This is a genomic window from Jiangella anatolica (assembly GCF_003236295.1).
Classification (GTDB): Bacteria; Actinomycetota; Actinomycetes; order Jiangellales; family Jiangellaceae; genus Jiangella; species Jiangella anatolica.
Genome location: NZ_POTW01000003.1, coordinates 1 through 57,264, shown reverse-complemented (window position 1 = coordinate 57,264; position 57,264 = coordinate 1). Strand labels below are relative to the sequence as shown.

Here is a 57,264-nt window from a genome sequence, read left to right as displayed (position 1 = left end):
CAGGGGTTCCTTGTGATCAAGAACCTCCCGCTGGCACTCGGCGCGGGGGCACGCCTGGGCGAGGCCGCCCTCACAGGCGCCGACGCCGTCGTCGGGCTGGTCGTCTTCGCGGTGGTGTCGACGGCCGGCGTCCTGGTCCCGCTTGCGGTCGCCCTCGTCGGCGGACCACGACTCGACCCGTCCTTGGCGAGGGCCCGCGACTGGCTCGAAGCCAACATGTCGCCGATCACCATCTGCGTCCTGGGCATCCTCGGCGGCTACTTCCTCGGCCAAGGGCTGGGCATCCTCGACTGACGAACGGCCGGCGCGCCCGGCGTCTGACGCCTTGATCTGATCGGCGGCCGTGGGCTAGGTACGGACTGGCCGGTGCTGTTCGATCAACCGCAGCGACAACTGTTGAGCGCGGCGGGCCGCGGCGACGTCACCTTCGGCCGCTGAGATGATCGATCCCACCATCAGGATGTGCCAGGAGCGGGCGAAGCTCTCCACCTCCGCGAGACCGGCCTCGGTGGCCCACCGGCGCACGATGTCGCGGACCTCGTCCAGGTGGCCGATGCTGGCCTGACCCAGCGGATGATCCGCGCCCATCTCCAGCAGGAGGTTGATGAACGCACAACCTTCGAAGTCGTCGCGGGCGAACCACTCGTCGAACACGTCGAAGATCGCGAGCAGCCGCTCGGCCGGGGTGTCTCCGCGCCGCCGCGCACCGGCCTCGACCAGATCGCGGGTCCACAGTTGCTCGCTTCGGGCCAGGTAGGCCAGCACGAGGGCGTCCTTGGACGGGAAGTGCCGGTAGAACGTCGCCTTGGCCACCGCAGACGAAGCGATCAACTCGTTCACGCCGACCCTGCGGATACCGCGCCGGGAGAACAACGCGTGTGCGGTCGCCAGGATCCGTTCACGGGCGCCCACCCCACCAACCACGACTGTCGCGGACTCCTCGCCAGATGTGATCGCGGGCTTCGTCGGCAGGACAGCGGTGTGCAGCCCGCACACCTGGGCGAACGCGTCGAGGTCCGCACCGGCGACCGATGTCGTCGGGTAGGCGCAGAACAAGGCGAACGGAAGCTGACGGCCCAGCTCGTTCCAGAGCGACTCGAGCTCCAGCGCCGCGTTGACGTGCCCCGCGTCCCAGAGCAGCGCCACCATCTCACCGAAGACCCGAACCGACCGGCCGCTCCCGAGAGCCCGCCGGATCAGCCCTCCGATCACCGACGCGAAACCGCCTGGATCCGGCCAGTCGTCGACCAGGAACCGGCGCATCGTCTGCTCCGCGTCCAGGAACCGGAACGTGCCGCCCCGCAGCGCCGCCGCCACGTCGACCCCGGTGTCGGCGAGCCGCGCCTGCATGGCGCGCCGGTGTGCCGGTGTCGCCACGACGATGGCCACGTCGCCCGCTTCGACCGCCCCGAGGAGATACCCCACAACTCGCTCGACCAGCTCGCTGTCGTGACCGTAGAACTGAACGACGTGGCCAGTCGTCGGCAAGCCTCGATCGGCTGCACTGCTCGTGGCCATCGTGGTGTCCACCATACGAGCCGCTCGGCGCGGTGTACAGATCTGTCTGTCTTGTGCCAGCTCCGGTAGCGTTTCGTGCCAGTAGAAGCCGTCCCGGGAGCCCGCTTGAACGCCACGCCGTCGCCGAACCTGGTCGGTCGGCAACGCGAGTGCGCGGAGCTGGACGACCTGCTCTCCAGGCTGCGTTCAGGCGGCTCGGTCGTCTGCGCCATTCGAGGCGAGGCGGGCATAGGAAAGTCGGTGCTGCTGGACTACCTCGCGGAGCGCGCATCAGGGACGACCATCTCGCGGGTGCAGGGCATAGAAGCCGACATGGAACTGGCGTGGGCGAGCCTGCATCAGCTGTGCGGCCCCTTCCTCGGAGAGATCGACCGTCTGCCCGGCCCACAGCTCGACGCCTTGCGTGTGGCGTTCGGGATGGCCTCCGGTGACCCGCCCGGACGTTTCCTCGTGGGGCTGGCGGTGCTCACGCTGCTCACTCGCGCCTCGGAGACCCGTCCGGTTCTGGTGCTGATCGACGATGCTCAGTGGCTCGACCGGGTCTCGCTGCAGACCCTGGAATTCGTGGCCCGCCGGCTGCTGGCCGAGTCGGTCGCATTCGTGTTCGCGGTCCGCGACCCCGAAGGCGCGGCCCTACTCGGCGGCCTGCCGGCCCTGCGACTCGAGGGACTGGACCGAAGGCCGGCGGGGGCGCTGCTCGAGTCCGTCGTCGAGGGTCGTCTGGAACCCCGGGTCCGGGACAGGCTCGTGGCCGAGACCCGGGGGAACCCGCTGGCGCTCCTGGAACTCACACGGGGCCGCAGAGCCGTCGAGTTGGCCTACGGTCCTGACGCGTCCGGCTCGGGCTCGGTGTCGAGCCGGGTCGAGGACGACTTCGCGCGCCGGCTCCGGTCCCTGCCGGAGCACACGCGTACGCTGCTGCTCATCGCGGCCGCGGAGCCGGCGGGTGACGCACAGCTGCTGGTCCGCGCTGCGGAGAGACTCGGTGTGACACCCGACCCGGTCCCCGCGGCGGCCGCCGGACTCATCCAGCTCGCGGAGCCGTTCCAGTTCCGCCACCCCCTCGCACGGTCCGCGGTCTACCGCGAGGCCGGCCTCGCGCAGCGTCGCGCCGTGCACCGAGCGCTGGCGGAGGCCACAGACCCTGACCATGAGCCGGACCGCCGGGCTTGGCACGCCGCCCACGCGGCCAGTGCCCCTGACGAGGAGGTCGCTGCCGCGCTGGAGGCGGCGGCCGGCCGGGCTCGGCAGCGCGGCGGTGTGGTCGCCGAGGGCACTCTGCTGCAGCGAGCCGCCGAGCTCACGCCCGACCAGGCCGACCGCGGCCGCCGGGCACTGGCGGCTGCCGAGGCCTACTACTCCGCAGCCGTGCCCGAGCGTGCCACCGAGCTCGCCACGATCGCCGACCTGTGTCCTCTGAGCCCACTCGACCAGGCCCGCCTCGACCGCCTGCGAGCCCAGATCCTGTTCGCCCTGAGCCGCAGCGACGAGGCCGCCCCGCTCCTGCTGGACGCTGCCGGCCAGTTCGAAGCGCAGGGCTCGCCACTCGCACGCGAGACCTATCTCGAGGCGATCAGCGCCACGGTCTTCGCCGGCCGTGTCCAAGGTCCGTACGGCGCCCTCGCCGCGGCGACCGCGGCCCTGGCCGCCACCGCTCCACCGTCCACGTCCGCCGCTTCGGACCTCCTGCTCGACGGCGTGGCAACGCTTCTGACCGGCGACCGCGCGCGGGGCGTCCCCATGCTGCGTGAGGCCCTGACCGCGCTGGTCGACGAGGAACTCGTCAGTCGCGACGCGATCATGCGATGGTTGTTCCAGGCGTCCATTGCGCAGGAGACGTTCGCTCACCAGCTCTGGGACTTTCATGCCTGGGAGGTGGTGTCGGCGCGAGCCGTGCGGTTGTCGCGCGAGATCGGGGCCTTGAGCACGCTCCCGCTCGCCCTGATGTTCGCCGCTGGTGTCGACTTCCACCGCGGTGACGTCGCCAAGGCCGTGGGACGGGTCGAGGAGGGGTTCGCGATCAGCGCGGCGACGGGGCACGCCCCCCTCACCTATGCCTCGCTGGTCGTGACCGCCTGGCAGGGGGACGAGGCAGCGACGCTCGCGGTCCTCGAGCAGGCGCGGCGAAGCGCCACCGAGCATGGCGAGGTCTCGCTCCTCGGCGTCAGCGGCTACGTCAAGGGAGTGCTCTACAACGGGCTCGGCCGCTTCGATCTCGCACTTGCCGGAGCGCGTGAAGGCGTCGACCACGACGGCTTCAACTTCACCGGGTGGTCGTTGACGGAGCACGTCGAGGCCGCGGTCCGATGTGGCGAAACCCGGCAGGCGGCGGAGTCGCTGCGCCGGCTGACCGAGCGGACCGACGACACCGGCACCGCCTGGGCCCGCGGGATCCAGGCACGCTGCGAGGCGCTCCTGGCCGACGGCGCGGCCGCGGACGCCCTCTATCGGCGAGCGCTCGCACTCCTCGACAGCGAGGGCATCGCCGTGCAAGTAGCTCGTACGCATCTGCTCTACGGCGAGTGGCTACGACGGACCGATCAGCTGGCGGCGGCACGTGACCAGCTCCGGACTGCGCATCGGATGTTCGAGGAGATGCACCTGGCGGCGTTCGGGGAGCGCGCCCGACGAGAGCTGGCGGCGACCGGCGAGCGCGCGCGCAGCCGCCGCCCGGCGGCAACGGCGCGCCTGACCACTCAGGAGGCCCAGATCGCCGCCCTCGCCGCAAGCGGCTTGACGAACCCTCAGATCGGCGCCGAACTGTTCCTCAGCCCGCACACCGTCGAATGGCACCTGCGCAAGGTCTACGCGAAGCTCGGCATCAGCTCGCGCCGCACACTCCCCGATGCGCTGGCGGCTGCCGAGGCGACGTAGCCGGCCGTTCGACCGGCCGCGGGTGGAGCGGATCGCGTGTCGCGCTGCCACCCGCGGCTCGGAAGGGGTCAGGCGGCGTCGGCGCTCGCGCAGGCGGCGTGCGCCTCGAGGATGATCTCGGCGACCTCCTCGGGATGAGACACACTGACGGCGTGCGAGGCGCCGGCGATCTCGCGCACGCCGCGCGCTCCTGCCCGGCCGGCCTCCTCGCGCAGCTCCGCGGCGGGGATGTTGCGGTCGTCCTGCGCGATCACGAACCAGCTGGGCAGGGTCTTCCACCCGGGCAGGTCGGTCGGCAGACCTTCGGTGAGCGCCTGCTCGGTGACCGGGCGCTGGGTCTGCGCCATCAGCCTGGCAACCGACTCCGGGACATCGGCGCAGAACTGCCCATGGAAGAGCTCGGGACGGATGGTGAACTCGTTGCCGCCGGTGGTGATCGGATAGGCGACGAGGGCGTCGCCCAACGTGCTGCCGGGGTGTCGCGACGACAGCTCGAAGGCGCTTTCCCCCTCGTCGGGAGCGAACGCCGAGACGTAGACGAGCCCGACGACGGCAGGGTTCCTCGCGCCGGCCGCACCGGTGATGACGATGCCGCCGTACGAGTGCCCGACCAACAGGACGGGCCGGCCCAGCCCGGCGATCACGTCACGCAGGTAGGTGGCGTCGTGGCGCACACCCCGAAGCGGGTTGGCGACGGCGACAGCGTCGACGCCGTTGGCGTCCAGCTGCTCGATCACGCCGTACCAGCTCGAGGACTCGGCGAAGGCGCCGTGCACGAGGACGACGAGTGGGGACTGCTCAGACATGATTTCTCCTGATTCGCTGTAGCGGCGGGGTCAGGCCGCGAAGGCCTTGCGGAGGACGTGGACCGCCTGCTCGACGGCACCCGTACTGGCGGCGGACGAACGGAGCGGGTTGAGCATCATGAAGTCGTGGATCGTCGCGTTGTAGCGGACCGTCGTGGTGCGCACGCCGGCCTCGATGAGCCGGCGGGCGTACGCCTCGCCCTCGTCGCGGAGTACGTCGTTCTCATCGACGACCACGAACGCCTCGGGCAGGCCTGCGAGGTCCTCGAGGGTGGCTCGCAGCGGCGAGGCGGTGATCTCGCTGCGCCGGGACTCCTCGGGCAGGTACGCGTCCCAGAACCAGGCCATCGACTTGGCGAGCAGGAACGGGCCGTCGGCGAACTCGGTGTAGCTGTCGGTGTCCTGCGCGGCGTCCGTGACCGGGTAGTAGAGCGACTGGTGGCAGAACGTCGCGTCGCCGCGTTGCTTGGCCATGATCGCCACTGCCGCCGCCATGTTGCCGCCGACCGAGTCACCGGCGACGGCGATCCGGGAGGCGTCGATGCCCTCTCCGGCGCCGTGCGCAGTGATCCACTGCGCGGTGGCATAGGCCTGCTCGATCGCGACCGGGTACCGCGCCTCTGGGGAGCGGTCGTACTCGACGAACACGACCGCGGCGTCCACGCCGGTGGCCAGGTCCCGGACCAGCCGGTCGTGGGTGTGTGCGTTGCCCAGCACCCAGCCGCCGCCGTGGACGTAGAGGATCGCGGGCAGCGGTCCTGTGCTCCCGACCGGCTTGACGATGCGGACCCGGACGTCGCCGACTTCGGCGGGAACGACGATCCACTTCTCGTCGATGTCGGCCATGTCGACCGGTTGGGACTGCACGTCGTCGAGCACCTTGCGGGCCTGCTCCGGCGTCATCTCATAGAAGTACGGCGGGTTGGCGGTCGCCTCGGTGATCTGCTGGGCCTCAGGCTCCAGGTAGTGCCTGTTCATGAGATCTCCTTCCGATGGTGGACGGGTCGCCGTCAGCAGATCTGTCAGACGGCGGCGGGCGTGATGTGCGGACGAGGAGTTCGACCGGGCCACCGGCCCCGGTGTGACAAGCCGCCTGCGACGCCTGAGGCCGGGCGCGCGTACCGATCTGTGGCAGGACCGATATACCTTTGTCGGGGAGCGCAGCCGCACCGGCGTGTCCAGCACCTGTCAGGAGCACGATGAGCGCGACCCCGCTGCCGAACCTGTTCGGCCGGCACCACGAGCGCGCGGTGCTGGACGAGGTTCTCGCCGGCCTGCGTAGGGGCGAGTCCGCGGTGCGTGTCATCCGGGGCGAGGCGGGCATCGGAAAGTCCGCACTGCTCGACTACGTCGCGGCACGGGCGTCCGGCGTCACCGTCACCCGGGCGCAGGGCATCGAGGCCGACATGGAGCTCGCCTGGGCGAGCCTGCACCAGCTCTGTGCTCCTTTCCTGGGCGCGATCGAGGCTCTGCCCGAACCGCAACGCGACGCCCTTCAGGTCGCGTTCGGCATGGCGGCGGGTGACCCGCCTGACCGTTTCCTGGTCGGGCTGGCGGTTCTCACTCTGCTCACTCGCGCTTCGGAGACCCGGCCGGTCCTGGCCGTCGTCGACGACGCCCACTGGCTCGACCGGGTCTCGCTGCAGACCTTGGAGTTCGTGGCCCGACGGCTGCTGGCCGAGGCCGTCGCCCTGGTGTTCACCGTCCGCGACCATGAGGGCGAGGGAGTACTCGTCGGGCTGCCCGAGCTGCGGATCGGCGGTCTGGACAAACCAGCGGCCGGCGAACTGCTCGAGGCCTCGGTCGAGGGCCGCATGGAACCACGTGTCCGAGACCGCCTGGTCGCCGAGACCCGCGGCAACCCGCTCGCGCTGGTCGAGCTCTCGCGTGGCCGAACCGCCGCGGAGCTGGCCTATGGTCTCGACGCCGCGGACCCGGAGTCGGTGTCGACCCGCGTGGAGGAGGACTATGCGCGACGTCTGACGTCATTGCCGGAGCACACGCGGACGCTGTTGCTCGTCGCCGCCGCGGAACCGGTGGGCGATGCGCGGTTGCTGCTGCGGGCCGCCGACCTGCTCGGCATCACGGCGGATGCCGCTCCGGCGAAGGCCGCTGGTCTCATCGAGTTCGGGGAGTCGGTCCGGTTCCGCCACCCGCTGGCGCGCTCGGCGGTCTACCGCGAGGCCGACGCCGAGCAGCGCCGCAGAGTGCATCGGGCCCTGGCCGAGGCCACCGACCCCCTGGTGGAACCGGACCGCCGGGCGTGGCACGCCGCTCAGGCATCGGACGGCCCGGACGAGGTCGTCGCCGCGGCGCTCGAGGAGGCTGCGGACCGGGCCCGTCAGCGCGGCGGCATGTCCGCCGAGGCCGTACTGCTCGAACGCGCCGCAGCGCTCACCCCGGATCCCTGGCAACGCGGTCGGCGTGCCCTCGCCGCCGCTGAGGCGCACCTCTCGGCCGCCGCGCCGGAGCACGCCACCGAACTGGCCGCGCTCGCCGACCTGTGCCCACTCTCGCCGCTGGACCGGGCCCGCCTCGCGCGGCTGCGGGGGCGCATGCTCTTCAGCCGCAGCCGGGGCGACGATGCGGCGCCGCTGCTGCTCGATGCCGCGGCCCGGTTCGCCGCGGAGGGCTCGTCCCTGGCGCGCGAGACCTACCTCGAGGCGATCAGCGCCACCGTCTTCGCCGGCCGCGTGCACGGTCCACACGGTGCGCGGGCGGTGGCGATCGCGGCCCGTACGTCCGGCTCGCCGCCGTCGGGCTCCCAGGCTTCGGACCTGCTCCTCGACGGGGTCTCCACGCTGCTCGCCGAGGGCCACCACCTCGGGGTCCCGGCGCTGGTCCGTGCGTTCGAGCCCTTCGCCCACGAGGCGCTCGAGAGCCGAGACGCGTCGATGCGCTGGCTGCTGTCCGTGCCAGTGGCGCTGGAGTCCTTCATCCACCACCGCTGGGACCTCCCGGCCTGGGACGCGCTGTCCTCTCGCGCTGTGCGGCTCGCCCGTGACATCGGTGCGCTCAGCGTGCTGCCGTCGGCCCTGATCTACCACGGCGGCGTGCAGATCCACTACGGCGACTTCGCTGCCGCTACCCGAATGATCGAAGAGGCCGACGCGATCGCCCTGGCCACCGGCCAAGCTCCACACCGCTATGCCACGCTGGTCCTCGCGGCCTGGCGGGGCGACGAGGAGGCCGCTGACCGTGCGTTCGAGGAGGCCCGGATCAGGGCCGCTGAGCACGGTGAGGTCTCGCTGCTCGGCGTCAAGGGGTATGTGCAGGGCGTCCTCTACAACGGCCTGGCCCGATACGAGGAAGCGCTCGCCGCAGCACGAACCGGTATCGAGCACGACGGGTACAACTTCACGGGCCTGTCGCTCGTCGAGCACGTCGAGGCGGCTTTTCACTGCGGCGAGCTCGCACAGGCGCGGGAGTCGCTCGACCGGCTCATCGAGCTGACCCGGGCCGCGGACACCGGCTGGGCCCGCGGCATCAGGGCTCGTAGCCAGGCTCTGCTCACCGACGACATCGACGAGGCCGACCGCCTCTATCGGGCCGCGATCGACGAGCTCAGCCTCGACCGTGTCACCGTCGAGGTCGCTCGCACGCATCTCATCTACGGCGAGTGGCTCCGTCGCATCCGACGTCGGGCAGACGCCCGTCATCAGCTGCGTGTCGCCCACCGGATGTTCGACTCGATGCGCTCGATCGCCTTCACCGAGCGCGCCAGGCGCGAGCTGCTCGCGACCGGTGAGCGCGTGTCCACGCGCGATGCCGAACCTGTCGCCAGGCTCACGCCGCAGGAGGCGCAGATCGCCACGCTTGCCGCCGGCGGGATGACCAACCCCAGGATCGGCGCCGAACTCTTCCTGAGTCCGCACACCGTGGAATGGCACCTGCGCAAGGTCTACACGAAGCTGGACATCACCTCGCGCCGCGACCTGCCCGCCGCGCTCGCGACTTCGGGCGTCGGCACCGGTACGACGACCTCTGCCTGAGGTCCGTGGTCGTTCCCACGGACACCCCACGCACCGACCACGCGCGCCTCGTGGTCCGCCCGGACGCCACGCGGGCAGAGGGTTGGTCTCGTCGCAGCCGAGGGATGCCGTTGCCGAAGAGGAGACCACTGATGACCGCGCCAGGACTGGAGACCGCCACACCAGCCGACCCACCGGTCCGGTCGGGGACCGGCCAGGCGAACGAGACCGCCGGCGCAGGGCTCGACACCGCGCTCGAGGTCTTCCTCGCGGAGCGCACCCAGCTCTTCCGGATCGCCCATCGCGTCACCGGCGACGTCGCGAGCGCCGAGGACGTGGTTCAGGAGGCGTGGCTCCGCTGGCAGCGCACCGACCGCGGCCTCATCAAGAACCCTGCGGCATTCCTGACCACGACCACGACCCATCTCGCGATCAATGTCATCCAGTCGGCTCGCCACCGGCACGAGGCCCCCACCGAGTCACCCCTCGCCAGGCTGGCGGACCCCTCCAACGACCCGGCGCTCGAAGCCGAGCGGAAGGCCGTCCTCGAGAAGATACTCGAGCTCCTGATGGCGCGGCTGAGCTCCGGGAAGCTCGCCGCGTACGTGCTGCGCAGAGGTTTCGACTATCCGTACGGTGAGATCGCACGCCTGCTGCGCACCAGCAGCGCCAACGCGCGACAGCTGGTACGAAGGGCCCAGCAGCGCATCGAAGGTGACCACGAGCGGCCGGTCGACGCCACCGACCACCGTCGCCTCGTGACGGCTTTCGAGGCGGCAACTCGCACCGGAGACCTCGCATCACTCGAGGCGCTGCTCATGCGCGCCGCGCAGCCGTCGACGCGGACACACGATCGGGCACCCATGCGACTCACCCACCGCCCCGCGCCAGGGGTCCCGTGACTACGACGCGTCCAGCACCTGGTCACGACCGGTCGCCAGCCGGGTCACGTCGAGGACCGCTTGGACGAACGCATCCGGCGCCTCCTGCGGCAGGTTGTGCCCCGCCTCCGGAACCCGCCGGTGCAGGCGAGGACCCGTGAACCGGCCGACGTCGGGAAGGCCTTCGGCCGCCGGGAAGTTGCCGTCGGCCAGTCCGGCCAGGGTCACGCTCGGTACTGAGATCGTCGGCATCCGCGCGAGTTCACGTTCGAGCGCCTCGTACTCCGGCGCCCCGGGAGCCTGCCCGAGTCGGTGCCGGTAGGAGTGCAGGACGACGTCGACGTAGTCGTCGTTGTCGAACGCGGCCGCCACCCGGTCGAGCGTCGCCTGGTCGAAGTCCCATGCCGGCGAGTTGCGGCGCCAGATCACCTCGGCGATCTCGCGTCGGTTGGCCGTCAGACCGGCCCGTCCGCGCTCGGTGAGAAAGTAGTAGAAGTACCAGAAGCCGGCCTCGAGCTCGGGACTGATGGGTCGCGCCGAGGCGGTCACGTCCTGGATCAGGTAGCCGTTCACGCTCACCAGCCCGGTGACGCGCTCCGGCCGCAGTGCCGCGACCACACAGGCGGCACGGCCGCCCCAGTCATACCCGGCGAGCACGGCCTCGGGGAGCTCCAGCGCGTCGATCAGGCCGAGGACGTCCGCGCCCAGCGCCGCTTGCTGCCCGGAGCGCGGCGTCGAGTCCTCCAGGAAACGCGTCGGACCGTGGCCGCGGAGGTAGGGCACCACGACCCGGTAGCCCAGCGCCGCCAGCCGTGGCGCGACGTCGACGTAGCTGTGGATGTCGTAGGGGTAGCCGTGCAACAGCACGACGGCCGGGCCGGTGGCCGGGCCGGCCTCGACATATGCGATGTCGAGGACATCGGTGCGGACGTGCAGGATCGGGGTCATCGCGGTTCCTCTCGTATCACGTGCTAGGACGCAGTCGGTCGTAGGACCGACCCGATCGACGCCCGACTCGTGACGAACGGGCGTTCCCGAGGGGGCCGACCGAGCGCGATCCAACCGCCTGGCTGGAAGCCGCGAGCAAGGAGGCGCGGACCGCTCAGCGCCAGACGCCGGCGATGCCATCGTTGGTCCCCGCGCCACCCGCGCCGTTCGCCGACGTCCCGGGCGGCCTGGTCCCCGACCCGACCAGTTCCGGCCTCATCACCCGCCAGCTCCTGCACCTGAGGGCTGGCGTCCCTACGACGGCGGCGGCAGGCACGACCCCAACTCCCCCACCGGCGACCACCTGCACGTCAGTGTGTCGGGAGGGCGGCGTCCGCATCGTCGAGTTCCTCCGGGTTGGGCAAACGGGACAGGAAGCGGAACGACGCCAGCGTGACCAGCGTCGCCGCGCCCCCGGCGATCAGGAACGGGGCACGCAGGTCGATCCGGCCCAGCAGTCCGCCCAGCAACGCGCCGAGCGGCATGGTGCCCCACAGCAGCGTGCGCCAGGTGCCGTGGACCCGGCCCAGCAGTCGGCCCGGGATCGCGGCCTGGCGCAGCGACATGACCAGGATGTTCCACACCGTCGTGCCGCCGGCGGAGACCAGATAGCCGACCGCCACCACGCCGAGCACCGGAACCGCGCCCATCAGCACCAGCGCCGCCAGCGCCACGGTCTGCGCCACGGCCATCACCGGCCCGGCCCGGTACCGCTCCTTGAGCCGGTCGGCGATCGTGGCGGCGCCGAGTGAACCGATCGCGCCGGCCAGGATGAACCCGCCGTACCACGCCTCCGGCAGCCCGAGCCGGTTCAGCACGTAGAGCACCATCGTGGCCGTGGCGGCCGAGAACAGCAGGCCGATCACCACGCTGATCATCCACAGGTTCCGCAGCATCGGATCACCCATGAGGTAGCGGAACCCATCGCTGAACTGCCGGTACCAAGCCACGTGCGGTTCGCCGGTCGGGTTCGTGCGGTGGCTGCCCGCGGCCGCGACCGGGAGGAACACCGCCAGGACGCCGGCGATCGCGTACGTCAGGGCGTTGATCCCGAGCGGCACCACCACCGAGACCGCGAACAGCGCCGAGGTCAGCGGCCCGGACAGGAACTGCTGGACGACGATCTCCCCGGCCTCGACCCGCGAGTTCGCTCGAGGGAGGTCCGGCCTGGCGACGATCGAGGGCAGGACCGCCCGCAGCGCGCCGTCGTAGACCGTCTCGAACGCCCCGTAGACGAACACGACCAGGTAGAGCCACCAGATCGTCAGCGCGTCCGTCGCGAACAGCACCAGCAGGAGGACCGCCACAAGCGACCGCACCCCGTTCGCGAACGTCATGGCGCGTCGCCGGTCGATGCGATCCAGCAAGATGCCCGCCGGGATGGCGAAGATCAGCCACGGCAACAGCGCCACCGCCGCGATACCCGACACCAGCAGCGGATCATCGGTCAGCCGCACCGCCAGCAACGGGGCCGCGACCCTCGCGATGCCATCGCCCAAGCTCGAACTGGCATTCGCCGCCACGACGTTCCTCAATGCCCGCCCAAGCGGCTGCCGCGTTCGCACCACGCGAGCCTACGGGTGGACTGCGCCCGCCGGCGGCAGCGTTCTGCCGCCAGCAGATCCCAGGATCACCTCGCATCCGGCCCAGCCTCGCCAGCCTGCGCCTTGCGCCGTCGAATTCGTATGCCGCGCGGCCGCGAAACTTCGACACGTATTCGACAAGAACAGCCGTTGAGGGCCGCCCATAGCCGTCGACGGCCGGACGAACGAAAACAGCCCCTCACCTACGTTCTCGCAGGTGAGGGGCCGACATGGTAGCCCCGACGGGATTCGAACCCGCGCTACCGCCTTGGGAGAGCGGCGTGGCGGCCCCATGGTGGACCGCCCCTGACCTGCGAGAACACACAATCTGCGAAGGCGGCTTCGCGAACTTGGACACGTATTGGCCACGTGCCGACCGTGGACCGCCGGAAGCCACCGTCACGGTCGCTCGGCGACCGCCGCGACCTCACCACCGCGCAGACCAACCGGCTCCGGGCGCTGCTACTCGCCGGCGACGACCGTGATCGGCACGCCGCGCGCGCCTCGCTCACCGACACCACCTTGACCACGCTCGCGCGCAGACGCAGTCCAGTCCAGCCCAGTCGTGAGCACACGAGCCGCCAAGGCGAGATCCGGCGCCTGGCCCTGGTCCCGCGCGCCTCGTCGCTCGGAACTGGCTGCTGCCATGTCGGCAGCGTCACGGCGCGAGGGCGCCGACAGCGGTTGGGGTGACCGGTTCCGATCGCTTGTCTCCCGCCGGCACTCCGCCCGGTCCTAGTGTCGGCCCGATATCACGAGCGACACGTGGCAATCGGAGGACCCGACAAGGGAGTCAGGCCATGAGCGGATCGAACGGAATCAGCCGGCGGAACGTCCTGATCGGTGGTTTGGGGGCCACCGCCGCGGCGCTCGGCATCGACCTCGTACGCGGCCCGGCAGGCAGTGCCTGGGCCGCCCCGGCGATCACCGCGGACCCTGCCGCTTTCGCCGCGGCCCGAGAGCGGTGGCGGCGCTTCTACATTCCCGCGGACCTGGACGTGGACGATCCGTTGGTGGCGGCGCCCGCACAGCAGCTCGCGACGACTGCGCGCACCCATCTCGCCGGCATCGACCGCGCCGAACCGCGACTCGGCGTCTTCACCGACGCTCCATTCACCAGCCGTGCGACGTACCAGGACTCGCAACGGGTCTCCTACAGCACCAGGCGGCTGCGCGAGATGGCGCTGGCCTGGGCGGCCGGTGTGCTCGGCGCCGACGCGGACGCTGTGCTCGCCGCGATCCAGGAGGCACTGGACTTCCTCACGTCCGATGTCTGGTCCACCAGCGGCGTACGCTTCGGCGACTGGTACGACTGGGACATCGCCATCCCGCGGACCATCCACGACACGGTCGTGCTCACCTACGACGCCTTGACGCCGGGGACGGCCGCCGCCGTCGTCGCCGGGAGCAAGCACTTCACCCCGGCGATCCCGACCTCGGGCACGTTCGCCGCCGCCGGCAACCGGGTCTGGTTCTGCGACTGCTTCGTCGGGCGCGGCCTGCTCGGGGAGGACGAGGACGACGTCGTCGCCGGCCGGGACGGTCTGCTGCCGGTGCTCGCGTGGGCGGACCCCGACCCGCGGCCGCCCGGCCTGATCGACCCCCAGACGGAGAACGCCGCCTTCTTCAGCCACGACGGGTTCTACCCGGACGGCTCGTTCGTCCAGCACGGGCAGTTCCCGTACATCGGCCTCTACGGCACCTCCTACCTGGGCTCGATCCCCGCCATCACCGCGCGCACGGCGGGCACCGAGTGGCAGCCCGACACCGGCATCCTGTGGGAGTGGGTCTGGTCCGCGTACGAGCCGTGGCTGTTCCGCAGCCGGGTCCCGGACACCGTGCGGGGCCGCCAGGTGGACCGGCCGCTCGGTGGCCGGGAGACCGGCACCTCGTTCCTCGCCGGCTTCATCGACCTGCTGGCCAGTGCCGACGCCACGAACCGCGCCCGGCTGGCATCGCTGATCAAGGCGGAGCTGCCGTACCGTGGTCAGCCGGCGACCGCCGGGCTGACGCTGGCGCAGGCCTCGATCGCCTCGGCCATCCTCGCCGACCCGGGCATCGCGCCGCGTCCGCCGCTGACCGGCACCTGGGTGTACGGCGTGATGGACCGGGTGCTGCATCGGCGGGCGGACTGGATCGCGGTGCTGGCGATGCACTCCTGGCGGATGGCGAACGCGGAGAAGGGACTGGTCGAGAACAAGCGCGGGTGGTATCAGTCCGATGCCGCGGTCATGCTGTACACGTCGGACATCGTGCAGTACGACGACGCTTACTGGGCGACGATCGACTCCTACCGCATCCCCGGCGTCACGATCGACACGGTGGCCCGCGACCCCTACCCGGGTGGATGGGCGAACGAGTACCACAATCCCAGCTATTGGGCCGGCGGCGTCACCGCCGGGGATTGGGGCGCGGCGGCGATCGACCTCGCCGGCGAGCCGCCGTCCACGATGCACGGCCGCTTCTCCCGGTTCTTCTTCGAGCACGGCTATGTGCTGCTGGGCGCCGGCATCACCGTCGGCGCCGGACGAACCGCTGAGACGACTGTCGAGAACCGGCGGGTCACACAGGTGAGCAGCGGCACGCTGACCGTCGACGGCTCGGCGGCGGGCGCATCGGGCCACTTCGCAGCGGCGCGGTGGGCACACCTGGCGGGCACGGCGGGGTATCTCCTGCTCGAGCCGCACGATCTGACCGTCGTCAAGGAACAGCGGCGCGGGCGCCCCGTCGACATCAACACGGGCGCGACCTACGCCGGCGCCACGACCGAACGCCTGCACGACTACGTCACGCTGGTGCTGCCGCACGGCACGGCCTCGCCGCCCGCCGGCTATGCCTACGCCGTCCTACCCGGCGTCTCCGCCAGCGCTACCGCCGCGGCGTCCGCGGCGCCGCCTTACCACGTCGTCGTCCGGACGCCTGACATGCAGGCCGTGCGTGACGAGCCGAGCGGACGCACCGGCTTCGTGTTCTTCACACCCGGGTCGGCATCGCTGGTGTCGACGGACACCGGCGCCGCGGTCGCCGTCGAGGAAGGCGACGACGAGCTGACCGTCCACGTGAGCGACCCCACCCAGGAGTCGACGACCATCGTCATCCAGCTCGCGGCGGACGTCTCCGGCGCGATCGAACTCGACGACGGAGTGGAGCTCGACCTCACGGCCGACGGCGCCACGCTCACCGTGGACGTGGCCGGGTTGCCAGGCTCGACGAAAGCCGCTCGGCTGGCATGGACCCCTCCCACCCTGACCGACCTGGCAGGTGCCGTCGTCCGGGCGGCACGGGCCGGCGTCGCCTCACCGGATCAGGAACGCGAAGTCGTCAACTCGGTGGTGCGGGCCCGCCGTGGCGGCGGAGGCGCCGCCGCGCTGAGCGCCGTACGGGCTGTCCTGGACACCTGGGCCGAGCAGCGCCCGTCGGCCGAGGTCGATGCGGCGATCGATCTGGCGTCACGGCTCGTGGCGCGGATGGGATGAGCGGAAGCGATCGATTTGGATCGTTTGGTTCCGAATCGGTCGCCAGTCGGCCATACTCTGCGGCGTGATCAAGCCACAGCGCGAGGACGCCCTGCTCAAGGAGCTCCAGCTGCGCGGGTCGCTCGTCGTCACCGACCTCGCCGAGCGTCTCGGGGTGTCGGTCGTGACCCTGCGACGCGACCTCGCGGGGCTGGAGCGCCGCGGGCTGGTGCGCCGCGTGCACGGCGGCGCGACCGCCGTCGTGCGCCGCCCGGAACCGGGCGCCCGCAGGGTAGCTCGTCCAGGCGAGGTCCCCACCATCGGCATGGTGGCGCCCACGACCGGAAACTACTACGCCACGATCATCCGGTCGGCGAAGCGAGCGGCACAGGCGAACGGCGTGCGGCTGGTGCTCGGCGTCACGAACTACATCGCGCCCGACGAGCGACGCTTCGTGGCCGGCATGATCGCGGCCGGCGCCGACGGCCTGCTGGTCACGCCGTCGCGGGTCGACTTCTCCGGACCCACCCTGGATCTGCTGCTGGAGTCGCCGGTGCCGATCGTGCTGGTCGAGCGCTCGCTCGACCAGTACGTCGGTCCGGCCCGGCTGGAATCGGTGCGGTCCGACCACGAGTTCGGGGCGGAGTTGTGCGTGCACCATCTCGCCGACCAGGGCTACGACCGCATCGCCCTGCTCACCGCCGGAAACCCGACCTCGCCGCGGCTGGTCGCGGGGTACCGCAAGGCCGTCGCCGAGCTGGGGCTGGGCGACCACACGCCGCGCCGGGACCTGCCTGAGGAGGCGTGGGTGGCCGAGGAGCGCCGTGGCGAGATCCGCGCGCTGCTCGAGGAACTCGTCGCCGACGGCATCACCGCGGTCGTCGTGCAGCCCGACGCCCACGCGATGGCCCTGGTACAGGAGGCCAAGGAACTCGGCATCCGCATACCGGACGACCTGGCCATCGTCGCCTACGACGACCAGTTCTCCGAACTGTCCGAGATCCCTCTCACGGCGGTCTCGCCGCCGGCCGAGGCCCTCGGCCGCACCGCGATCGAGCTGTGCCTGGACCGGATGCGCCGGCCGGTAGGCGACGCGCCGGACGCCATGCAGCAGGTGCGGATCATGCCGACCCTGAACGTGCGGGCCTCTTCGGTGCGCCGATCGGCCGGATGACCGTTTCGGATCGGTTCCGTTGACGGGACCGTCGCCGCGATCGAAGGCTGTCCCGCGTGACTGTGCTTCGTGTCGCCCTCGTCGGCGTCGGCGGGATCGCCCGCATCGCTCATCTGCCCACGCTCGCCGAGCGGCGGGACGTCGAGGTGGTCGCCGTCGCTGACCCGTCGGAAGCGGCACGTGCCAGGCACTCGGCCATCCCGGGCTTCGCCGACGTCCACGAGTTGCTCGCCGGGACCGAGGTGGACGCAGCCCTCGTCCTCGCGCCCGAGCAGCACCACGTGGAGCTGGTGACGGCGCTGGTGGAGCGGCGGGTGCCGGTGCTCTGCGAGAAGCCGCTGGCGCCGAGCCTGCGCGAGGCCCGCTTGCTCCGGGACCTCGCCGCCGAGCGCGGGACACCGCTCATGGTCGGCTTCAACCGGCGGTTCGCCCCCGTCTATGTGCGGGCCAAGGCGGCGCTCGTGGATCATCCGGCGTCCGTGGGGGTCTTCGAGAAGACGCGCCCCGAGCGCGGCTACCGGGGATCGGCCGAGAACCTCGTCCACATGGTCGACCTGGCGCGGTTCTTCTTCGGCGAGTGCGTCGGGGTCTCCGCTCGTGCCGTCTTCGACGACCCCTACTGGGAGGACTCGCTCACCGCGCTGCTCGAGTTCGAGGGTGGTCAGCTGGTGACGGTCATCGGCAACCGCAGCACGGGGGTGTGGACCGAGCGAGTCTCCCTGCACGGCGGCGGGCAGTCCGTCACGGTGCAGGCGCCGGACGAGGTGAGCGTGGCGACAGGCGGTGAGGAGCGGGTGCATCGCCAGACCCGGGCCACGTCGGGCTTCGCCGCGCCGATCCACACCCTCGGCTTCGCCGCCCAGGCCGACCACTTCTTCGCAGCCGTGCGGTCCGGCGTGGAGATCACCCAGAACGACGCGTCCAGCGCCGTGCGCACCCAGGAGCTGATGGACCGCATCCTCAGCTGCGCCGGCCTGCCGACCGCTGATGGACGCGCTTCAACGACGGCCGGCGACGAGCCGGTCGCCACTCCCATCATCACCTGAGGAGTTTGTCCGATGACGCACTTCGCTCCCTTCGCCCGCCGCACCGCTCTGGCCGCCGCGGTATCCCTGCTGGTCGTCGCCTGCTCCGGCGGCGGCGACGACGACGCGGGCGACACCACGGACGGACCGGTGACGATCACGTTCATGTCGTGGCTGCGCAACTCCGAAGCGGTCGTCGACGCCTTCAACAGCTCGCAGGACGACATCATCGTCGAGTTCCAGACCACCCCCTCGGCGTCGGACAACTACACGACGCTGGCCAACTCGTCGCGGGCCGGCACCGCTCCCGACGTCGCCACCGTGGAGTACCCGTTCCTGCCCGACGTCCTCGCTCAGGGGCTGCTCCGGCCGCTCAGCGAGGACGCGGCGGCCCAGGTGGCGGAGGAGTTCCCTGATGCTGCCCGCAACCTCGTCGAGCTGGGCGGGGAAACCTGGTCCTACCCACTGGACCTCGCGGCATGGGTGCTCTACTACCGCGCCGACCTGTTCGATGCGCACGGGATCGAGGTGCCCACCACCTGGGCTGAGTACGAGGAGGTCGCCCGCCAGATCAAGGACATCGATCCGGCAGCCCGGATCGGCGCCACGACCAGCCACGACCCCGGCGCCATCGCCAGCCTCAACTGGCAGGCCGGCGCCCGCTGGTTCACCGCTGAGGACGACGCCTGGACCGTCGACATCGACAACGACGTCACCCGGGAGGTCGCCGAGATGCAGGAGCGGCTCGTCGCCGAGGATCTCGTCTGGGCCGACGAGGACGAGCTGCTGGGCCAGAAGCAGGCTGCGGGCCAGACCTGGACGCAACTCGCCGGGTCCTGGAACGGCGGCTACCTGCCGATCAACTACGAGGACCAGGCCGGGCTGTGGCGGGTGGCACTGCCGCCGTCGTTCACCGGCGAACCGGCGTCGGCGGGAAACGGCGGCGCGACCTTCGCCGTGACGGCCGATTCCGAGCACCAGCAGGCCGCCGAGGCCTTCATCGCCTGGATGACCACCACGGAGGAGGGGATCGCCGCGCGGGTCGAGGGCGGCGCGTCCAGCGTGCTGCCCGCGAACCCCGACCTCGTTCCCGTGGCCAAGGACGTCTTCGACACGTCGTTCTTCGGCGGCCAGGACATCTACGCCGTCGCCGAGCAGGCCGCGGCCGCCATCCCGGCCGAGTGGACCTGGGGACCGGCCCAGAGCACGATGGACACCGCGTTCCGCGACGCCATCGCGCAGGTCAAGGCCGGCAGTATCCCGCTCCGCGACATCTTCGCCTCGGTGCAGGAGTCGGTGATCGGCAATCTCACCGACCGCGGGATCGCGGTCGACTGACGTGGCTACCCTCGTGCGTGCGGTCCCGGCCGGCTCCCAGCCGGCCGGGACGCGGCCGGGGCCGCGCCGGCGAGGCCCCTCTCCGGTGCCGTTCCTCGCGCCGTTCTTCCTCGTCTTCGGCGTTTTCACGATCCTGCCGCTCGGATACGCCGCGTACCTGAGCCTGTTCTCGGAGCAGTCGTCGGGCTTGGGCTTCGGCGGCGCGCGCACGGTCTTCGTGGGACTGGGCAACTTCACCTCGGTGCTCAGCGACGCCGACTTCCTGGGCAGCTTCGGGATCATCGGGATCTACTGCCTGTTCTACATCCCGCTGATGATCGGGGCCGCACTCGTCATCACCCTGCTGCTGGACAGCGGGCTGGCGGTCGGCGGGCGCTTCCTCCAGCTCGTGTACTACCTGCCGAACGTCGTGCCGGGGCTGATCGCGGCGATCATCTGGCTCTATCTCTACACGCCGGGCATCTCGCCTCTCGTCGACGTGGTCGAAGGACTCAGCGGCGCCGGGTGGTCGCTCGCCTCGCTGCCGGCGTCCATCGTCGCCGTCGCCAACGTGACGATCTGGCTGCACGTCGGCTACAACGTCGTCATCTTCTTCGCCGCCCTTCAGGCGATACCGCGCGAGACCCTGGAGGCCGCGCGGGTCGACGGCGCCGGTCAGGTGCGAGTCGCGCTGTCGGTCAAGCTGCCGATGATCCGCGGGGCGATCGGCATCGCCGTCCTCATGACCATCGTCGGCGCCATGCAACTGTTCGCCGAACCGATGCTGCTGTCATCTCGGGCGCCCGGGATCGACTCGACGTGGACGCCGAACATGTACGTCTACCAGAAGGCGTTCACCGATCACGACTTCGGTGTCGCCGCCGCGGCGGCGCTGGTGTTCGCCGTGGTCATCGGGGCCGCCTCGTGGGGTGCGACGCGCGCGAGGCGATGGTGAGCGCCGCGGGCGGCCGGGACGCCGCGCGAGCACCGTCGCGGCTGCTGAGCCGTGGTGCGGTCACGGTGGCGCTGCTCGTCGTCATGGCCTACTGCCTGTTCCCCTTGCTCTGGCTGGTGATCGCGGCGACGAAGGACGCGGCGGACCTGACCGGCACGTACGGGTTCGCCTTCGCCGACGTCAACTTCGCCGACAATGTCTCGACCCTGCTGGAACGCGACGGCGGCATCTATCCGCGCTGGTTCGTGAACTCCCTGGTCTACGCCGGGGTCGGCGCCGCCGCGTCCACGCTGATCTGCTTCCTGGCCGGCCATGCCTTCGACAAGTTCGACTTCCGCGGCAAGGAGAAGGTGTTCGGTTTCGTGCTCATCGGCGTGCTGGTACCGGGTGCAGCAACGGCGCTGCCGCTGTACCTGCTCGCCTCGAACCTCGGGCTGGTGAACACGTTCTGGGCCGTGCTGCTGCCCGGGTTGGTCAACCCGTTCGGGGTCTACCTCGCCCGCGTGTTCGCCCACTCCTACACTCCGTACGAGCTGGTCGAGGCGGGCCGGCTGGACGGTGCGCGCGAGTTCGGGATCTTCTTCCGCATCGCGGTGCCGTCGATGTGGCCCGGGGTCGTGACCCTGTTCCTGTTCAGCTTCAACGGGATCTGGAACAACTTCTTCCTGCCGCTGCTCATGCTGACCGACCGCGATCTCTTCCCGGTCGCGCTCGGCCTGTACTACTGGAACTCCCAGTCGCTCACCGAGGCCGACTACTACCCCAGTGTGATCACCGGGTCGTTGTTCGCGGTGGTCCCCGTCATCCTGCTCTTCCTCTTCCTGCAACGTTACTGGCGCGCCGGACTCGGATCGGGAGCCTTGAAATGACCGACCCGCACTACGTGGACGATCCCTCGCCCGGCAGCGGTGCCCGCACGCCCGCCCGGGCCTGGCTGCCGACCGACGCACCCTCCTCGGACCTGAGCGGGGAGTGGCTGTTCCGCTGGCATCCGTCGCTCTCCAAGGCCCCGGACCACGAGGAGTGGCCCGACGACGAGGGCGAGTGGGACCGGCTCCCGGTGCCCTCGCACTGGGTGCTCGCCGGCGGCGGGCGGTATGGCCGGCCGATCTACACCACCAGGCGGTTCCCCATCCCGGTCACCGGCCGGGTGCCGCGCGACGACAACCCCACTGGCGACCACCGCCGCTTCGTCGACCTCGACGAGTCCTGGGCGGCGCACGAGCGGGTCCTGCTGCGCTTCGACGGCGTCGAGTCCCGCTATCGGGTGTGGCTCAACGGAGCGGAGATCGGGATCGGCGCGGGCAGTCGCCTGGTCCAGGAGTTCGATGTGACGTCGGCCGTCCGCCCCGGCCGCAACGTGCTCGACGTCCGGGTGCACCAATGGTCGTCCTCCACGTGGGTCGAGGCCCAGGACCAGTGGTGGCTGCCGGGCATCTTCCGTGAGGTGACCCTGCTCGCCCGGCCGGCCGGTGCGCTGGACGACGTCTGGCTCGACGCCGGCTTCGACCACCAGGCCGGCGCGGGGACGATCACGCCCTGGCTGACGGCCCCGGCGGCGGCCTACCCGGTCAGGCTGCGGGTCGAGGCGCTGGGCCTGGACGTGTGCTGGGAGCAGCCGGAGGACGTCGCGCCGATCGCCGCCGGCCAGGTGAAGCCGTGGACCGCCGAGACACCCGTGCTGTACGAGGCGACCGTCGCCTCCGCGGGCGAGACGGTGCGGGTGCGGCTGGGTTTTCGCACCGTGCGCATCCGCGGCGACCGGTTCGAGGTCAACGGCCGGCCGATCGCCTTCCGCGGCGTGAACCGGCACGAGATCCATCGCGACCGCGGCCGGGTGTTCGACGTCGAGGACGCCCGGCGCGACCTCGTCCGGATGAAGCGGCACAACATCAACGCCATCCGGACCAGCCACTACCCGCCACATCCACGGCTCCTGGACCTGGCCGACGAGCTCGGCTTCTGGGTCATCGACGAGTGCGATCTGGAGAGTCAGGGCTTCGAGGACGTCGGCTGGGCAGACAACCCGAGCGATGACCCGGCCTGGAGCGCGGCCTACCTCGACCGCATCCGGCGCACGGTGGAGCGGGACAAGAACCACCCCAGCGTCGTCATGTGGTCGCTGGGCAACGAGTCCTACACAGGGCGCAACCTCGCCGCCAACGCCGCGTGGGTGCGCGGCCGCGACCCGGGTCGCCCGGTGCACTACGAGGGCGACCTGCTCGGCGAGTACACCGACGTCCACAGCCGGATGTACGCCACTCCCGATGAGCTGCGCCGGCTCGGCGAGGACGACGCGATCTCGCATGACCTCCCGCCCGGCGCGCAGGCCCGGGTGCGATCCATGCCGGTGATCCTCTGTGAGTACGCCCACGCCATGGGCAACGGTCCCGGCGCGCTGCACGTCTACGAGGAGCTGTTCGACCGCTATCCCCGGCTGCACGGCGGCTTCGTCTGGGAGTGGCGCGATCACGCGCTCACTGCGACAGCGGATGACGGCACGACGTTCCTCGCCTACGGCGGCGACTTCGGTGAACGAGTGACCGACGGCGTGTTCGTCATCGACGGCCTGCTCGGCGCGGACGAGGTGCCGTCGCCGGGCCTGGCCGAGTTCGCGCGGGTGATTCAGCCGGTGCGGGCGCGCCTCGGAGAGGACGGCCTGGTCGTCGAGAACCGGCAGGACTTCGCCGACCTCTCGGCGTTCACCCTGCGCTGGCGGCTCGAGCGCGACGGCGAGCTGTGGAAGGACGGCCTGCTCGAGGTGCGTGCGGCTGCTCGCTCGGCGGCCAGGGTGCCCTGGCCGGTCGATCCGCCGGCCGCCGACGGCGCCGAGTGGTGGCTGACGGTGACCGCGCAGCTGGCCGCGCCGGCACCGTGGGCCCCGGCCGGCCACGAGGTGGCCCGCTCCCAGGTCCCGGTCCGGCCGCGGGGACCGGAGCGCGCGCCGGTCGCGAGTGCCCAAGTGACCCGGGCGACGCCCTCGCGCGACCGCGACGTCGTGCGCGTCGGGACCGCGCAGCTCGATGCCCGGACCGGCCGGCTGCTGCGAATCGGCGGGTTCGAGATGCTCGACGGGCCGGCGCTGGAGCTGTACCGGGCACCCACCGACAACGACCGCGGCAGCAGTGTCGTCGACTACCTACTCTCGGGCGCCGCCGAACCGCGACAGCCGGCGCCGACCCCATCGGCGGCCCAGCGCTGGCGCAAGGCCGGCCTGACCCGTCTCGCCCCAGACGTGCTCGCCGTCGACGTCGGCGCGGACGCCGTCGAGGTCCACACCCGTGTGGGTGTTATCGGCGCCGCGCACCACGTCGACATCCGCTTCCGCTGGTGGGCCGAGGGCGACGAGGTGGTACTGCGCACCAGCGTCGAACCGTCACTGGGCTGGACCGGCACGTCGTGGCCACGCATCGGCCTGCGGCTCACCCTGCCCGACGACGTGCGCACCGCCGAGTGGTTCGGCCTCGGCCCGGGCGAGACGTATCCCGACTCCCGCGAGGCTGCGACCGTGGGCAAGTGGCGCTCGGACGTCGACGGACTCGCCACGCCATACCTGATCCCTCAAGAGAACGGACACCGGTCCGAGCTGCGCTGGCTCGAGCTGGCCCGCGCCGACGGACGGGTCCTGCGGGTCGAGACCCGCGCGATGGCCGACGGCACCCTGCCGGGCTTCGCCCTCCAGCGCTGGACGCCGGCCGAGCTGGAGGCCGCTGCACACCGCCACGAGCTGCCGCCCAGCGACCGGACCCACCTGCACGTCGACGCCTACCACCACGGGCTCGGCAGCCGGTCCTGCATCGTCGACGTGCTACCCGAGCACCAACTGCTGCCGCGATCGGCCAGCTGGCAACTACGCTTGAGCATCCGCTGACCCCGCCAAAGGCGAGAGAGCTCAAGGAATGGACGCTTTCAGGCGTTGGTGAGGTCCATGGTGGGTAGCGATTGCCGAACGGTTCGGCGTTTGGCTTGTTCTGTCGGGTCGGCGACGAGGTTGGCCGCCCAGAGGCGTTTGGTGTACGGGTGTTGTGGGTGGTCGGTGACCTGGATGGCCGGTCCGGTTTCGACGATCTCGCCGCGGTACATGACGGCCACGCGGTGGCTGACGTGGCGCACCACGGACAGGTCGTGGGAGATGAAGACGTAGACGACGCCGGTGCGTTCCTGTGGTTCGATGAACAGGTCGAGGACGCGCATCTGGGTGGAGAGGTCGAGTGCGGACACGGGCTCGTCGCAGATGATCAGCATGGGGTCCAGCGCCAGCGCCCGGGCAGTCGCGATGCGCTGTCGCTGCCCGCCGCTGAACTCGCGGGAGTAGCGGTCGAGCGCGTCTGAGGGCATCGCCACCCGGTCGAGGAGATCGCGTATTCGCTGCTGGGCTTCCTCCTTGCGCACGCCTTGGGCGAGGAGCGGCTCGGTCAGGATGTCGCGGATCTTCATCGAGGGGTTGAGCGACGGCCGGCCGCCCAGGGTGCGCCACACGCCGTCGCGGCCCTGCCCGGATCTATGCCGCTCCGGGCCACGGCAGGCCTCGAAAACTTGAGCGCGTACCTGGCGAGAACACCCGTAGAGAGTCGCCTGGAGCGGCCGACGGCCGGGCCAATGCAAACGGCCCCTCACCTACGTTCTCGCAGGTGAGGGGCCGTTCATGGTAGCCCCGACGGGATTCGAACCCGCGCTACCGCCTTGAGAGGGCGGCGTGCTAGGCCGCTACACAACGGGGCCGTTGCAACCGAGGTCGCGAGGTGAAACTGTACCCGAGCCTCGCTCCGACTCCAAACTGGCTGGAGATCGTCGCCGGGCCGTGCCGGGCGCTGGGGTACCAGGACTCGAACCTAGACTAACTGAACCAGAATCAGTCGTGCTGCCAATTACACCATACCCCACTGGATCGGGCGGATTACCGCTCGACCGCCTGGTCAGGATAGCGGTCCGGAGGGGTCCGCTCCAAACCGGCAGGACGCCGCGCGCCGCCCGGCGCACGCACCCGGCACGGCCCCCACCGCGCCGGGTGCGGTCAGCCGATCCGCAGCAGCGCCGCGTCCAGCCGGGCCAGCGTCCGCTCCCGGCCGAGCAGCTCCAGCGACTCGAACAGCGGCGGCGACACCCGGCGTCCGGTGACGGCGACGCGGACGGGGCCGAAGGCGTGCTTGGGCTTCAGGCCCAGCTCCTCGACCAGCGCCGCACGCAGACCCGCCTCGATCGTCTCCGTCGTCCACTTCTCGTCCGCCGCCAGCCGGGACCGGGCGGCCTCCAGCACCGGCCGCGCATCCGGCGTCAGCACTTTGGCGACGGCGTCCTCGTCGAAGGCGACGGCCCCGGGGGCGAACAGGAAGCCGAGCATGCCGACGGACTCGTCGAGGACGGTCATCCGCTCCTGGACGAGCGGGGTCGCCGCGCGCAGCAGCTCCAGGTCGGCCTCCGCGACGGGCGTCGGGAGGACGCCGGCGGCCTGCAGGTACGGCACCATCCGGGCGGCCAGATCGTCCGCCGTGAGGCGGCGCAGCCAGACGCCGTTGATGGCCTCGGCCTTCTTGAGGTCGAACCGGGCCGACGCGGAGTTGACGCGGGTGACGTCGAAGGCGGCGGCCATCTCATCCATGGAGAAGACCTCGACGTCGTCGCCGATGGACCAGCCGAGCAGCGCCAGGTAGTTGAGCAGGCCCTCGGGCAGGAAGCCGCGGTCGCGGTAGAGCTGCAGCGAGGACTCGGGGTCGCGCTTGGACAGCTTGCGGTTGCCCTCGCCCGTGACGAGCGGCAGGTGTCCGAACCGCGGCAGCGGCCCGGACGCGAACCCGATCTCGCGCAGTGCCTGGTGCAGCACCAGCTGCCGCGGCGTCGACGACAGCAGGTCCTCGCCGCGCAGCACGTGCGTGATCCCCATCAGCGCGTCGTCGACGGGGTTGACCAGCGGGTACAGCGGCTGGCCGTTGGCCCGGACGATGACGTAGTCGAACAGGTTGAACCGGTCGACGGTGATCTCGCCGCGGATGAGGTCGACGAACGTGACGTCCTGGTCGGGCATGCGCAGCCGGAGGACCGGCCGACGGCCCTCCGCCTCATAGGCGGCGACCTGCTCGGCGGAGAGCGACCGGCACTTGCCGTCGTAGCCGCTGGGCTTGCCGGCCGCCCGGGCCGCCTCGCGCCGCTCGTCCAGCTCCTCCGGCGTGCAGTAGCAGTGGTACGCGTGCCCGGTCTCGCGCAGCCGCTCCGCGGCGGCCGCGTAGATGTCGTGCCGCAGCGACTGCCGGTACGGCGCGTGCGGGCCGCCGATGTCCGGGCCCTCGTCCCAGTGCAGCCCGAGCCAGCGCAGCGCCTCCAGCATCGCCTCGTACGACTCCTCGCTGTCGCGCGCGGCGTCGGTGTCCTCGATGCGGAACACGAACGTGCCGCCGTAGTGGCGCGCGAACGCGGAGTTGTAGAGCGCGGTGCGGATCACCCCGACGTGCGGGTTGCCCGTCGGCGACGGGGAGTAGCGCACGCGGACGGCGCCGGGCGCGAGGTCGCCGAGGACGAACGCGTCCGACGAGCCGGAGCCGTCAGTCACAGCAGATCACCTTTGGTTTCAGGGATGGACACGATGCACGGCAGGCTACCGTCACTCCGCGGCGACGACGGGGTTGGCGAGCACGCCGATCCCCTCGACGGTGACGGCGACATGGTCGCCGGCGACGATCGGGCCGACACCGGCCGGCGTGCCGGTGAGGATGACGTCGCCGGGGAGCAGCGTGAACGCGGCGCTGATGTACTCGATCAGCGTCGCCACGTCGAAGATCAGCTGCGACGTGCGGCCGCTCTGCCGCTCGTCGCCGCCGACCCGGCAGCGCACCGCGAGGTCGGACGGGTCGAGGTCGGTCTCGATCCACGGGCCGAGCGGGCAGAACGTGTCGAAGCCCTTGGCCCGGGCCCACTGGTTGTCGGTCTTCTGCAGGTCGCGCGCGGTGACGTCGTTGGCGCAGGTGTAGCCGAAGATCACCTCGGCGACACGGTCGCGCGGCACCGACTTGGCGATCCGCCCGATGACGACGGCGAGCTCGGCCTCGTGGTGCACGTTGCTCGACTGCGGCGGCAGCACGATCGGCTCGTCCGGCCCGATGACCGACGTGTTGGGCTTGAGGAAGAGCAGTGGCTCCTCCGGCAGCGGGTTGTCCAGCTCGGCGGCGTGGTCGGCGTAGTTGCGCCCGACGCCGATGACCTTGCTGCGCGGGATGACCGGCGCCAGCAGCCGGACGTCCTCCAGCGCCAGCTTCTCGCCGGTCAGCTGCGGCGCCCGGTAGAGCGGGTCGCCCTCGAGGACCGCGATGACGGTCGTTCCGCTGTCGTCCTGTCCCACCGCTCCGAAGCGTGGGTCGTCCCCCGTCGTGAACCTCGCGATACGCACGTCGCCGAGGGTATCTCGCTCGCCGCCTACCCTGGAGACCGTGATCCTGGCGGAGCCGGAGTGGCGGGCGCGGTCGCTCGCCCACGAGGCGCGCGTCAACGCGCTGGTGGGCGATCACCTGTCGCGCCGCCGGGCCGGCCGGGCGCACCCCGTCCACGACTTCCTCTTCACGTACTACAGCTTCAAGCCGGCCCAGCTGCGCCGCTGGCACCCCGGCGTCGGGGTCGCCCTGGCCGGCTCGCCGCCGCACGCGTCGTGGTCGGGGTACGAGTCCGGGGCCGACGGGGTCAGAGTCGGGCGCGCCGTTGTGGAGCGGCGGGCGGCGACCGTCGACTGGGTGCGGGGGCTCCTCGCCGCCACGGCGTCGCGGCCCGCGCACACAGGCTGCTTCGGACTGCACGAGTGGGCCATGGTCTACCGCACGTCGCCCGGCGACGTCCGGCACGAGGCATACCCGCTGCGGCTCGGCCATGCGGGGACCGACGAGGTGGTCGAGGCGCACCAGATCAGGTGCTCCCACTTCGACGCGTTCCGCTTCTTCACCGACGACGCCAGGCCGCGCAACGCGCTGACGCCGACCCGTGAGCTGCAGCCGTCGCTGGAGCAGCCGGGCTGCCTCCACGCGGGCATGGACCTCTACAAGTGGGCCTACAAGCTGACGCCGCTGCTGCCGTCCGAGCTGGTCGTCGACGCGTTCGAGCTGGCCGCCGAGATCCGGGAGCTGGACATGCGCGCCTCGCCCTACGACCTCAGCGGCCTCGGCTACCAGCCGGTCCGCATCGAGACGACGGAGGGCAAGCGCGAGTACGTCGAGCGGCAGCGTGCCTTCGCCGAGCGCGGCGCCGCGCTCCGCCGGCGGCTGCTCGCGGCCACCGCCTGACGACGGCGCGTCAGGAGGTTTCGTTCTCCGCGGCGGCCACGGCGGCATCGACGTCCAGGTCGACGACGGCGTCGATGACCTGCTGCGCGGCCGCGGGCAGCGCGCCGGGCTGGGCGAACACCAGGTGGCCCTTCTTGAAGGCCATCAGCGTCGGTATGGAGGTGATCTGCGCCCACCCGGCCAGGTCGCGCTCGGCCTCGGTGTCGACCTTGCCGAAGACGATCTCGGGGTGCTGCTCCGACGCCTGCTCGTAGACGGGCGCGAACATGCGACACGGGCCGCACCAGGCGGCCCAGAAATCGACCAGCACGATGTCGTTGTCCTCCACGGTCTGCGCGAAGGTCTGGCCGGTCAGCGTGGTGGTACTCATGACCTCCTCAACCCAGGCCGGGCCGGCGTTGTTCCGGCCGCGCGTCACGGCACCCGGGTCAGCCATTCCTCGGTGCCGAACTTCGACTCGACCAGCTCCTCGGCCAGCCGCAGCGTCTTCTCGTCCAGCGTGTCGTCGGTCAGGCCGTAGCGGGACCGGAACGTCCCCACCATGCGGGCGATGACGTCGGTCCGGGCCAGCCCGGTCTGCGACCGCAGCGGATCGACTCGCTTGTTCGCGCTCTTCGTGCCCTTGTCCGACAGCTTCTCGCGGCCGATCCGCAGCACTTCCAGCATCTTCGCCGCGTCGATGTCGTAGGCCATCGTGACGTGGTGGAGGACGACGCCGCCGGCCAGCCGCTTCTGGGCGGCGCCGGCGATCTTGCCGGCCGGCGAGGTGATGTCGTTGATCGGCTGGTAGGTCGCCTCGATGCCGAGGTCCCGCAGCGCCGCCACCACCCATTCGTCGAGGAAGGCGTAAGAGTCGACGAAGGAGAGGCCGGACACCAGCGACTCGGGCACGTACAGCGAGTACGTGATCGTGTTGCCGGGCTCGACGAACATCGCGCCGCCCCCGCTGATGCGCCGCACGACGTTCACGTCGTGACGACGGGCGCCGTCCATGTCGACCTCGTTGCGCAGCGACTGGAAGCTGCCGATGATCACCGCGTTCGACGCCCACTCCCACACCCGCAGCGTCGGCGGCCGCTCCCCCGCGCCGACCTGCTCGGCGAGCACCTGGTCCAGCGCCATCTGCAGCCGCGGCGACTGCGGGCCCTCGTGCAGGAAGTGCCAGTCGTGGTCGGTCCAGGCGGTGGCGCCGGTGAGCGCGCGGCGGACGGCGATCGCGACGGCGTCGGCGGAGAACCCGAGCATGACGACGCCGTCGAGCACCGCCGACACCCGGGCGGCCAGCTCGGCCGCGGACAGCGTCACCGGCGCCCCGGCGAGCGACGCGTCGATGCGCTCCAGCGCGTCGTCGGGCTCGAGGAAGAAGTCGCCGCTCACCCGGGCCCGGACGATCACGCCGTCGGCCACGTCGAGGTCGACGACGACCAGCTTGCCGCCCGGCACCTTGAACTCTCCATGCATGATGCTGACAACCTCCCCGGCCACAGGCCTGTTCCCCGCTACGCTCCGACCATGCGATCGTGGCGCACTGATCCGGCGGCGGCCCGCTGGTGGCACCTCGTCACCGCGCTGATCCCGCTCGCCGCGCTGGTGGTCCAGTTCGGGCTGGTGCTCGACGGCGGCAACGTGCTGGTCGAGGACGGCGACGAGCCGCCGTCGACGGCGCTGCGGGTGGCCAACTTCTTCAGCTACTTCACGGTGCAGAGCAACCTGCTGGTGATCGCCGGTTGTCTCTGGCTCGCCGTCGCCCCGCACACCGACGGCCGGTTCTTCCGGGTGCTGCGACTCACCGGGCTGATCGGCATCGGCGTCACGGGCGTCGTGTACGCGACGCTGCTGGCGCCACTGGTCGATCTCGAAGGGGCGGCGCAGGCGGCCAACATCGGCTTCCACTACATCTCGCCGATCATGGCCGTCATCGGCTGGCTGCTGTTCGGGCCGTGGCCGCGGATCGACCGGCGCACCATCGGGCTGACCCTGGTCTGGCCGATCGCCTGGCTCGTCTACACGCTGATCCGCGGCGAGGTCGTCGACTGGTACCCCTACCCGTTCATCGACGTGAACGACATCGGGTACGGCCGCACGGTGCTGAACTCCGCCGGGATCACCGTCCTGCTGCTCGGCGTCGGCTGGCTGTTCGCCCGCGGCGACCGTAGGCTCGGTGACCGTGCCGGATCTGACCACGTACCTGCAGAACGCTGAGCACGATCCGGACTCCCTCTACGACGCGTTCACCGAGTGGGCCGCCGAGCGCGGCTTCGACCTCTACCCCGCGCAACAGGACGCGTTGATCGAGCTGGTCTCCGGCTCGCACGTCATCCTCAGCACGCCCACGGGGTCGGGCAAGAGCCTGGTGGCGGTCGCGGCGCACTTCGCCGCGCTGGCCGACGGCCGCCGGACGTTCTACACCGCACCGCTGAAGGCGCTGGTGTCGGAGAAGTTCTTCGCGCTGATCGAGATCTTCGGCCCGGCCAACGTCGGCATGATGACCGGCGACTCCAGCGTGAACCCGTCGGCGCCGATCATCTGCTGCACCGCCGAGATCCTCGCCAACATCGCGCTGCGCAGCGGCGACGACGCCGACATCGGCCAGGTCGTGATGGACGAGTTCCACTTCTACTCCGACCCGCAGCGCGGCTGGGCCTGGCAGGTGCCGCTGCTGGAGCTGACCAAGGCGCAGTTCCTGCTGATGTCGGCCACCCTCGGCGACGTCGCGTTCTTCGAGAAGGACCTGCGCCGGCGGACGGGGCGCGAGGTCGCCGTGGTCACGTCGGCGCAGCGTCCGGTGCCGCTGACCTACCAGTACTCGCGCGAGCCGATGCACGACCTGCTGGCCGAGCTGCTGGCCACGCACCGCGCGCCGGTCTACGTCGTCCACTTCACCCAGGCCGCCGCGGTCGAGCGGGCGCAGGCGCTGGTCAGCGTGAACGTCGCCAGCCGCGAGCAGCGCGACCGGATCGCCGCGGAGATCGGCGGGTTCCGGTTCAGCTCGGGCTTCGGCAAGGTGCTGTCGCGGCTGGTCCGGGCCGGGATCGGCGTCCACCACGCCGGCATGCTGCCGAAGTACCGCCGGCTGGTCGAGCGGCTGACCCAGGCCGGCCTGCTCAAGGTGGTCTGCGGGACGGACACGCTCGGCGTCGGCATCAACGTGCCGATCCGCACCGTCGTCTTCTCCGGCCTCACCAAGTACGACGGGGTCCGCATGCGGCAGCTGAGCGCCCGCGAGTTCCACCAGATCGCCGGACGCGCCGGCCGGGCCGGGTACGACACGCTCGGCGAGGTCATCGTCCAGGCGCCGGAGCACGAGATCGAGAACCAGCGGCTGGTCGCGAAGGCGGGCGACGACCCCAGGAAGCTGAAGCGCGTCGTCCGGAAGAAGGCGCCGGAAGGGTTCGTCTCGTGGGGCCAGGCCAGCATGGAGCGGCTGATCGCGGCCGAGCCGGAGCCGCTGACGTCGAGCTTCGAGATCAGCAACGCGATGGTGCTGGGCCTGATCAGCCGGCCCGGCGACGCGTTCGCGCACGCCCGCACGCTGCTCACCGACAACCATGAGCCGCCGTCGCGCACCCGCAAGCACGTCCACGACGCCGTCGCGATCTACCGGGCGCTGCTCGCCGCGCAGGTCGTCGAACGGCTCGACCCGCCCGACGCCGAGGGCCGGACGGTGCGGCTGACGGTCGACCTGCAGCCGGACTTCGCGCTCAACCAGCCGCTGTCGCCGTTCGCGCTGGCCGCCTTCGACCTGCTCGACCAGGAGTCGCCGACGCACGCGCTGGACCTGCTCTCCGTCGTCGAGGCGACGCTGGACGACCCGCGCCAGGTGCTGTCGGCCCAGCAGTTCAAGGCGCGCGGCGAGGCCGTCGCGGCGATGAAGGCCGAGGGCATCGAGTACGACGAGCGCATGGAGCTGCTGGAGGACGTCACCCACCCGAAGCCGTTGGAGGAGCTGCTCGACGCCGCGTTCAGCATCTACCGGCAGAGCCACCCGTGGGTCGGCGACTACGAGCTCTCGCCCAAGTCCGTCGCCCGCGACCTCTACGAACGGGCGATGAGCTTCGGCGAGTACGTCGCGTTCTACGGCCTGGCCCGATCCGAGGGGCTGGTGCTGCGCTACCTCGCCGACGCCTACCGGGCGATGCGCCAGACGGTGCCGGAGGAGGCGCGCACCGAGGAGGTCGCCGACCTCGTCGAGTGGCTGGGCGAGCTGGTCCGCCAGGTCGACTCCAGCCTGCTCGACGAGTGGGAGGCGCTGCGCAACCCCGCGGCGGCCGCCGAGGCGCACGGCGAGGCACCGGTCGAGAACGCGCCCCGGCCGATCACGGAGAACCGGCGCGCGTTCCTGGTCAGCGTCCGCAACGCGCTGTTCCGGCGGGTCGAGCTGGCCGCCCGGCGGGACTGGGACGGGCTGGCCGGGCTCGACTCCGCCGACGGCTGGTCCGCCGACGACTGGGCCGACGCGCTGGAGCCGTACTTCGACGAGCACGCCGACATCGGGATCGGGCCGGACGCCCGCAGCGCGAAGCTGCTCATCGTCACCGAGCACCCGGACCGCTGGGTCGTCCGGCAGATCCTCGACGACCCGGCCGGCGATCGCGACTGGGGCTTCACCGCCGACGTCGGCCTGGCCGAGTCCAACGCCGCCGGCTACCCCGTCGTCGCGATCACCGAGGCCGGCCGGCTCTAGGTCACTCCACGCCGGTGGCCGCGAACCAGGTCGCCGGATTCGGGCCGACGAACACGATCGGCGCGATGCACGGCTCCGGCACGTCCAGCTGGTCCTCGATCTTCGAGTCGCCAGCGCTGCTCGCGGGGAACGGGTCGGTCGCCACGTTGACGACGGCCGCGACACCGTCGACGGTGGTCTGGCAGCTGACGACCGCGACGAAGTTCGCCGCCGGGTTGACGCCCTGACGGTCCGGCGGCACGGGCGCGGCCTCGAGCAGGACGAGCCCGTCGACCTCCACCTCGATGCGGCCGGTGCTGGTCAGCTCGACCTTCGCGTCGTCGATCTGCCACGGCAGGCCGCCGCCGTTGACGCCGCGGATCGGGTTGGCGGCGCCGACGTACGGGCCGTCGACCGGCGCCATCACGTCGGCCTCGATCACCGTCCGTCCGTCGCCGGACTGCCCGTGGCCTCCGGAGGCGGGCAGGGCCACGAGGGCGGCCGTCGCCAACGACGCGAGCACGGCAGCGGGTAGGCGCTTCATCGGAAAATCCCTTTCGCGAGACGACGACGAACCTTCTACTGGTACGGGACATCCGCGCGAAAGGATCGAGGCAGGCATGAGGATCACGAACGAGCTGCTGGACGAGGCGGCGGCGAAGTCGTCGTTCAGCGGCGTGGTGACGGTCGACGTCGGCGACAGCCGCGAGGTCGAGCGCTGCTACGGCTTCGCGCACCGCGCGTTGAAGGTGCCGGCCACGGCCGGCACGCGGTTCGCCGTCGCCAGCGGCAGCAAGGCGTTCACCGCGCTCGCCATCCTCCGGCTGGCCGAGCAGGGCCTGCTCGAGCTCGGCGATCCCGTCCGGCCGGTGCTCGGCGCCGACCTGCCGCTGATCGACGACGCCGTCACGTTCGAGCACCTGCTCACCCACACCTCCGGCATCGGCGACTACCTCGACGAGGAGGCCGACTGGGAGGCCAGCGACTACGTCCTGCCGGTGCCTGTGCACACGCTGGCCGAGACCGAGGCGTTCGTGCCGGTCATCGACGGGTACCCGCAGGCCTTCCCGCCCGGTGAGCGGTTCGCGTACTGCAACGGCGGCTACGTCGTCCTGGCGCTGCTGGCCGAGCGGGTCGGCGGGCGCGGCTTCCAGGAGCAGGTCGAGCAGGACATCTGCGACCGCGCCGGGCTGTCCGCGACGCGGTTTCTCCGCTCCGACGAGCTGCCCGGCGACGCCGCGCTCGGGTACCTGTACGAGTCCGGCGACCGGACGAACGTCCTGCACCTGCCCGTGCGCGGCACCGGCGACGGCGGCATCTACACGACCGCCGCCGACCTGCACACGTTCTGGCAGGCGCTCACCGCCGGCCGCATAGTGTCGGAGGCGACGGTCGCCGAGATGACCCGGCCGCGTCACGACGTGCCGGCCGAGAACAAACGCTACGGCCTGGGCCTGTGGCTGCACCGCACCGAGCCCGTCCTGATCATCGAGGGCTACGACGCCGGCGTCTCGTTCCGCTCCACCCACGACCCGCGGACCCGCACCACGCTCACGGTCGCCGGCAACACCTCCGAGGGCGCCTGGCCCCTCATCTTCACCCTGGCCCCGTACTTCGACTGAGGCCGCGTCAACGCAGCGCACGGATGCGCACGCCGCGGACCTTCTCGAAATCGCCTCGATTCCGGGTGGCAACGGAGAGGCCCTGTTCCAGCGCAGTCGCCGCTATCAGCGCGTCCGGCAGCCTGATGCCGCATTCGCGACGGATGCGGCCCGCTCGTTCCGCGACCTCGCGCGTCACGAGCACCTCACGGAACGGCGACAACAGCAGGCTCACGGCGTCCGTAGCCGACGTTCCGGCGAACAACTCGGCTCGGGTCACGACCGAGTAGTGCAGGCGGTGCTTGCCGGGCACCAACTCCACGGCGCCGCGCAGGTGGTCGATGAAGATGTCGGTGTCGACAAGGACGTCAGCCACGGTCCCATTCGTCCCGGTCGGGGTAGTGGGCGGTGGGGTCGGCTCCGAACGTCGAGGCCAGAACGGCATCCGAGGACACGACTTCCCGGTCGAGATAGGCGTCGAGCGCGCGACGCACTACCTCGGCGAGCGTGACGCCTTCGGCGCGGGACACCTCGTCGATACGCCTGCGTTGCTCGTCGGTCAGGTAGATCTGTGTTCGCGTCGACGACATACAGCACAGCATACATCATGATCGTCAAGCGTCAGCGTCGCGCCCTCGATCCTTGACATGTGACCTTTTGGTCACCTATCGTCGTTGCCATGACCGACGACCGGGTCTTCAAGGCGCTCGCGGATCCCACGCGGCGGTTCCTGCTCGACCTGCTCTTCACGCGTGACGGCCGCACGCTGACCGAGCTGGAGTCCGAGCTGGAGATGAGCCGCTTCGGGGTGATGAAGCACCTGCGCGTCCTGGAGGACGCGAATCTCGTCGTCACCCGCCGGTCGGGACGGGAGAAGCTGCACTTCCTCAACCCGATCCCGATCCGGGAGATCCACGACCGCTGGATCGACAAGTACACCGAGCACCACACGACGGCGCTCCTTGAACTCAAGGCCGAACTGGAGGACGAATCATGACCACCGCGACGCAGCCCGCGACCACGCAGGTGTACCGCATCTACATCAAGGCGACCCCGGAGGCGATCTGGGACGCCATCACGAAGCCGGAGTGGACGGCCCGTTACGGCTACACCGGCCTGGCCAGCTACGACCTGCGGCCCGGCGGCGCTTACACCGTCGCGCCGACGCCGGAGTTCAGGGCCGCCGCCGAGGCGCAGGGCTTCCCGTGCCCGGACATCATCGTCGACGGCGAGGTCATCGAGGCCGAACCGCCGAAGCGCCTGGTGACGACGTTCCGGATGCTGATGGACCCGGCGATGGCCGAGGAGGGCTTCACCCGGATCACGCACGAGATCAATCCGGCGCCGGACGGGAAGTCCTGCTCGCTGACGGTGACGCACGAGCTTGAGGGCGCGCCGCTGCTCGCCTCGATGGTCCACGGCGACCAGGAGGCCTCGGGCGCCGGCGGCGGGCACGCCTGGGTGCTCAGCGACCTCAAGAGCCTGCTCGAGACCGGCTCCCCGCTGGCCGGCTGACCGATCCCCACACCGAACTCACCAGGAGCACACCATGGACAACGTCACCTCCGCCGACGGCACCACGATCGCCTACACGACCCAGGGCTCCGGACCGGCCCTGATCCTCGTCACCATCGCCGGGGACGATCACCACAGTCTCGACGCGACCGCCGCGGCGCTCGCGCACCACTTCACCGTCGTCGGCTACGACCGCCGCGGCGTCGGCGGGAGCGGCGCCGGTGAGCCGTGGGCCCTCGAGCGCGAGGTCGAGGACCTCGCCGCCGTGATCCAGGCGGTCGGCGGTTCCGCCGCCCTCGCCGCCGGCTCCGGCGGATGCGGGCTGGTCCTGGAGGCAGCGACCGCGCTCGGCGACGCCGTGAGCGCGATCTACCTCTACGAGCCGCCGTTCATCGTCGACGACTCCCGCCCGCCGGTGCCCGCCGACTGGGTGGAACAGGTGGAGGCCCTGATCGCCGCCGACCGGCGCAGCGACGCCGTCGAGCTGTTCATGACGCAGGTCGTCGGCGTCCCGGCCGAGTACATCGAGCCGATGAAGGCCGACGCGTCGTGGCAGACGTCGATGAAGTACGCGCACGGACTGGGTCACGACGGGCGGATCCTCGCCGGCACCCAGGACGGGAAGCCGCTGCCGACCGATCGGTGGAGTGTCGGCCAGTCCGCGGTCGTCGCCGTCGGCGGGGACTCCGAGCCGTTCTTCCACTCCGGGGCCGAGGCCCTGGTCGCCCAGCTGCCCCGCGGGCGGTACGAGGTCCTGCCCGGCCAGGACCACTCCGCGTTCTGGACGGCGCCCGACGTCGTCACGGCCTCGGTCGTCGCGGCGCTGCGCGCGACGGCGGCGAGCTGAGCCCACCGTTCGGCCCATGATCGATTCGCTCGAACCGATCATGGGCCGAACGGCTGATCTTGATCGACACGCCGGAATTCGATGCGACACGCCGGGCCGAAAGTGACAGACTTCACGTTGGCCATATTCGACGACGCACCACACGAGAAGGGAACGCGCGTGATCCGGGGGATCCTCGACCACGGCAGCAACGGCTGGCGGGTCGAACTGTACGACACCGAACCTCTCCGCCGAACCATCATCGAGATCGACGAGCTGCCCACCTGGGCCGACGCCTCGGCCGTCATGAGCAGCGCGTTCCGCCTCGTCAGCTGATCGCGGTTCCCCCCTGGCGCAGCAGTCCGTAGGTGACGGCGTCGACGAGCGCCTCCCACGAGGCCTCGATGATGTTGGCCCCGACGCCCACGGTCTCCCAGGACGTCTTGCCGTCCGTCATCTCCACGAGCACGCGCGTCACCGCGTCCGTGCCGTGGGCCGCGTCCAGGATCCGCACCCGGAAGTCGATCAGCTCCAGCTTGTCGATCTCCGGATAGAGCGCGCCGATCGCGGTGCGCAGGGCGTGGTCGAGCGCGTTGACCGGACCGTTCCCCTCACCGGTCACGACGACGCGCTCGCCGCCCGCCCGCAGCTTCACCGTCGCCTCGCTGACGGCGTCGCCGCCGGGCCGCGACTCGGTGATGACCCGCCACGACTCGACGTCGAAGTAGCTGGTCCGCCGGCCCTCGGCCTCCTCGCGCAGCAGCAGCTCGAACGAGGCGTCAGCGGCCTCGAACGTGTAGCCGGCCGCCTCCAGGTCCTTCACCTTGCGGGTGACCCGGGTGACCAGCTCGGGGTCGCCGGAGACGTCGAAGCCCAGCTCGCGGCTCTTCAGCTCGATGCTGGCCCGGCCGGCCATGTCGGACACCAGCAGCCGCATGTCGTTGCCGACGTGCGCGGGGTCGGTGTGCTGGTAGAGGTCGGGATCGACCTTGATCGCGCTGGCGTGCAGGCCGGCCTTGTGCGCGAACGCGCTGGCGCCGACGTAGGGCTGGCGCGAGTACGGCACGATGTTGGTCAGCTCGGAGACGGCGTGGGCGATGCGGGTGGCCTCCTGCAGCGCGCCGTCCGGCAGCACCGTCAGGTTCCGCTTGAGCTCCAGGTTCGCGACGATCGTGATGATGTCGGCGTTGCCGGTGCGCTCCCCCGTCCCGTTGACGGTGCCCTGCACGTGGGTGGCGCCGGCGTCGACGGCGGCGACGGAGTTCGCGACGGCGCAGCCGGTGTCGTTGTGGGCGTGCATGCCCAGCCGCGCGCCGGTCTCGGCCAGCACCGCGGCGACGGTGGACCGGACGTCGTCGGGCAGCATGCCGCCGTTGGTGTCGCACAGCACGACGACGTCGGCGCCGGCCTCGGTCGCCGTCCGGACCACGCGCAGCGCGTACGCCGGGTCCGTCCGGTACCCGTCGAAGAAGTGCTCGGCGTCGACGAAGACCCGCCGGCCCTCGCCGGTCAGGAAGCCGACGGTGTCGGCGATCATCGCCAGGTTCTCGTCCAGCGTCGTGCGCAGCGCCCGCTCGACGTGCCCGACATGGCTCTTCGCGACCAGCGTCACGACCGGCGTCTCGGCATCGAGCAGCGCCCGGACCTGCGGGTCCGCCGCCGCCGTCGTGCCGGCCTTGCGCGTGGCGCCGAACGCCGCGAGCGTCGCCCGCTTCAGGTTCAGCTCGGTGCGGGCGCGCCGGAAGAACTCGGTGTCCTTCGGCACGGCGCCCGGCCAGCCGCCCTCGATGAAGCCGACGCCGAGCTCGTCCAGGTGGCCCGCGATGGCGAGCTTGTCCTGCACGGAGAGCGACAGCCCCTCCTGCTGGGCGCCGTCGCGGAGCGAGGTGTCGTAGACGTGGAACTGCTCGGGGTCGGTCACTGCCCTGTCCTGTCCTCACGGGGTTGGCCTACAAACAAAAAGACCCCTCGCGGATGCGAGAGGTCTGCGCGCCTGGCATTGGTGCTGGGTGCCGGCGCGCCTACGAAATAATCAGCGAGTACGTCATCGTGCAGCAGTATGACACAGTTCACCCGGCCGGTGGAGGCGGGTTCGGGTGAACCCGCCTCCGGGCGGCGTCAGACGACGCGGTGCATCCAGCCGTGGGGGTCGTCGGCGCGGCCGTACTGGACGTCGAGGAGCGCGGAGCGGATCTCCTTCGTCACCGGGCCGGGCTCGCTGCCCATGGACAGCTCGCCGCCGTCCCAGGCGAGGCGGCCGAGCGGCGTGACGACCGCGGCCGTTCCGCAGGCGAACACCTCGGTGATGTCGCCCGACGCCACGCCCTCGCGCCACTCGTCGATGGAGAAGCGGCGCTCGTCGACCTTGTAGCCGCGGTCGGCGGCCAGCGCGAGGATCGAGTCGCGGGTGATGCCCTCGAGGATGGTTCCGGTCAGCTCCGGCGTGACGATCGAGCCGTTGGCGTGCACGAAGTAGAGGTTCATGCCGCCGAGCTCCTCGACCCACTTGCGCTCGACCGCGTCGAGGAAGCAGACCTGGTCGCAGCCGTGCTCGATGGCCTCCTGCTGCGCGATCAGGCTGGCCGCGTAGTTGCCCGCGCACTTCGCCGCGCCGGTCCCGCCGGGAGCGGCCCGGGTGTACTCCGACGACAGCCAGATGTCGACCGGCTTCACCCCGGACGAGAAGTACGCGCCGGCCGGCGACGCGATGACGCAGAACGTGACCTGCTTGGCCGGGCGCACGCCGAGGAACACCTCGGAGGCGAACATGAACGGACGCAGGTAGAGGCTCGTCTCACCGCCGGCCGGCACCCAGTCGGCGTCGGCACGGACCAGCAGGTCGACGGCCTCCACGAAGGAGTCGGCCGGGAGCGCCGGGAGCGCCATCCGGTGCGCGCTGCGCGCCATCCGCTCGCCGTTGGCCGACGGGCGGAACGTCCAGATCGATCCGTCGGCGTGCCGGTAGGCCTTGAGCCCCTCGAAGATCGCCTGCGCGTAGTGGAAGACCGCCGTCGCCGGGTCGAGCGCGAGCGGCGCGTACGGGCGCAGGCCGGCGTCGTGCCAGCCGTCGGGGGTCCACGTGGCGGTGACCATGTGGTCGGTGAAGTTCGTGCCGAAGCCGGGGTTGGCCAGGATCTCCGACCGGCGCTCGGGCGATACCGGGTTCGACGCGAGCGTCGTCGAGAACTCCAGTGCCGGTGCGGTCGCTGTCATGGCGGTGCTCCTGGGTCGGAAAACTAGTTGGACGTCCAACCAACGCTACCGATCCTCGCGTTCGGCGTAAACGGTGCGTGGCCAACGACCCTCGGCGATCATCACCTCCCGCAGCACGTCGGGCCGGTCGGTGATGATCCCGTCGACGCCGGCGCTGATCAGCCGGTGCATCGTGACAGGGTCGTCAACCGTCCAAACGATGAGGCGCAACCCCAGGTCATGGGCGCCTTCGACCAGACGGTCGATGAATATCGGCAGTCTACCCCAGCGCAATGGGACGTGCACGAAGCCTCCGTTGGCCACCCGCCGTGGCGGCGCCACCCGCCCGTGCGAGCAGGCCAGCCACGACACCAGCGACCGCCAGCCCAGCGCGCACGACAGCCCCGGCCCGAGGTCGGCCCGCAGCGCCGCCAGCCAGCCGTCCCACGCACCGGCCAGGCACACCCGCTCGACGGCGTTCGTGGCCCGCAGCACCCGCGACAGCGGCTCCAGCGACGCCTCGTCTTTGACGTCGATGACGAACTTCGCGTCCGGGAACGCGGCGAGGACGTCGTCCAGCCGGGCCACCGGCTCCGCCCCCAGCACCGTCAGGCGCGACACCTCGTCCCACGTGCGCCGCCGGACCAGCCCGCGCCCGTCGGTCACCCGGCCCAGGCGCGCGTCATGGAAGGCCAGGCAGACCCCGTCGGCGGTGATCCGCACGTCGGTCTCGAGATAGCGCAGCCCGAGCGCGTACGACCGCTCGAACGCCGCCAGGGTGTTCTCGGCAGCCAGCCCCGCCCCACCCCGGTGGGCGATGGCCAGCACGTGCGGCTCCACTCCGTAACGAGTCAGGCTCACGACCCTTACGGTGACAGGCCTCAACGCGAAGATCGATGGCGAAGTGCCTGTTCGGGACAGGGTTCACAGAAGGTTCACCGGTGCGGCGACCATGGGTGGCCGCCCGGTCAGCGTGGGCCCGCGGGAGGGGGGACGCGGGCCCACGCCGACGTCGTGGGGCTACTCCAGCCCGGCCGCCACGGCCGCGTTCCGCCCGCCGACGATCGGCAGGTCGATCAGCGTCCGCACCGGGTCGAGCGTGATCGTGGCCTGGTTCGGGTCGGCCTGGCTGCCGTAGTCGCGGTAGCTGCCGACGATGATGACGCCGATCCGGTGCCCGGCCGGGAACACGTAGTCCTCCGGCAGCAGCGGGAAGTCGACGGTGTAGGGGCGGCCCGGCACCAGCGCCGTCGCCGTCGTGTAGTCCCGCAGGTTGACGGCGTCGAGGATGCCCTTGGTGACGACCTCGCGCTCGGTCAGGGCGACCCGCTTGGTGACCTGGCGGTAGCACGCGTCCTCGGCGTACCCGCCCCAGGTCGCCGTCGCACCCCAGCAGTCCTCGACGGTGCCGGTGATGACGCCGTCGCCGGCCCGCTGGACCCGCTCGGCCGGACCGTAGTCGACCAGGATCACCCCGAAGTTGGTGTCGGTGGTGCTGACCGACGCGTCCAGGTGCACCCGCGGCGTGCCGGAGATGTGCAGCGGCGCCGTGAGCGGCTCGGACACGTACGCGATCCGGTTCGGCTGCAGCGCCAGCTCGTTGCCGACCATCGTCGCCTCCCGCTGGGCGGGGTCGTCGACGAAGCTCAGCGACGGGTCCGACGGGCGGTTCGGCGTGACCGAGAGCCGGCCGGCCGTCGTCGTGGACGGCTGGAGCCACAGCCGGGTCTCGCGTGCGCCGGGGACCGGCCAGTCGTTGTACTCGGCCCACACGTCCGGCGCCCGCTCGATGTCGGCGATCGGCTCGTCCATGATCCCGTTGTCGACGTCCTGCAGCCAGAAGTCGAACCAGCGGTGCAGCTCGTCGACCCACTCGGCGCGGCGGAAGTCGAACGGGTCGATGTGCCCGGTCTGGGTCAGCCACAGCTTGCGCGGCACGTCGTTCTCGGCCAGCTCGTACCACCACTTGCTGAAGTGGTCCGGCCGGACGTTCTCGTCGTTGATGCCGTGCACGACGAAGACGCTGGCGGTGACGTTGCCGGCGTCGGGGTTGTAGTCGCGGATGCGCCAGAACGGCGTGTAGTCGCCGGTCTCGTCGCCGTCGGTGGCGGCCAGCGTGTCGCGGACCGGCCGGCAGTGCTCGCGCCGGGACGGGTTGGTGACGGTGTTCGACAGCGACGACGGGTAGCTGTTGCCGCGGGTGACCACGCCGTTGCTGCGGGTGTAGTCGTACCAGCTGGAGATCGCGCTGATCGGCACGATCGTGCTCATGCCCTCGACGCCGGACGCGGCGGTCGCGTTGGCCAGCGTGCCGTCGTAGGACTTGCCGATCAGGCCGGTCCGCCCGTTGTGCCAGTCGGCGACGACCTCGTTGCCGTCCTTGTCCACGCCGGGGATGCGGCCGTTCAGCCAGTCGATGACGACCTTCGGCGACAGGTTGTCCGAGACGTCGCCGGTGGTCGGGCAGCCGGTCGAGTTGCTGGTGCCGATCATGTCCATCAGCACGATCGCGTAGCCGCGCGGGACGAAGTAGTTGTCGTAGAACAGCGGCCAGCGGTCCAGCAGCCCGTCGCCGTCGAGGTCCACCTTGAGCTCGGACTCGTTGCCGCGCCCCAGCGTCGAGTAGTAGGGGCTCGGGTCCATGATGACCGGCACCTTCAGGCCCTGCTCACTGGCCGCCGGACGCATGATGTCGACGGAGATGACGTCGACCACTCCGTCGCCGTCGGAGTCGTAGGGCGAGGTGATGAAGACGCGCTCGCGGATCGCGTCGTCGTAGCCGAAGACGGGCTGCGTGACCCCGTCCTCGACCACGATGGCCGGTTCGTCGGCGGCGGCTCCGGCGCCGGTGGCGACCGCCGCCGTGGCGATCAACGCGAGACTGGCGGAGACGGCGAACAACCTGCGGGCTCTGACCACGTGTGCCTCCCATGTCGGAAGAGTCCGGCCGTGCCATGTGACATGAAAGTCGGCTGTAACGCTCCGTGTCAATATCGGCATGAACCGTGACATAACGTCACCGCGTGCGGCGTGACGGTGGGGCGCCGGGAGGCCGGTCGCCGGCGCCCCACCGGGTCTCAGTCCAGCCCGGCCGCGACGGCCGCCGTCCGGCCGCCGACGATCGGCAGCTCGATGACGCTGCGCTCGGGCAGCACCGAGATGGTGGCGCGGTTCGGGTCGGCCTGGCTGCCGTAGTCGCGGTAGCTGCCGACGACGATGACGCCGATGCGGTGCCCCGCCGGGAAGACGTAGTCCTCCGGCAGCAGCGGGAACTGCACGTCGTACGGCTTGCCCGGGATCAGCGGCGTCGGCGTGCTGTAGTCGTACAGGTTGACGCCGTCGACGATGCCCTTGGTCACCACCTCGCGCTGGGTGAGTGCGACCCGCTTGTCGACCTCCTTGTAACAGGCGTCCTCCGCGTAGCCGCCCCAGGTCGCCGTCGCACCCCAGCAGTCCTCGACGGTGCCGGTGATGACGCCGTCGCCGGCGCGCTGGACCCGTTCGGCCGGCCCGTAGTCGACCAGGATCACCCCGAAGTTGGTGTCGGTCGCACTCACCGTCGCGCCGAGCTGGAGCCGCGGCGTACCGGAGATGTGCAGCGGCGCCGTCAACGGGTCGGACAGGTACACCAGCCGGTTCGGCGTGACCGTCTCCTCGTTCGAGACCATGGCGGTCTCGCGCTGGGCGGGGTCGTCGACGAAGCTCAGGACCGGGTCGGACGGGCGGTTCGGCGCGACGGACAGGCCGCCCGCGGCGCCGGCGTTCGGCTCCAGCCACAGCCGCGTCGGCCGCGACCCCGGGATCGGCCAGTCGTTCGCCGTCTCCCACACGTCCGGCGCGCGCTCGATGTCGACCATGGGCTCGTCCATGATCCCGTTGTCCACACCCTGCAGCCAGAAGTCGAACCAGCGGTGCAGCTCGTCGACCCACTCGGCGCGGCGGAAGTCGAACGGGTCGATGTGCCCGGTCTGGGTCAGCCACAGCTTGCGCGGCACGTCGTTCTCGGCCAGCTCGTACCACCACTTGCTGAAGTGGTCCGGCCGGACGTTCTCGTCGTTGATGCCGTGCACGACGAACACACTGGCCTTCACCTTGTCGACGTCGCGGTTGTAGTCGCGGATGCGCCAGAACGGCGTGTAGTCGCCGGTCTCGTCGCCGTCGTTGGCGGAGAGGAAGTCGCGCACGGCTCGGCAGTGGTCGCGGCGGTCCGGGTTCGTGACGGTGTTCGCGAGGCTGGCCAGGTAGTTGTTGCCGCGCTGGACGACGCCGTTGCTGCGCGTGTAGTCGTAGTAGCTGGAGATCGCGCTGATCGGCACGATCGTGCTCAGGCCCTCGACGCCGGACGCGGCCGTCGCGTTGGCCAGCGTGCCGTCGTAGGACTTGCCGATCAGGCCGGTCCGCCCGTTGTGCCAGTCGGCGACGACCTCGTTGCCGTCCTTGTCGACGCCGGGGATGCGGCCGTTCAGCCAGTCGATGACGACCTTCGGCGACAGGTTGTCCGAGTCGTCGTGCACCGTCGGGCAGCCGGTGGAGTTGTTGGTGCCGATCATGTCCATGAGGATCACGGCGTAGCCGCGCGGCACGAAGTAGTTGTCGTAGAACAGCGGCCAGCGGTCCAGCAGCCCGTCGCCGTCGACGTCCACCTTGAGCTCGGACTCGTTGCCGCGGCCCAGCGTGGAGTAGTAGGGGCTCGGGTCCATGATCACCGGGACGTCGAGGCCCTGCTCGCTCGCGGCCGGACGCATGATGTCGATCGCGATGACGTCGTCCTCGCCGTTCGCGTCGGAGTCGTAGGGCGAGGTGATGAAGACGCGCTCCCGGATCGCGTCGTCGTAGCCGAAGACCGGCTGGGTGACCCCGTTCTCGACCACGATGCCTGGCTCGTCGGCGCCGGCGCCCACGCTGCCGGCGACCGCCGCGGTCGCGGTCAGCGTGAGGGCGGCGGGGACCGCGAGCAACCTGCGGGCTCTGACCACGTCTGTCTCCCATGTCCGGCGGGACCGATATGTGCCATGTCACATACAAGTGGTCGCGAACAGGGGTGTCAAGATCGGTCACGTCTGATGCGTGATGCTCGTCATCTCCCGTCGGCTGCGCCACCCGCGAGAGAGTGTGCGCATGCCTGACCTGACGATCGCGCGCCGCGTCGTGCTGGCGATCCTGCTGGGCAACTCGGTCTGGGTGCTGATCATCCCGTGGCGGACGGTCGACCCGCCCACGCCGATGGCCGAGGTCGCCTTCGCGGCCGGCCTGCTGGCGGCGGCGGTCGCGATCGGCCTGATGCTGCGCGCCGCCGCGTGGGCGCTGGTCCAGGCCCGCCGGACGCCGGCCGCGGCGGCGGTCCTGGTGACGCTGGCGCTGTGGTGGCCGGCCTTCGCGTGGGCCGGCGACGACCAGGCGCCGTGGGCGTGGCTGGCCGGCATGGTGGCGGGCGCGGTCGCGCTGGCCATGCCGTGGATCGTCGCGGCCGGCGTCCTGGCGGCGTTCACCGTCGCGGCGACGGCCGGCGCGCTGGCCCACGACGCATCCGTGCTGAGGGAACTGCTCACGCTCGGGGGCGCCGCGGCCGCCGTCGTCGTCATGCTGAACGCGCTGATCTGGCTGCTCGGGCTGCTGCACAGCTCGGAACGGGCGCGTGAGTCCGAGGCCGCGCTGGCGGTGGCCGAGGAGCGGCTGCGGATGAGCCGTGAGCTGCACGACCTGCTCGGGCACCGGCTGACGGTGATCGCGCTCAAGGCCGAGCTGGCCGCCGGCCTGACCGGCGCCGATCCCGAGCGGGCCCGGGCCGAGAGCGACGAGATCCGGCAGGTCGCCGCGGCCACGCTCGGCGAGGTGCGCCGGGCCGTGCAGGGCGAGACGACAACCGACCTGCGGCACCAGCTGGAGTCGGCGCGCCTGGTGCTGTCGTCGGCCGGCGTCCGGATGGACGTCGCGCTGGACCCGCTGCCGCTGACCGCGGCCGAGTCCGCCCTGCTCGCCGCCGTCGTCCGCGAGGGCGTCACCAACGTCCTGCGGCACGCCCGCGCCACCGAGGTGCGGATCAGCCTCGCCGTAATGCCGGGAGGGCGCACCCTCGGGTTCGTCGACGACGGTTCCGGCGCCGGGTCGGTAGGCGCCGGGCCGGACGGCGACCGGCCGGGCGGGACCGGGCTGGCCGGGCTGGCCGTCCGCTGCGCCGATCTCGGTGCGACCCTGACCGCCGGACCGGTCGACGGCGGCTTCGAGCTGCGGGTCGACCTGCCCGCGTGACATTGCGCCCCGGCCGCGCGATCCGGACACTGTCCCTGTGCGCGACGAGCCGATCAGGGTCCTGCTGGCGGAGGACGAGGAGCTGATCCGGGTCGCGCTCGCCGGACTGCTCGATCGCGAGCCCGACATCGACGTGGTCGCGGCCGCCGCCGACGGCCGGGCCGCGGTCGACCTCGCGCTGCGGCACCGGCCCGACGTCGCCGTCGTCGACCTGCAGATGCCGGGACTCGACGGGCTGGAGGTCGTGACGGAGCTGGGCCGGGCGCTGCCGGAGTGCGCGGCCGTCGTCCTCACCGGGCACGGCCGGCCGGTGGTGCTGCGCCGGGCGCTGGCCTCCGGCGCCCGCGGGTTCCTCGCCAAGGGCGCGCCGGGCACCGCGCTGGCCGACGTCGTCCGGCGCGTCCACGAGGGCCACCGCTACGTCGACCCCCTGCTCGGCGCCGACGCGCTCACCGCGCCGCCGTCGCCACTGACCACGCGTGAGGCGGACGTCCTGCGGTGCGCCCGCGCCGACCGGCCGGTCCGCGACGTCGCCCGTGAGCTGTTCCTCTCGCCCGGCACCGTGCGCAACCAGCTCTCCCGGGTGACCCAGAAGCTCGGCGTCGCGACCCGCGCCGAGGCGTACGAGCTGGCGCAGGACTCCGGCTGGCTGTGACAGCTGCTGCTGTGACGTCAGGCGGTGACGCGGGCGGCGAGTGCGTCGCCGATCTCCGCGGTGCGGCGCTTGGCCGTCCCCCGCTCCCCCAGGTCCGCCGCGACGGCGTCGACGATGCGGGTGGCCTGCTCGGCCAGGCCGAGGTGGTCCAGCAGCAGGCTCACCGACAGCACGGTCGCCGTCGGGTCGGCGACGCCCTGGCCGGCGATGTCCGGCGCGGAGCCGTGCACCGGCTCGAACATCGACGGCGCGGTGCGGTCGGGGTTGACGTTGCCGCTGGCCGCGAGGCCGATGCCGCCGGTGATCGCGGCCGCGAGGTCGGTGAGGATGTCGCCGAACAGGTTGTCGGTCACGAGGACGTCGAACCGGCTGGGGTCGGTCACGAAGAAGATCGTCGCGGCGTCGACGTGCAGGTAGTCGACGGCGACGTCGGGGAACTCCTGGCCGACCCGCTCGACCGTCCGCCGCCACAGGTGGCCGGCGTGCACCAGCACGTTGTGCTTGTGGACGAAGGTGAGCTTGCGGCGCGGCCGGGCCTGCGCCCGCGCGAACGCGTCACGCACGACCCGCTCGACGCCGAACGCGGTGTTGACGCTGACCTCGTTGGCTACCTCGTGCGGCGTGCCGACCCGCAGCGCGCCGCCGTTGCCGACGTACGGTCCCTCGGTCCCCTCGCGGACGACGACGAAGTCGACCTCGCCGGGGTCCTTCAGCGGCGTGGCGACGCCGGGGAAGAGGCGGGACGGGCGCAGGTTGACATAGTGGTCCAGTTCGAAGCGCAGCTTGAGCAGCAGGCCGCGCTCGAGCACGCCGCTGGGCACGTCCGGGTCACCGACGGCGCCGAGCAGGATCGCGTCGTGCCCGCGCAGCTCCTCGAGGACGGAATCGGGCAGCGTCTCACCGGTCGCGTGCCAGCGCCGGGCGCCGAGGTCGTAGGTGGTGGTGCCCACCTTGACGTCGGTGCCCGCCAGCACGGCGTCGAGCACCTTCAGACCCTCGGCGACGACCTCGGTACCGATCCCGTCACCCGGGATGACTGCCAGGTTGAGACTGCGCGACATGCCCCACACCGTACGACCGTCGTCCACATGATGGCATCCGCGTCCCGCGATTCGGACGCGGGATCGCGTCGACCGAGGTCAGCGCGTGCGTACGGAGAGGTCGGCCCGGCCGTACTCGCCGCCGTTGTCGCGGCGGTCGATGGCCTCCTGCAACGCGTGCCGGGTCTCCTGCGCCTGCTGCTGTTCTTCGGTCATGATGGACTCCACGATTTACTCGGTCGTCCTAGCTTATGGACCGCAGGCGGCTGCCGTCTCGCGGAATGGCGCACCATCTCACGATGCGAGAACTCCCGCCGCCCCACCAGGGGCGACGGGAGTCCGTCAGCGAAGGGTCAGCCGTCGAGGTCGACGGTGCGGCCCCACTCGGCGCCGATGGCGGCGACGATGTCGTCGAGTACCTGGACCGGGATGGCCTGGTCGACGGTCATGGCGACGAGCGCCTGGCCGCCCTTGCCGGTGCGGCTGACCTGCATGCCGGCGATGTTGACGTCCGCCTCGCCGAGCACCCGCCCGACCGTGCCGACGATGCCCGGCCGGTCGGTGTAGCGCAGGAACGCCATGTGCTCGGCCGGCACCACCTCGATGTCGTACCCGAGCACCTCGACGATCTTCTCCACGTGCTTCGGGCCGGACAGCGTGCCCGACACCGACACGCTCCGCCCGTCGGCCAGGACACCGCGCAGCGTCACCAAGTTGCGGTAGTCGTCGGACTCCTCGTCGGTGACCAGCCGGACCTCGACACCACGGTCGCCGGCGATGACGGGGGCGTTGACGTAGGAGACCGGGTCCTCGACGACGTCGGCGAAGACCCCCTTCAGCGCGGCCAGCTCGAGGATCTTCACGTCGTGCGCGGTGATCTCGCCACGCACCTCGACGTCGAGCTGGGTCGCGACGCCGCCGGCCAGCGCGGTGAAGATGCGGCCGAGCTTCTCCGCCAGCGGGATGCCGGGGCGGACGTCCTCGGCGATCGCGCCGCCCTTGACGTTGACGGCGTCGGGCACCAGCTCGCCGGCCAGCGCGAGCCGCACCGACTTCGCGACCGACACGCCGGCCTTCTCCTGCGCCTCGTCGGTCGACGCGCCCAGGTGCGGCGTGACAACGACGGACTCGAAGTCGAACAGCGGCGACTCGGTCGTCGGCTCGGACGCGAACACGTCGATGCCGGCGCCGGCGACCCGGCCCTCCTTGAGCGCCAGCGCGAGCGCGTGCTCGTCGACGATCCCGCCGCGAGCCGCGTTGATGATGCGCACCGACGGCTTCACCTTGCGCAGCGCCTGCTCGCCGATGAGGCCGACGGTCTCCGGCGTCTTGGGCAGGTGGACGGTGATGAAGTCGCTCTCCTCGAGCAGCTGGTCCAGCGAGACGCTGCGCACGCCCATCTGCGCGGCCCGGGCGGCCGGCACGTAGGGGTCGTAGGCGATGACGTTCATGCCGAACGACGACAGCCGCTGCGCGACCAGCACGCCGATGCGGCCCAGGCCGACGATGCCGGCGGTCTTCTCGTACAGCTCGACACCGGAGTACTTGCTGCGCTTCCACTCGCCGCCCTTGAGCGCCTCGTTGGCCGGCGCGATGTTGCGGGCGGTCGCCAGCAGCAGGCCGATGGCCAGCTCGGCGGCGCTGGTGATGTTGGAGGTGGGAGCGTTGACGACCATGACGCCGGCCTGCGTGGCGGCCTTCACGTCGACGTTGTCCAGGCCGACGCCGGCGCGCGCGATGACCTTCAGCTTCTTCGCGGCGGCGATCGCCTCGGCGTCGACCTTGGTGGCCGAGCGGACCAGGATCGCGTCGACGTCGACGATGGCCGGCAGCAGCGCCGCGCGGTCGGCGCCGTCGATGTTGCGGATCTCGAAATCGGGCCCGAGCGCGTCGACGGTGGCGGGCGAGAGCTCTTCGGCGATGAGTACGACGGGCTTGGTCACGGTGGACTGGACCTCCGGGTGTGTCGGGCGAGGTGTGACGAGCGCGACACTGGGCCCGGGTTGCGACCGAGTGTAACGCCACGTAAACCAAACGCGCACCCACCTGACGTAGGGTGGCCGGCTCGTTTCGTCCGGATTACGCCGGCAGCGGCCACGTCTCCCCACGCCAGGCCGCGTCCCAGAACATCCACTCGAACCGGGTCGCCCGCGCGTACGCCTCGTGCATGGCCGCGACGGTGCCGGGGTGCCGCTCGGCCTGCTCGTCGGCGAACGACTCCGCGCGGCGGGTGTCGGCCTCGAACGCCGGGTCGGCATAGGTGCGCAGCCACGTCTCGTACGGGTGCCGCTGCGCCCCGTCGAGCACCGCCACCAGTTCGCGGCCGACCTCGGTGTAGACGCGGAAGCACGGCAGCAGCCCGGCCAGCGCGACGCCGGCGGGCGCCAGCGCGGCGTCGGACTGCAGCGTGTTGGCGTAGGCCAGACAGGTCGGCGTGGGCTCGATCTCGCCGAGCGCGTCGGCCAGCGTCGTGCCCGCCTCGGCCAGCAGCGCCTCGTGCAGCAGCCGCTCCGCGTCGACGGCTCCGGCGGCGAACCGGGCGATGACGGCGGCCTGCGCCGGGTCCGGCCAGCGGGCCGCCGTCGTGGCCAGCGCCCGGGCGTAGCGGGACAGGTAGTGCGCGTCGTCGGCGAGGTAGCGCAGGAACACCGTGCGCTCCAGCGTCCCGTCGGCCAGGCCGGTGAGGAACGGGTGCTTGCGGATCGCGTCGTACCAGGTCGCCGCCGCGATCCAGGCGTCGGAGGAGAAGCTCATGCAGGGGTCCCTTCCGGCGTCCACCAGGCGTGGAAGTGGTGCACCGGCCCGTGACCGGAGCCGACGTGCAGCTGGTCGGCGGCGCGCAGCGCCTCGGTGAGGTAGGTCTTGGCGTCGCGGACGGCGTCGCGCAGCGGCCGCCCGTGCCCCAGGCCGACGGCGATCGCGGACGACAGCGTGCAGCCGGTGCCGTGCGTGTTCGCCGTCGCGACGCGCCGTTCGCGCAGCTCCAGCACGCCGTCGTCGTCGGCCAGGACGTCGACGGCGTCCGGGCCGGCCGCGTGCCCGCCCTTGACCAGCGCGGCCGGACCCTTCGCGTGCAGTTCCGTCGCCGCGTCGGCGGCCTCCTCGGGCGCGACCGCAGGCAGGCCGAGCAGCGCCGCGGTCTCGGGCAGGTTCGGGGTGACGACGGTGGCCAGCGGCAGCAGCCGGTCGCGGATCGCCTCGACCGTCGCGTCGTCCACCAACCGGTCCCCGGACGTCGCGACCATGACCGGGTCGACGACGAGCTGCCGCACGCCGTGCCGGCGGGCCGCGTCGGCCACCGCCTCGACGACGTCCGGACTGCCCAGCATGCCGGTCTTCACTGCCGTCACGTCGAGGTCGGCGAACAGCGCGTCGAGCTGCTCGGTGACGAAGCTCGCCGGCACCGGCAGCACGCCGGTGACGCCGCGGGTGTTCTGCGCGGTCAGCGCCGTCAGGACCGCGCCGCCGTACGCGCCGAGGGCGGAGAACGTCTTGAGGTCGGCCTGGATGCCGGCGCCGCCGGACGGGTCGGACCCCGCCGCCGTGATGATCGTGGGTGTCATGTGCCGCGGACAGCTCCTTCCGCCGGGAAGGGAGCGCCGACACCACCACCGTCGGTCTCCCTGCGCCGGCATGACCCGGATCAGGTTCGGCGGGTGTGATCTCAGCCCACGCGGGGCACCCCGGCCGATCGGTACGCCTCGATCCTAGACTCGTCCGGGATGGACGCGCACGAGGGGTTCTCCTGGCGGCCGGCGGCGCTGCTGCGCGGGCTCGCCTCACGATGAAGACGTACCGGACGACACTGGCCCGCCGGCTCGGGAACGCGTTGTTCGCGCCGGCGCTTCGGGCCGGGCTGGTGCGGCCGTACGCCCTGCTCACCGTCCGCGGCCGGACGTCGGGGCGGCCACGGAGCACGCCGGTGCGGGTCATGACGCATGACGGGCAGCGCTATCTCGTCGCGCCGTACGGTGCGGTCGGCTGGGTGCTGAACGTCCGCGCGGCCGGGAAGGTGACGCTGCGCCGCGGCCGCTGGCGCGCGGTGTACTCCGTCGTCGAGTGCGGGCCGGACGAGGCCGGGCCGGTGCTGCGGGCGTACGCGCGGGCCGAGCCGATCACCCGTCCGTACTTCGACGCCCGGGCGTCCGACCCGCCGGCGGCGTTCGCCGCGGAGGCCGGCCGGCACCCCGTCTTCCGGCTCGTTCCCGCTTAGGCGGCCTTGCGCAGGTCGGCCAGGATCTGCTCACGGACGGCGCGCGGCTGGATGCCGAGCCGGTCGAACAGCGCCACCGTCTGCTGGTCGTCGCTGCGCAGCAGACCGAGCAGGAGGTGCTGGGTCCCGATCGAGCCGTCCTTGCGGGCCAGCGCCTCGCGCAACGACAGCTCCAACGCCTTCTTCGCCCGCGGCGTGAAGGGCAGGTGGCCCAAGCGGCCGTCGTCCTGCTTGCCGCGGCGGAACACGCCGAACCGCTTGCCGCGGCCGTCCTCCAGCGGCGCGTCCAGCGCTCCTTCGCCGAACGCCTGCTCGGCCCGCTTGCGGACCTCGTCGAGGTCGATGCCGAACGCCTTCAGCGCCTCGGTGTCCTCCTCGCCCAGCGCCGGTCCGCCCGCGAGCGCGACCACGGCGTCGCGGCCGCGCTCGGCCGTCACACCCATCCGCGTCAGCGTCGCGACCCCTGGCGCGTCCGGCGTCGCCAGCAGGGCGAGCAGCACGTGCTCGGTGCCGATCGAGCGGTGCCGCAGCTCGCGGGCCTCCTCCTGGGCGCCGATCACGGCGAAGCGGGCCTCCTTGGTGAATCGTTCGAACATCACTACCTCCTGGCGTGCTTCTTGTGAACGGCCTGCCGGCTGACGCCGAGGGCGGCCCCGATCTCTTCCCAGGACCAGCCCTGGCGGCGGGCGCTGTCGACCTGCAGCGCCTCGAGTCGCTCCACCAGCCGGCGCAGCGCGGCGACCGCCCGCAGCCCCACCCTCGGGTCCGCGTCGACGGCCCCGGCGGCGGCGTCGACCGCCTCTCGTGCTTCCGATCCGGTCATGGTTGTCAGCTTAGGTTGACGCCACTGCTGATGTCAACATGGGTTGACGGCGGAGGTTGTCGGAGCCGGCCGGTAGCGTCCGGACCATGATCGAACCCGACTTCGTCACCGCCACCCGGGCCGCGTACGACACCGTCGCCGCGTCCTATGCCGAGCAGCTGCGCGACCATCTCGCCGGCGAGCCGTTCGACCGCGCGATGCTCGACGCGTTCGCGTCGCTGGCCGGCGCGGGCGCCGTGCTCGAGGTCGGCTGTGGCCCCGGCCGGATCACGGGTTACCTGCACCAACTCGGCCTCGACGTCGCCGGCATCGACCTCTCCCCCGCCATGATCGACGTCGCCCGTGCCGCCCACCCCGGTATCCGGTTCACCGTCGGTTCCATGGCATCCCTCGACGTCCCCGACGGCGGCCTCGCCGGGCTGGTCGCGTGGTACTCGATCATCCACACCCCGCCTGAGCTGCTGCCCGCCGTGTTCGCCGAGTTCCGCCGCGTCCTCGCACCCGTCGGCGGGCGGCTGCTGCTGGCCTTCCAGGTGGGTGACGAGCGGGTGCGGATCGAACAGGCCTACGGCCACTCCTTTCCCGCCGTCGACGCGTACCGGCTGCCGCCCAACCTGATCGCCGACCTCCTGGTGGACGCGGGGTTCGCCATCGAGGCGCGGCTGGTCCGAGCGCCGCGGCCGCCGGAGGAGCGGCCGCAGGCCTACCTCATGGCCACCGTGGCCGACGACGCCGCCGCGGCCGTCGCGGCCGTCGCGGCCGAGAAGGAGGAGGCGGTGCGCTGATGTGTCCCACCCAGGCCCCGACGCGGCACCCGGAGGCCGGGCGTGCCCCTCCCTGCCAGGCGCCGGCTCAGGTCGGTCTCGGGCGTCCGCTCAGGGTGCCTCGTCGCCGAGGATCATGCGGACCGCTTTGGCGGCGCGGTCGTCGCGGGTCTGCTGCCGCTTGGCCTCGGCGATCCAGTCGGCGTATTCGCGGCGGTGCGAGAACGACATCGCCTCGTACGCGGCCTGTGCCGCCGGATCGGCCGCGAGCGCCGCGCTGAGCTCGGGCGGCACGTCCACGACCCGCGGCTGGTCGTCCGGCGTGATCGCGACGTGCACCGTGTCGCCAACGTCGACGCCGAGGTCGGCGCGCAGGGCCTTGCGCAGTCCGATCCAGCCGGCGCCGCCGTAGACGGCGACCGTCGTGCGGAAGGGCGGCTCGCCGTTGACCGACACGAGCACCGGCGCGCGCGCCTTGCCGTACGCCTCCTTCGGGTCGAACGGCAGCGCGAAACCGCAGCCCGGGCCGTCGTCGCCGACGAGCACCGCGTCGAACTCCGTCGCCATGCCGCCATTGTGCTCCTCCGTACGCTGGCCGGCATGGACCAGATCGGCGCCGGCCGCACCGCCGACGTCTACGCGATCGGCGACCACGGGGTGCTGGGCGGGCCGGCATGGAACTGATCGGCTCCGGACGCACCGCCGACGTCTACGCGATCGGCGACGACCGGGTGCTGCGCCGCTACCGCGACGGCGGGTCGGCCGTCGCGGAGGCGGCCGTCATGGAACACGTCCGCGCCCACGGCGTCCCCGTGCCGGCCGTCCACGACGTCACTGGTCCGGACCTCGTACTGGACCGGCTCACCGGCCCGACGCTGCTGCAGGCGGCCCTCCGCGGGGACCGCACCGCCGACGACGTCGCGGGCGTGCTGGCCGGACTGCACCACCGGCTGCACGCCGTCCCGCCGTCCGGCCATCCGCGCCCGGTCGCACCGGCGGACGGCGCGGCGGCGACCGTCATCCACCTCGACCTGCACCCCGACAACGTTCTGCTGACCGCGTCCGGCCCGGTGCTGATCGACTGGCGCAACGCCACCGACGGCCCAGGTGACCTGGACGTCGCGTACTCGGCGCTGATCCTCGCGCAGGTCGCCGTCGACCCCGGCGCCGGGCCGCAGGCGCTCGCGGCGGCGCTGATCGAGCCGTTCCTGACGATGGCCGGAGGCGCGCCGCTGCGCTACCTGGAGACGGCGACCGCCCGCCGCGGCGCGGACCCGATGATGTCCGCGACGGAGCTGGACCGGCTCGGCGCCGCCGCCGCACTCGTCGCTCGGACGGCCCGCTGATCGGCCGTCCGCGGGCCGGAAAAGTACGCCGCAAAGCAGTGGAATCCGGGCGTGAACAGGAGCAAGATGGAGAGCACACGACCCGTCGAAGACTCTCGGGGTGCATCCATGTCCGGTCTCCACAACGACGCACCTGGCCTGCTGCCGGTGCTCTCGAAGGGCAAACACCGCAACGCACGCAAGGGCGCGTGCTTCATGGAATTCGCGTCCTACCTCGCCGGCGAGCGCTGGAGCGACCATCCGTCCTGCACGCACCCGCTGCTGGCCGCGGTCGCCCGGCTGGTGAACGACGCCATCTCCGACGAGCGACGGCCGGCGCTGGCGCCGCTGGTCCCCAAGGTCATCGGCGTCGACTCCGACGACCCGCGGATGGACGTGCACATCACGCTCCGGGTCGCCGCGACGGCGCTGCCGGTGGCCTCGGCCGAGCGGCAACGCGTCCTCGCCGTCGCGCTGCTGTCGGCTGAGCGGATCCTCGACGAGCTCGACCACCGGCCGGCCGGGACGCTCACCGAACGCAGCCGCCACGCGCTGGCGAAGGTCCCGGTGGCGGCCAAGTGGGCCCGCGACTTCGCCGAGGGCGAGCAGACCACGATGAAGGGGTTCCAGCGCTACGCCGCCCCGACGGCCGTGCGCTGCGCGGTCGAAGGCGTCGCCAACGCGTGCGTGTCCGACCCCGACGCGTTGCTGCACGAGCTGCTGGAGCTGACCATCGCCGACTGCGCGCGCCTGGTCGAGCCCCGCGGCGCCGCTGACCCGGCTCGCTGGGAGGACGCCTGCCGGCTCACCGGCACCGTCAGCGCCTGATCGGGTGGGCCTGACCGGAGCCGCCTGACCGGCTCGACGCAAGCGTGCCGACGGCGGGCCCATGCAGCCCGTCCAGGCCGAGCTGCGAGCCGGGCCGGCGGCATGCACGCGCCGTGACGGCAACGGATCTGGGCCACCGCCGGCAAGGACGATCGCGCTGTCCGACTGGGCGGCCGGCCACGCACAGCCATCGCCCGGCCGGCCGCGCGAACCTGTCCGCAAGCCGGCACAACACCCGAGCCACCACCTCCCAGCCCCGGCCAGCCCGGGCGGCCGGCGGCCGGGCCACCCACAACGAAGCGTGAGCGGCCAGCCGAGCCCACGCCCAGCGAGCCCGAAGCCCAGACCACCCACAACGAAGCGCGAGCGGCCAACAGAGCCCACGCCCAGCGAACCCGAAGCCCAGACCACCCACAACGAAGCGTGAGCGGCCAACAGAGCCCACGCCCAGCGAACCCGAAGCCCAGACCACCCACAACGAAGCGTGAGCGGCCAACAGAGCCCACGCCCAGCGAACCCGAAGCCCAGACCACCCACAACGGACGGTGAGCGGCCAGCGGACCTCACGCCGAGCGAGCCTGAGGGCCGGGGCCCATTTTCCGGGTGGCCCCCTCCGAGTCTTTGCCCCCGGTCGTGGAGGGTGACGTCCCAGGTCGTGGTGTAACGGTCGGGCCGTTGTCGGCGTGGGTGACCACGTCGGGGGTGGCCATCGTGTGATGGTCGGCGAGACCACGCCAATGGTTCTCGCGGAAGGGACACATCACAC

49 protein-coding genes, 2 tRNA genes, 2 pseudogenes and 1 riboswitch (1 of these 54 only partly in view) are annotated in these 57,264 nt (G+C 71.5%); of the genes and pseudogenes, 25 read left to right on the top strand and 28 right to left on the bottom strand.

What is annotated here, in order from left to right; genetic code table 11:
- Positions 1-294, top strand: partial view of a GAP family protein gene (locus tag C1I92_RS01825; protein WP_111252948.1) — the 3' portion only. It extends 381 nt beyond the left edge of the window; 294 of the gene's 675 nt are visible here — the last part of the coding sequence; its start codon lies off the left edge, out of view; its stop codon occupies positions 292-294.
- A gap of 54 nt (positions 295-348) precedes the next feature.
- On the opposite strand, the gene C1I92_RS35525 is transcribed toward C1I92_RS01825, so the two are convergent.
- Positions 349-954, bottom strand: coding sequence for a TetR/AcrR family transcriptional regulator (locus tag C1I92_RS35525; RefSeq protein ID WP_438940514.1), 606 nt, complete (start codon positions 952-954; stop codon positions 349-351).
- Between the two features lie 54 nt (positions 955-1,008).
- Positions 1,009-1,518 (bottom strand): annotated as a pseudogene (locus C1I92_RS35520) (MEDS domain-containing protein); the annotation flags it as partial.
- Between the two features lie 105 nt (positions 1,519-1,623).
- Between C1I92_RS35520 and C1I92_RS01815 the strand changes: the two are divergent.
- The gene (locus C1I92_RS01815) at positions 1,624-4,392 is read left to right on the top strand and encodes a helix-turn-helix transcriptional regulator (RefSeq protein WP_111252946.1); all 2,769 of its coding nucleotides are present in this window, start codon (positions 1,624-1,626) and stop codon (positions 4,390-4,392) included.
- Between the two features lie 68 nt (positions 4,393-4,460).
- On the opposite strand, the gene C1I92_RS01810 is transcribed toward C1I92_RS01815, so the two are convergent.
- On the bottom strand, positions 4,461-5,198 hold the full coding sequence (locus tag C1I92_RS01810; protein ID WP_111252945.1) for an alpha/beta fold hydrolase: 738 nt from the start codon (positions 5,196-5,198) through the stop codon (positions 4,461-4,463).
- 30 nt (positions 5,199-5,228) lie between these two features.
- Positions 5,229-6,176: an alpha/beta hydrolase gene (locus tag C1I92_RS01805; protein ID WP_111252944.1), complete on the bottom strand. Its 948-nt coding sequence runs from the start codon at positions 6,174-6,176 to the stop codon at positions 5,229-5,231.
- A gap of 221 nt (positions 6,177-6,397) precedes the next feature.
- On the opposite strand from C1I92_RS01805, the gene C1I92_RS01800 reads away from it, so the two are divergent.
- Both C1I92_RS01800 and C1I92_RS01795 read left to right on the top strand, forming a co-directional pair.
- Positions 6,398-9,190 carry an ATP-binding protein gene (locus C1I92_RS01800; RefSeq protein ID WP_111252943.1) on the top strand — a complete coding sequence of 931 codons (2,793 nt, stop codon included), beginning with the start codon at positions 6,398-6,400 and terminating at the stop codon, positions 9,188-9,190.
- Positions 9,191-9,321: 131 nt separating this feature from the next.
- Positions 9,322-10,071, top strand: a complete 750-nt coding sequence (locus C1I92_RS01795) for a sigma-70 family RNA polymerase sigma factor (RefSeq protein ID WP_111252942.1) — start codon at positions 9,322-9,324, stop codon at positions 10,069-10,071.
- On the opposite strand, the gene C1I92_RS01790 is transcribed toward C1I92_RS01795, so the two are convergent.
- Positions 10,072-10,998, bottom strand: coding sequence for an alpha/beta fold hydrolase (locus C1I92_RS01790; RefSeq protein WP_111252941.1), 927 nt, complete (start codon positions 10,996-10,998; stop codon positions 10,072-10,074). It abuts the gene before it with no gap.
- A gap of 350 nt (positions 10,999-11,348) precedes the next feature.
- A complete protein-coding gene (locus C1I92_RS01785) occupies positions 11,349-12,560 on the bottom strand; it encodes an MFS transporter (protein WP_267896697.1) in 1,212 nt (403 codons plus the stop codon).
- 860 nt (positions 12,561-13,420) lie between these two features.
- Here C1I92_RS01785 and C1I92_RS01780 point away from each other — a divergent pair.
- From C1I92_RS01780 to C1I92_RS01750, 7 genes are all read left to right on the top strand, one after another.
- The gene (locus C1I92_RS01780; RefSeq protein ID WP_111252939.1) at positions 13,421-16,096 is read left to right on the top strand and encodes a polysaccharide lyase family 8 super-sandwich domain-containing protein; all 2,676 of its coding nucleotides are present in this window, start codon (positions 13,421-13,423) and stop codon (positions 16,094-16,096) included.
- A gap of 64 nt (positions 16,097-16,160) precedes the next feature.
- A complete protein-coding gene (locus C1I92_RS01775; RefSeq protein ID WP_158563898.1) occupies positions 16,161-17,249 on the top strand; it encodes a LacI family DNA-binding transcriptional regulator in 1,089 nt (362 codons plus the stop codon).
- A 56-nt stretch (positions 17,250-17,305) separates the two neighbouring features.
- Positions 17,306-18,295, top strand: a complete 990-nt coding sequence (locus C1I92_RS01770) for a Gfo/Idh/MocA family oxidoreductase (RefSeq protein WP_111252937.1) — start codon at positions 17,306-17,308, stop codon at positions 18,293-18,295.
- A gap of 12 nt (positions 18,296-18,307) precedes the next feature.
- Positions 18,308-19,612 carry an ABC transporter substrate-binding protein gene (locus tag C1I92_RS01765; protein ID WP_111252936.1) on the top strand — a complete coding sequence of 435 codons (1,305 nt, stop codon included), beginning with the start codon at positions 18,308-18,310 and terminating at the stop codon, positions 19,610-19,612.
- Between the two features lie 85 nt (positions 19,613-19,697).
- Positions 19,698-20,546: a carbohydrate ABC transporter permease gene (locus C1I92_RS01760; protein ID WP_111252935.1), complete on the top strand. Its 849-nt coding sequence runs from the start codon at positions 19,698-19,700 to the stop codon at positions 20,544-20,546.
- Positions 20,540-21,415, top strand: a complete 876-nt coding sequence (locus tag C1I92_RS01755; protein WP_111253027.1) for a carbohydrate ABC transporter permease — start codon at positions 20,540-20,542, stop codon at positions 21,413-21,415. Before C1I92_RS01760 ends, C1I92_RS01755 begins: the two co-directional genes overlap by 7 nt.
- Positions 21,412-24,417: a glycoside hydrolase family 2 TIM barrel-domain containing protein gene (locus C1I92_RS01750; protein ID WP_199520859.1), complete on the top strand. Its 3,006-nt coding sequence runs from the start codon at positions 21,412-21,414 to the stop codon at positions 24,415-24,417. The genes C1I92_RS01755 and C1I92_RS01750 overlap by 4 nt, the downstream gene beginning before the upstream one ends.
- 38 nt (positions 24,418-24,455) lie before the next feature.
- Here C1I92_RS01750 and C1I92_RS01745 read toward each other — a convergent pair.
- The 5 genes and pseudogenes from C1I92_RS01745 to C1I92_RS01725 all read right to left on the bottom strand — a co-directional run.
- Positions 24,456-24,998 (bottom strand): annotated as a pseudogene (locus C1I92_RS01745) (ATP-binding cassette domain-containing protein); the annotation flags it as partial.
- A gap of 194 nt (positions 24,999-25,192) precedes the next feature.
- Positions 25,193-25,268: transfer RNA gene (locus tag C1I92_RS01740), tRNA-Glu, on the bottom strand.
- An 89-nt stretch (positions 25,269-25,357) separates the two neighbouring features.
- Positions 25,358-25,429 (bottom strand) — tRNA-Gln (locus C1I92_RS01735).
- 131 nt (positions 25,430-25,560) lie between these two features.
- Positions 25,561-27,090 carry a glutamate--tRNA ligase gene (gene gltX / locus C1I92_RS01730; protein ID WP_111252934.1) on the bottom strand — a complete coding sequence of 510 codons (1,530 nt, stop codon included), beginning with the start codon at positions 27,088-27,090 and terminating at the stop codon, positions 25,561-25,563.
- A gap of 51 nt (positions 27,091-27,141) precedes the next feature.
- On the bottom strand, positions 27,142-27,924 hold the full coding sequence (locus tag C1I92_RS01725) for a fumarylacetoacetate hydrolase family protein (protein ID WP_111252933.1): 783 nt from the start codon (positions 27,922-27,924) through the stop codon (positions 27,142-27,144).
- A 40-nt stretch (positions 27,925-27,964) separates the two neighbouring features.
- On the opposite strand from C1I92_RS01725, the gene C1I92_RS01720 reads away from it, so the two are divergent.
- Positions 27,965-28,804 carry a 3-methyladenine DNA glycosylase gene (locus C1I92_RS01720; RefSeq protein WP_199520858.1) on the top strand — a complete coding sequence of 280 codons (840 nt, stop codon included), beginning with the start codon at positions 27,965-27,967 and terminating at the stop codon, positions 28,802-28,804.
- A 10-nt stretch (positions 28,805-28,814) separates the two neighbouring features.
- Here C1I92_RS01720 and trxA read toward each other — a convergent pair whose 3' ends face one another.
- Together trxA and lplAB are read right to left on the bottom strand one after the other, a co-directional pair.
- On the bottom strand, positions 28,815-29,174 hold the full coding sequence (gene trxA / locus C1I92_RS01715) for a thioredoxin (RefSeq protein ID WP_111253023.1): 360 nt from the start codon (positions 29,172-29,174) through the stop codon (positions 28,815-28,817).
- A 44-nt stretch (positions 29,175-29,218) separates the two neighbouring features.
- Positions 29,219-30,265, bottom strand: coding sequence for a lipoate-protein ligase LplAB (gene lplAB / locus C1I92_RS01710; RefSeq protein WP_111253022.1), 1,047 nt, complete (start codon positions 30,263-30,265; stop codon positions 29,219-29,221).
- 51 nt (positions 30,266-30,316) lie between these two features.
- On the opposite strand from lplAB, the gene C1I92_RS01705 reads away from it, so the two are divergent.
- Both C1I92_RS01705 and C1I92_RS01700 read left to right on the top strand, forming a co-directional pair.
- On the top strand, positions 30,317-31,006 hold the full coding sequence (locus C1I92_RS01705) for a Pr6Pr family membrane protein (RefSeq protein ID WP_111252932.1): 690 nt from the start codon (positions 30,317-30,319) through the stop codon (positions 31,004-31,006).
- A complete protein-coding gene (locus tag C1I92_RS01700; protein ID WP_111253021.1) occupies positions 30,981-33,488 on the top strand; it encodes a DEAD/DEAH box helicase in 2,508 nt (835 codons plus the stop codon). Before C1I92_RS01705 ends, C1I92_RS01700 begins: the two co-directional genes overlap by 26 nt.
- 1 nt (position 33,489) lies before the next feature.
- On the opposite strand, the gene C1I92_RS01695 is transcribed toward C1I92_RS01700, so the two are convergent.
- Complete coding sequence (locus tag C1I92_RS01695) at positions 33,490-34,011, bottom strand: hypothetical protein (RefSeq protein ID WP_146604981.1); 522 nt, start codon at positions 34,009-34,011, stop codon at positions 33,490-33,492.
- Between the two features lie 76 nt (positions 34,012-34,087).
- Between C1I92_RS01695 and C1I92_RS01690 the strand changes: the two genes are divergently transcribed.
- Positions 34,088-35,089, top strand: a complete 1,002-nt coding sequence (locus tag C1I92_RS01690) for a serine hydrolase domain-containing protein (protein WP_111252930.1) — start codon at positions 34,088-34,090, stop codon at positions 35,087-35,089.
- A gap of 7 nt (positions 35,090-35,096) precedes the next feature.
- Here C1I92_RS01690 and C1I92_RS01685 read toward each other — a convergent pair whose 3' ends face one another.
- Positions 35,097-35,444, bottom strand: a complete 348-nt coding sequence (locus tag C1I92_RS01685) for a type II toxin-antitoxin system VapC family toxin (RefSeq protein WP_158563895.1) — start codon at positions 35,442-35,444, stop codon at positions 35,097-35,099.
- Positions 35,437-35,658, bottom strand: a complete 222-nt coding sequence (locus C1I92_RS01680) for a ribbon-helix-helix domain-containing protein (protein WP_158563893.1) — start codon at positions 35,656-35,658, stop codon at positions 35,437-35,439. Before C1I92_RS01680 ends, C1I92_RS01685 begins: the two co-directional genes overlap by 8 nt.
- An 89-nt stretch (positions 35,659-35,747) precedes the next feature.
- Between C1I92_RS01680 and C1I92_RS01675 the strand changes: the two genes are divergently transcribed.
- The 4 genes from C1I92_RS01675 to C1I92_RS33610 all read left to right on the top strand — a co-directional run bounded on the left by C1I92_RS01675 (position 35,748) and on the right by C1I92_RS33610 (position 37,745).
- Positions 35,748-36,065 carry an ArsR/SmtB family transcription factor gene (locus C1I92_RS01675; protein WP_111252927.1) on the top strand — a complete coding sequence of 106 codons (318 nt, stop codon included), beginning with the start codon at positions 35,748-35,750 and terminating at the stop codon, positions 36,063-36,065.
- A complete protein-coding gene (locus C1I92_RS01670; RefSeq protein ID WP_111252926.1) occupies positions 36,062-36,583 on the top strand; it encodes an SRPBCC domain-containing protein in 522 nt (173 codons plus the stop codon). The genes C1I92_RS01675 and C1I92_RS01670 overlap by 4 nt, the downstream gene beginning before the upstream one ends.
- A 34-nt stretch (positions 36,584-36,617) precedes the next feature.
- A complete protein-coding gene (locus C1I92_RS01665; RefSeq protein WP_111252925.1) occupies positions 36,618-37,430 on the top strand; it encodes an alpha/beta fold hydrolase in 813 nt (270 codons plus the stop codon).
- A gap of 159 nt (positions 37,431-37,589) precedes the next feature.
- Complete coding sequence (locus C1I92_RS33610; protein WP_158563888.1) at positions 37,590-37,745, top strand: hypothetical protein; 156 nt, start codon at positions 37,590-37,592, stop codon at positions 37,743-37,745.
- Here C1I92_RS33610 and cimA read toward each other — a convergent pair.
- The 5 genes from cimA to C1I92_RS01640 all read right to left on the bottom strand — a co-directional run bounded on the left by cimA (position 37,738) and on the right by C1I92_RS01640 (position 45,577).
- Complete coding sequence (cimA, locus tag C1I92_RS01660) at positions 37,738-39,330, bottom strand: citramalate synthase (RefSeq protein WP_111252924.1); 1,593 nt, start codon at positions 39,328-39,330, stop codon at positions 37,738-37,740. The two genes, C1I92_RS33610 and cimA, sit on opposite strands and share 8 nt — an antisense overlap.
- A gap of 197 nt (positions 39,331-39,527) precedes the next feature.
- Positions 39,528-40,622, bottom strand: coding sequence for a branched-chain amino acid aminotransferase (locus tag C1I92_RS01655; RefSeq protein WP_111252923.1), 1,095 nt, complete (start codon positions 40,620-40,622; stop codon positions 39,528-39,530).
- A gap of 45 nt (positions 40,623-40,667) precedes the next feature.
- On the bottom strand, positions 40,668-41,462 hold the full coding sequence (locus tag C1I92_RS01650) for a glycerophosphodiester phosphodiesterase family protein (protein WP_146604980.1): 795 nt from the start codon (positions 41,460-41,462) through the stop codon (positions 40,668-40,670).
- Positions 41,463-41,621: 159 nt separating this feature from the next.
- Entirely contained in the window at positions 41,622-43,520 is a 1,899-nt protein-coding gene (locus C1I92_RS01645) for a Xaa-Pro dipeptidyl-peptidase (protein ID WP_199520856.1), read from the bottom strand.
- A 158-nt stretch (positions 43,521-43,678) separates the two neighbouring features.
- On the bottom strand, positions 43,679-45,577 hold the full coding sequence (locus C1I92_RS01640) for a Xaa-Pro dipeptidyl-peptidase (RefSeq protein WP_111252921.1): 1,899 nt from the start codon (positions 45,575-45,577) through the stop codon (positions 43,679-43,681).
- Between the two features lie 142 nt (positions 45,578-45,719).
- Here C1I92_RS01640 and C1I92_RS01635 point away from each other — a divergent pair, with 142 nt between their 5' ends.
- Both C1I92_RS01635 and C1I92_RS01630 read left to right on the top strand, forming a co-directional pair.
- Positions 45,720-46,850, top strand: a complete 1,131-nt coding sequence (locus C1I92_RS01635; protein WP_146604979.1) for a sensor histidine kinase — start codon at positions 45,720-45,722, stop codon at positions 46,848-46,850.
- A 37-nt stretch (positions 46,851-46,887) separates the two neighbouring features.
- Positions 46,888-47,505, top strand: a complete 618-nt coding sequence (locus tag C1I92_RS01630; protein ID WP_233506820.1) for a response regulator transcription factor — start codon at positions 46,888-46,890, stop codon at positions 47,503-47,505.
- Positions 47,506-47,522: 17 nt separating this feature from the next.
- Here C1I92_RS01630 and C1I92_RS01625 read toward each other — a convergent pair whose 3' ends face one another.
- The 4 genes from C1I92_RS01625 to thiD form a co-directional block, all read right to left on the bottom strand.
- Entirely contained in the window at positions 47,523-48,566 is a 1,044-nt protein-coding gene (locus C1I92_RS01625) for a 3-isopropylmalate dehydrogenase (protein WP_111252919.1), read from the bottom strand.
- A 332-nt stretch (positions 48,567-48,898) separates the two neighbouring features.
- On the bottom strand, positions 48,899-50,488 hold the full coding sequence (serA, locus tag C1I92_RS01620; protein WP_111252918.1) for a phosphoglycerate dehydrogenase: 1,590 nt from the start codon (positions 50,486-50,488) through the stop codon (positions 48,899-48,901).
- 136 nt (positions 50,489-50,624) lie between these two features.
- Positions 50,625-51,299: a TenA family protein gene (locus tag C1I92_RS01615; RefSeq protein WP_111252917.1), complete on the bottom strand. Its 675-nt coding sequence runs from the start codon at positions 51,297-51,299 to the stop codon at positions 50,625-50,627.
- On the bottom strand, positions 51,296-52,108 hold the full coding sequence (gene thiD, locus C1I92_RS01610) for a bifunctional hydroxymethylpyrimidine kinase/phosphomethylpyrimidine kinase (RefSeq protein ID WP_111252916.1): 813 nt from the start codon (positions 52,106-52,108) through the stop codon (positions 51,296-51,298). The genes C1I92_RS01615 and thiD overlap by 4 nt, the downstream gene beginning before the upstream one ends.
- Before the next feature lie 39 nt (positions 52,109-52,147).
- Positions 52,148-52,241, bottom strand: a riboswitch (TPP riboswitch).
- Between the two features lie 88 nt (positions 52,242-52,329).
- Here thiD and C1I92_RS01605 point away from each other — a divergent pair.
- Positions 52,330-52,758 carry a nitroreductase family deazaflavin-dependent oxidoreductase gene (locus tag C1I92_RS01605; RefSeq protein ID WP_111252915.1) on the top strand — a complete coding sequence of 143 codons (429 nt, stop codon included), beginning with the start codon at positions 52,330-52,332 and terminating at the stop codon, positions 52,756-52,758.
- On the opposite strand, the gene C1I92_RS35415 is transcribed toward C1I92_RS01605, so the two are convergent.
- Positions 52,755-53,354: a Clp protease N-terminal domain-containing protein gene (locus tag C1I92_RS35415; RefSeq protein ID WP_111252914.1), complete on the bottom strand. Its 600-nt coding sequence runs from the start codon at positions 53,352-53,354 to the stop codon at positions 52,755-52,757. The genes C1I92_RS01605 and C1I92_RS35415 overlap by 4 nt on opposite strands.
- A gap of 2 nt (positions 53,355-53,356) precedes the next feature.
- Entirely contained in the window at positions 53,357-53,581 is a 225-nt protein-coding gene (locus C1I92_RS01595) for a hypothetical protein (protein ID WP_111252913.1), read from the bottom strand.
- Between the two features lie 86 nt (positions 53,582-53,667).
- Between C1I92_RS01595 and C1I92_RS01590 the strand changes: the two genes are divergently transcribed.
- A complete protein-coding gene (locus C1I92_RS01590; protein WP_111252912.1) occupies positions 53,668-54,366 on the top strand; it encodes a class I SAM-dependent DNA methyltransferase in 699 nt (232 codons plus the stop codon).
- Between the two features lie 90 nt (positions 54,367-54,456).
- On the opposite strand, the gene C1I92_RS01585 is transcribed toward C1I92_RS01590, so the two are convergent.
- Positions 54,457-54,912 (bottom strand): YdeI/OmpD-associated family protein, encoded by a 456-nt coding sequence (locus tag C1I92_RS01585; protein ID WP_111252911.1) that lies wholly within the window; start codon positions 54,910-54,912, stop codon positions 54,457-54,459.
- 107 nt (positions 54,913-55,019) lie between these two features.
- Between C1I92_RS01585 and C1I92_RS01580 the strand changes: the two genes are divergently transcribed.
- Both C1I92_RS01580 and C1I92_RS01575 read left to right on the top strand, forming a co-directional pair.
- Positions 55,020-55,691 (top strand): phosphotransferase, encoded by a 672-nt coding sequence (locus C1I92_RS01580; protein WP_111252910.1) that lies wholly within the window; start codon positions 55,020-55,022, stop codon positions 55,689-55,691.
- A 108-nt stretch (positions 55,692-55,799) separates the two neighbouring features.
- Positions 55,800-56,498 carry a hypothetical protein gene (locus C1I92_RS01575; RefSeq protein ID WP_111252909.1) on the top strand — a complete coding sequence of 233 codons (699 nt, stop codon included), beginning with the start codon at positions 55,800-55,802 and terminating at the stop codon, positions 56,496-56,498.
- Positions 56,499-57,264 lie beyond the last annotated feature (766 nt).

What these genes read in the sequence shown, in the direction of transcription:
- C1I92_RS01810 (WP_111252945.1), bottom strand. Translation starts at nt 5,198, where the DNA reads ATGTCTGAGCAGTCCCCACTCGTCGTCCTCGTGCACGGCGCCTTCGCC.
- C1I92_RS01805 (WP_111252944.1), bottom strand. Translation starts at nt 6,176, where the DNA reads ATGAACAGGCACTACCTGGAGCCTGAGGCCCAGCAGATCACCGAGGCG.
- C1I92_RS01800 (WP_111252943.1), top strand. Translation starts at nt 6,398, where the DNA reads ATGAGCGCGACCCCGCTGCCGAACCTGTTCGGCCGGCACCACGAGCGC.
- C1I92_RS01795 (WP_111252942.1), top strand. Translation starts at nt 9,322, where the DNA reads ATGACCGCGCCAGGACTGGAGACCGCCACACCAGCCGACCCACCGGTC.
- C1I92_RS01790 (WP_111252941.1), bottom strand. Translation starts at nt 10,998, where the DNA reads ATGACCCCGATCCTGCACGTCCGCACCGATGTCCTCGACATCGCATAT.
- C1I92_RS01780 (WP_111252939.1), top strand. Translation starts at nt 13,421, where the DNA reads ATGAGCGGATCGAACGGAATCAGCCGGCGGAACGTCCTGATCGGTGGT.
- C1I92_RS01765 (WP_111252936.1), top strand. Translation starts at nt 18,308, where the DNA reads ATGACGCACTTCGCTCCCTTCGCCCGCCGCACCGCTCTGGCCGCCGCG.
- C1I92_RS01755 (WP_111253027.1), top strand. Translation starts at nt 20,540, where the DNA reads ATGGTGAGCGCCGCGGGCGGCCGGGACGCCGCGCGAGCACCGTCGCGG.
- C1I92_RS01750 (WP_199520859.1), top strand. Translation starts at nt 21,412, where the DNA reads ATGACCGACCCGCACTACGTGGACGATCCCTCGCCCGGCAGCGGTGCC.
- trxA (WP_111253023.1), bottom strand. Translation starts at nt 29,174, where the DNA reads ATGAGTACCACCACGCTGACCGGCCAGACCTTCGCGCAGACCGTGGAG.
- lplAB (WP_111253022.1), bottom strand. Translation starts at nt 30,265, where the DNA reads ATGCATGGAGAGTTCAAGGTGCCGGGCGGCAAGCTGGTCGTCGTCGAC.
- C1I92_RS01705 (WP_111252932.1), top strand. Translation starts at nt 30,317, where the DNA reads ATGCGATCGTGGCGCACTGATCCGGCGGCGGCCCGCTGGTGGCACCTC.
- C1I92_RS01695 (WP_146604981.1), bottom strand. Translation starts at nt 34,011, where the DNA reads ATGAAGCGCCTACCCGCTGCCGTGCTCGCGTCGTTGGCGACGGCCGCC.
- C1I92_RS01690 (WP_111252930.1), top strand. Translation starts at nt 34,088, where the DNA reads ATGAGGATCACGAACGAGCTGCTGGACGAGGCGGCGGCGAAGTCGTCG.
- C1I92_RS01680 (WP_158563893.1), bottom strand. Translation starts at nt 35,658, where the DNA reads ATGTCGTCGACGCGAACACAGATCTACCTGACCGACGAGCAACGCAGG.
- C1I92_RS01675 (WP_111252927.1), top strand. Translation starts at nt 35,748, where the DNA reads ATGACCGACGACCGGGTCTTCAAGGCGCTCGCGGATCCCACGCGGCGG.
- C1I92_RS01670 (WP_111252926.1), top strand. Translation starts at nt 36,062, where the DNA reads ATGACCACCGCGACGCAGCCCGCGACCACGCAGGTGTACCGCATCTAC.
- C1I92_RS01665 (WP_111252925.1), top strand. Translation starts at nt 36,618, where the DNA reads ATGGACAACGTCACCTCCGCCGACGGCACCACGATCGCCTACACGACC.
- C1I92_RS01655 (WP_111252923.1), bottom strand. Translation starts at nt 40,622, where the DNA reads ATGACAGCGACCGCACCGGCACTGGAGTTCTCGACGACGCTCGCGTCG.
- C1I92_RS01635 (WP_146604979.1), top strand. Translation starts at nt 45,720, where the DNA reads ATGCCTGACCTGACGATCGCGCGCCGCGTCGTGCTGGCGATCCTGCTG.
- C1I92_RS01625 (WP_111252919.1), bottom strand. Translation starts at nt 48,566, where the DNA reads ATGTCGCGCAGTCTCAACCTGGCAGTCATCCCGGGTGACGGGATCGGT.
- C1I92_RS01615 (WP_111252917.1), bottom strand. Translation starts at nt 51,299, where the DNA reads ATGAGCTTCTCCTCCGACGCCTGGATCGCGGCGGCGACCTGGTACGAC.
- thiD (WP_111252916.1), bottom strand. Translation starts at nt 52,108, where the DNA reads ATGACACCCACGATCATCACGGCGGCGGGGTCCGACCCGTCCGGCGGC.
- C1I92_RS01605 (WP_111252915.1), top strand. Translation starts at nt 52,330, where the DNA reads ATGAAGACGTACCGGACGACACTGGCCCGCCGGCTCGGGAACGCGTTG.
- C1I92_RS35415 (WP_111252914.1), bottom strand. Translation starts at nt 53,354, where the DNA reads ATGTTCGAACGATTCACCAAGGAGGCCCGCTTCGCCGTGATCGGCGCC.
- C1I92_RS01595 (WP_111252913.1), bottom strand. Translation starts at nt 53,581, where the DNA reads ATGACCGGATCGGAAGCACGAGAGGCGGTCGACGCCGCCGCCGGGGCC.
- C1I92_RS01590 (WP_111252912.1), top strand. Translation starts at nt 53,668, where the DNA reads ATGATCGAACCCGACTTCGTCACCGCCACCCGGGCCGCGTACGACACC.
- C1I92_RS01585 (WP_111252911.1), bottom strand. Translation starts at nt 54,912, where the DNA reads ATGGCGACGGAGTTCGACGCGGTGCTCGTCGGCGACGACGGCCCGGGC.
- C1I92_RS01580 (WP_111252910.1), top strand. Translation starts at nt 55,020, where the DNA reads ATGGAACTGATCGGCTCCGGACGCACCGCCGACGTCTACGCGATCGGC.
- C1I92_RS01575 (WP_111252909.1), top strand. Translation starts at nt 55,800, where the DNA reads ATGTCCGGTCTCCACAACGACGCACCTGGCCTGCTGCCGGTGCTCTCG.